At 39.3% G+C, this 57671-nt stretch carries 59 protein-coding genes (2 of these 59 cut by a window edge); 12 read left to right on the forward strand and 47 right to left on the reverse strand.

Annotated elements, in window-relative coordinates; all coding sequences use genetic code 11:
* The 12 genes from atpG to ACQQ5U_RS05790 form a co-directional block, all read right to left on the reverse strand.
* Window positions 1-46 carry the beginning of an ATP synthase F1 subunit gamma gene (gene atpG, locus ACQQ5U_RS05735; protein ID WP_437396674.1) on the reverse strand. 815 nt of this gene lie to the left of the window's left edge, so the window shows 46 of its 861 coding nt (coding positions 1-46); the start codon lies at window positions 44-46; its stop codon lies beyond the left edge, outside the window.
* A gap of 100 nt (window positions 47-146) precedes the next feature.
* On the reverse strand, window positions 147-1727 hold the full coding sequence (gene atpA, locus ACQQ5U_RS05740) for a F0F1 ATP synthase subunit alpha (protein ID WP_437396017.1): 1581 nt from the start codon (window positions 1725-1727) through the stop codon (window positions 147-149).
* Between the two features lie 2 nt (window positions 1728-1729).
* The gene (atpH, locus tag ACQQ5U_RS05745; protein ID WP_437396018.1) at window positions 1730-2269 is read right to left on the reverse strand and encodes an ATP synthase F1 subunit delta; all 540 of its coding nucleotides are present in this window, start codon (window positions 2267-2269) and stop codon (window positions 1730-1732) included.
* Between the two features lie 6 nt (window positions 2270-2275).
* A complete protein-coding gene (locus ACQQ5U_RS05750) occupies window positions 2276-2776 on the reverse strand; it encodes a F0F1 ATP synthase subunit B (protein WP_437396019.1) in 501 nt (166 codons plus the stop codon).
* 96 nt (window positions 2777-2872) lie between these two features.
* Complete coding sequence (gene atpE, locus ACQQ5U_RS05755; RefSeq protein ID WP_019388038.1) at window positions 2873-3064, reverse strand: ATP synthase F0 subunit C; 192 nt, start codon at window positions 3062-3064, stop codon at window positions 2873-2875.
* A 36-nt stretch (window positions 3065-3100) separates the two neighbouring features.
* Window positions 3101-4240 (reverse strand): F0F1 ATP synthase subunit A, encoded by a 1140-nt coding sequence (atpB, locus tag ACQQ5U_RS05760; RefSeq protein ID WP_437396021.1) that lies wholly within the window; start codon window positions 4238-4240, stop codon window positions 3101-3103.
* 118 nt (window positions 4241-4358) lie between these two features.
* On the reverse strand, window positions 4359-4748 hold the full coding sequence (locus tag ACQQ5U_RS05765) for a DUF6168 family protein (RefSeq protein WP_437396022.1): 390 nt from the start codon (window positions 4746-4748) through the stop codon (window positions 4359-4361).
* Window positions 4745-4975, reverse strand: coding sequence for an AtpZ/AtpI family protein (locus tag ACQQ5U_RS05770; RefSeq protein ID WP_437396024.1), 231 nt, complete (start codon window positions 4973-4975; stop codon window positions 4745-4747). Before ACQQ5U_RS05770 ends, ACQQ5U_RS05765 begins: the two co-directional genes overlap by 4 nt.
* Window positions 4953-5372: a bactofilin family protein gene (locus ACQQ5U_RS05775; protein ID WP_437396025.1), complete on the reverse strand. Its 420-nt coding sequence runs from the start codon at window positions 5370-5372 to the stop codon at window positions 4953-4955. Before ACQQ5U_RS05775 ends, ACQQ5U_RS05770 begins: the two co-directional genes overlap by 23 nt.
* Window positions 5373-5393: 21 nt before the next feature.
* Window positions 5394-7925 (reverse strand): tetratricopeptide repeat protein, encoded by a 2532-nt coding sequence (locus ACQQ5U_RS05780; RefSeq protein ID WP_437396026.1) that lies wholly within the window; start codon window positions 7923-7925, stop codon window positions 5394-5396.
* 101 nt (window positions 7926-8026) lie between these two features.
* Window positions 8027-8722 carry an ABC transporter ATP-binding protein gene (locus tag ACQQ5U_RS05785; protein WP_437396027.1) on the reverse strand — a complete coding sequence of 232 codons (696 nt, stop codon included), beginning with the start codon at window positions 8720-8722 and terminating at the stop codon, window positions 8027-8029.
* A gap of 21 nt (window positions 8723-8743) precedes the next feature.
* A complete protein-coding gene (locus tag ACQQ5U_RS05790; RefSeq protein ID WP_437396028.1) occupies window positions 8744-10213 on the reverse strand; it encodes a DUF5687 family protein in 1470 nt (489 codons plus the stop codon).
* A gap of 118 nt (window positions 10214-10331) precedes the next feature.
* Here ACQQ5U_RS05790 and ACQQ5U_RS05795 point away from each other — a divergent pair, with 118 nt between their 5' ends.
* Complete coding sequence (locus ACQQ5U_RS05795; protein ID WP_437396029.1) at window positions 10332-11378, forward strand: 2Fe-2S iron-sulfur cluster-binding protein; 1047 nt, start codon at window positions 10332-10334, stop codon at window positions 11376-11378.
* Between the two features lie 176 nt (window positions 11379-11554).
* Here the strand turns inward: ACQQ5U_RS05795 and ACQQ5U_RS05800 are convergent, their stop codons facing one another.
* On the reverse strand, window positions 11555-12328 hold the full coding sequence (locus ACQQ5U_RS05800) for a patatin-like phospholipase family protein (protein WP_437396030.1): 774 nt from the start codon (window positions 12326-12328) through the stop codon (window positions 11555-11557).
* A gap of 248 nt (window positions 12329-12576) precedes the next feature.
* Here ACQQ5U_RS05800 and ACQQ5U_RS05805 point away from each other — a divergent pair, with 248 nt between their 5' ends.
* Window positions 12577-12912, forward strand: a complete 336-nt coding sequence (locus ACQQ5U_RS05805) for an arsenosugar biosynthesis-associated peroxidase-like protein (protein ID WP_119607732.1) — start codon at window positions 12577-12579, stop codon at window positions 12910-12912.
* Between the two features lie 15 nt (window positions 12913-12927).
* Window positions 12928-14016, forward strand: coding sequence for an arsenosugar biosynthesis radical SAM (seleno)protein ArsS (gene arsS / locus ACQQ5U_RS05810; protein ID WP_437396031.1), 1089 nt, complete (start codon window positions 12928-12930; stop codon window positions 14014-14016).
* Here arsS and ACQQ5U_RS05815 read toward each other — a convergent pair.
* The 4 genes from ACQQ5U_RS05815 to ACQQ5U_RS05830 all read right to left on the reverse strand — a co-directional run bounded on the left by ACQQ5U_RS05815 (window position 14013) and on the right by ACQQ5U_RS05830 (window position 17643).
* Window positions 14013-14951 carry a hypothetical protein gene (locus tag ACQQ5U_RS05815; protein ID WP_437396032.1) on the reverse strand — a complete coding sequence of 313 codons (939 nt, stop codon included), beginning with the start codon at window positions 14949-14951 and terminating at the stop codon, window positions 14013-14015. The genes arsS and ACQQ5U_RS05815 overlap by 4 nt on opposite strands.
* An 85-nt stretch (window positions 14952-15036) precedes the next feature.
* On the reverse strand, window positions 15037-16086 hold the full coding sequence (locus ACQQ5U_RS05820) for a glycosyltransferase family 9 protein (protein WP_437396033.1): 1050 nt from the start codon (window positions 16084-16086) through the stop codon (window positions 15037-15039).
* The gene (locus tag ACQQ5U_RS05825; protein ID WP_437396034.1) at window positions 16070-16675 is read right to left on the reverse strand and encodes a DUF4254 domain-containing protein; all 606 of its coding nucleotides are present in this window, start codon (window positions 16673-16675) and stop codon (window positions 16070-16072) included. Before ACQQ5U_RS05825 ends, ACQQ5U_RS05820 begins: the two co-directional genes overlap by 17 nt.
* 38 nt (window positions 16676-16713) lie before the next feature.
* Window positions 16714-17643 carry a DUF6427 family protein gene (locus ACQQ5U_RS05830; protein ID WP_437396035.1) on the reverse strand — a complete coding sequence of 310 codons (930 nt, stop codon included), beginning with the start codon at window positions 17641-17643 and terminating at the stop codon, window positions 16714-16716.
* A gap of 39 nt (window positions 17644-17682) precedes the next feature.
* On the opposite strand from ACQQ5U_RS05830, the gene ACQQ5U_RS05835 reads away from it, so the two are divergent.
* A complete protein-coding gene (locus ACQQ5U_RS05835; RefSeq protein WP_437396037.1) occupies window positions 17683-17904 on the forward strand; it encodes a DUF6341 family protein in 222 nt (73 codons plus the stop codon).
* Here the strand turns inward: ACQQ5U_RS05835 and purD are convergent.
* From purD to ACQQ5U_RS05940, 21 genes are all read right to left on the reverse strand, one after another.
* Complete coding sequence (gene purD, locus ACQQ5U_RS05840) at window positions 17899-19170, reverse strand: phosphoribosylamine--glycine ligase (RefSeq protein ID WP_437396039.1); 1272 nt, start codon at window positions 19168-19170, stop codon at window positions 17899-17901. The genes ACQQ5U_RS05835 and purD overlap by 6 nt on opposite strands.
* 42 nt (window positions 19171-19212) lie before the next feature.
* Complete coding sequence (locus ACQQ5U_RS05845) at window positions 19213-20190, reverse strand: UDP-glucuronic acid decarboxylase family protein (protein ID WP_437396040.1); 978 nt, start codon at window positions 20188-20190, stop codon at window positions 19213-19215.
* Between the two features lie 6 nt (window positions 20191-20196).
* Window positions 20197-21549: an undecaprenyl-phosphate glucose phosphotransferase gene (locus ACQQ5U_RS05850; protein WP_437396042.1), complete on the reverse strand. Its 1353-nt coding sequence runs from the start codon at window positions 21547-21549 to the stop codon at window positions 20197-20199.
* Between the two features lie 5 nt (window positions 21550-21554).
* Complete coding sequence (locus ACQQ5U_RS05855) at window positions 21555-22247, reverse strand: WecB/TagA/CpsF family glycosyltransferase (protein WP_437396043.1); 693 nt, start codon at window positions 22245-22247, stop codon at window positions 21555-21557.
* Between the two features lies 1 nt (window position 22248).
* Window positions 22249-23391 (reverse strand): O-antigen ligase family protein, encoded by a 1143-nt coding sequence (locus ACQQ5U_RS05860; protein WP_437396044.1) that lies wholly within the window; start codon window positions 23389-23391, stop codon window positions 22249-22251.
* Between the two features lie 106 nt (window positions 23392-23497).
* Window positions 23498-24097, reverse strand: coding sequence for a hypothetical protein (locus ACQQ5U_RS05865; RefSeq protein WP_437396045.1), 600 nt, complete (start codon window positions 24095-24097; stop codon window positions 23498-23500).
* A gap of 603 nt (window positions 24098-24700) precedes the next feature.
* Window positions 24701-25789 carry a glycosyltransferase gene (locus ACQQ5U_RS05870; RefSeq protein WP_437396047.1) on the reverse strand — a complete coding sequence of 363 codons (1089 nt, stop codon included), beginning with the start codon at window positions 25787-25789 and terminating at the stop codon, window positions 24701-24703.
* 35 nt (window positions 25790-25824) lie between these two features.
* Window positions 25825-27042 carry an oligosaccharide flippase family protein gene (locus tag ACQQ5U_RS05875; protein WP_437396049.1) on the reverse strand — a complete coding sequence of 406 codons (1218 nt, stop codon included), beginning with the start codon at window positions 27040-27042 and terminating at the stop codon, window positions 25825-25827.
* 14 nt (window positions 27043-27056) lie between these two features.
* Entirely contained in the window at window positions 27057-28142 is a 1086-nt protein-coding gene (locus ACQQ5U_RS05880; protein WP_437396051.1) for a glycosyltransferase family 4 protein, read from the reverse strand.
* Window positions 28139-29275 carry a non-hydrolyzing UDP-N-acetylglucosamine 2-epimerase gene (wecB, locus tag ACQQ5U_RS05885; protein WP_437396052.1) on the reverse strand — a complete coding sequence of 379 codons (1137 nt, stop codon included), beginning with the start codon at window positions 29273-29275 and terminating at the stop codon, window positions 28139-28141. The genes ACQQ5U_RS05880 and wecB overlap by 4 nt, the downstream gene beginning before the upstream one ends.
* 6 nt (window positions 29276-29281) lie before the next feature.
* Window positions 29282-30139 carry a dTDP-4-dehydrorhamnose reductase family protein gene (locus tag ACQQ5U_RS05890; RefSeq protein WP_437396053.1) on the reverse strand — a complete coding sequence of 286 codons (858 nt, stop codon included), beginning with the start codon at window positions 30137-30139 and terminating at the stop codon, window positions 29282-29284.
* An 8-nt stretch (window positions 30140-30147) separates the two neighbouring features.
* Window positions 30148-30588, reverse strand: coding sequence for a dTDP-4-dehydrorhamnose 3,5-epimerase family protein (locus ACQQ5U_RS05895; protein WP_437396054.1), 441 nt, complete (start codon window positions 30586-30588; stop codon window positions 30148-30150).
* The gene (locus ACQQ5U_RS05900; RefSeq protein ID WP_437396055.1) at window positions 30581-31603 is read right to left on the reverse strand and encodes a polysaccharide biosynthesis protein; all 1023 of its coding nucleotides are present in this window, start codon (window positions 31601-31603) and stop codon (window positions 30581-30583) included. Before ACQQ5U_RS05900 ends, ACQQ5U_RS05895 begins: the two co-directional genes overlap by 8 nt.
* 126 nt (window positions 31604-31729) lie before the next feature.
* Window positions 31730-32266, reverse strand: coding sequence for a dTDP-4-dehydrorhamnose 3,5-epimerase (rfbC, locus tag ACQQ5U_RS05905; RefSeq protein ID WP_437396056.1), 537 nt, complete (start codon window positions 32264-32266; stop codon window positions 31730-31732).
* Window positions 32263-33132, reverse strand: coding sequence for a glucose-1-phosphate thymidylyltransferase RfbA (gene rfbA, locus ACQQ5U_RS05910; RefSeq protein WP_437396057.1), 870 nt, complete (start codon window positions 33130-33132; stop codon window positions 32263-32265). Before rfbA ends, rfbC begins: the two co-directional genes overlap by 4 nt.
* Before the next feature lie 4 nt (window positions 33133-33136).
* Window positions 33137-34198, reverse strand: coding sequence for a dTDP-glucose 4,6-dehydratase (gene rfbB / locus ACQQ5U_RS05915; RefSeq protein ID WP_437396058.1), 1062 nt, complete (start codon window positions 34196-34198; stop codon window positions 33137-33139).
* Between the two features lie 32 nt (window positions 34199-34230).
* A complete protein-coding gene (rfbD, locus tag ACQQ5U_RS05920) occupies window positions 34231-35010 on the reverse strand; it encodes a dTDP-4-dehydrorhamnose reductase (RefSeq protein ID WP_437396059.1) in 780 nt (259 codons plus the stop codon).
* A gap of 51 nt (window positions 35011-35061) precedes the next feature.
* The gene (locus ACQQ5U_RS05925) at window positions 35062-36111 is read right to left on the reverse strand and encodes a hypothetical protein (RefSeq protein WP_437396060.1); all 1050 of its coding nucleotides are present in this window, start codon (window positions 36109-36111) and stop codon (window positions 35062-35064) included.
* Window positions 36112-36113: 2 nt separating this feature from the next.
* On the reverse strand, window positions 36114-37802 hold the full coding sequence (locus ACQQ5U_RS05930) for a DUF6909 family protein (RefSeq protein WP_437396062.1): 1689 nt from the start codon (window positions 37800-37802) through the stop codon (window positions 36114-36116).
* A 49-nt stretch (window positions 37803-37851) separates the two neighbouring features.
* Window positions 37852-39351: a GH3 family domain-containing protein gene (locus ACQQ5U_RS05935; protein ID WP_437396063.1), complete on the reverse strand. Its 1500-nt coding sequence runs from the start codon at window positions 39349-39351 to the stop codon at window positions 37852-37854.
* Window positions 39352-40221, reverse strand: coding sequence for a M23 family metallopeptidase (locus tag ACQQ5U_RS05940; RefSeq protein WP_437396064.1), 870 nt, complete (start codon window positions 40219-40221; stop codon window positions 39352-39354).
* Between the two features lie 166 nt (window positions 40222-40387).
* Between ACQQ5U_RS05940 and tatA the strand changes: the two genes are divergently transcribed.
* The 3 genes from tatA to ACQQ5U_RS05955 all read left to right on the forward strand — a co-directional run bounded on the left by tatA (window position 40388) and on the right by ACQQ5U_RS05955 (window position 43285).
* The gene (tatA, locus tag ACQQ5U_RS05945; RefSeq protein ID WP_100816759.1) at window positions 40388-40585 is read left to right on the forward strand and encodes a twin-arginine translocase TatA/TatE family subunit; all 198 of its coding nucleotides are present in this window, start codon (window positions 40388-40390) and stop codon (window positions 40583-40585) included.
* Window positions 40586-40802: 217 nt separating this feature from the next.
* Entirely contained in the window at window positions 40803-42863 is a 2061-nt protein-coding gene (locus ACQQ5U_RS05950; protein WP_437396065.1) for an OmpA family protein, read from the forward strand.
* Window positions 42864-43114: 251 nt separating this feature from the next.
* Window positions 43115-43285 carry a DUF6747 family protein gene (locus ACQQ5U_RS05955; RefSeq protein ID WP_437396066.1) on the forward strand — a complete coding sequence of 57 codons (171 nt, stop codon included), beginning with the start codon at window positions 43115-43117 and terminating at the stop codon, window positions 43283-43285.
* 77 nt (window positions 43286-43362) lie between these two features.
* On the opposite strand, the gene ACQQ5U_RS05960 is transcribed toward ACQQ5U_RS05955, so the two are convergent.
* From ACQQ5U_RS05960 to ACQQ5U_RS05970, 3 genes are all read right to left on the reverse strand, one after another.
* A complete protein-coding gene (locus ACQQ5U_RS05960) occupies window positions 43363-44364 on the reverse strand; it encodes a DUF4837 family protein (protein WP_437396067.1) in 1002 nt (333 codons plus the stop codon).
* Window positions 44365-44376: 12 nt separating this feature from the next.
* Window positions 44377-45978 carry a LysM peptidoglycan-binding domain-containing protein gene (locus ACQQ5U_RS05965; RefSeq protein ID WP_437396068.1) on the reverse strand — a complete coding sequence of 534 codons (1602 nt, stop codon included), beginning with the start codon at window positions 45976-45978 and terminating at the stop codon, window positions 44377-44379.
* A 118-nt stretch (window positions 45979-46096) separates the two neighbouring features.
* Window positions 46097-47287 carry a phosphoglycerate kinase gene (locus tag ACQQ5U_RS05970; RefSeq protein ID WP_437396069.1) on the reverse strand — a complete coding sequence of 397 codons (1191 nt, stop codon included), beginning with the start codon at window positions 47285-47287 and terminating at the stop codon, window positions 46097-46099.
* Between the two features lie 182 nt (window positions 47288-47469).
* Between ACQQ5U_RS05970 and ACQQ5U_RS05975 the strand changes: the two genes are divergently transcribed.
* Genes ACQQ5U_RS05975 through ACQQ5U_RS05995 form a run of 5 tightly spaced genes read left to right on the forward strand, consistent with a single transcriptional unit; the run spans window position 47470 to window position 50293 of the window.
* Window positions 47470-48621 (forward strand): ATP-binding protein, encoded by a 1152-nt coding sequence (locus ACQQ5U_RS05975; RefSeq protein WP_437396675.1) that lies wholly within the window; start codon window positions 47470-47472, stop codon window positions 48619-48621.
* A gap of 13 nt (window positions 48622-48634) precedes the next feature.
* The gene (locus tag ACQQ5U_RS05980) at window positions 48635-49030 is read left to right on the forward strand and encodes a DoxX family protein (RefSeq protein WP_437396070.1); all 396 of its coding nucleotides are present in this window, start codon (window positions 48635-48637) and stop codon (window positions 49028-49030) included.
* 13 nt (window positions 49031-49043) lie between these two features.
* The gene (locus tag ACQQ5U_RS05985) at window positions 49044-49499 is read left to right on the forward strand and encodes a hypothetical protein (RefSeq protein WP_437396071.1); all 456 of its coding nucleotides are present in this window, start codon (window positions 49044-49046) and stop codon (window positions 49497-49499) included.
* 8 nt (window positions 49500-49507) lie between these two features.
* Window positions 49508-49690 carry a hypothetical protein gene (locus ACQQ5U_RS05990; RefSeq protein WP_437396072.1) on the forward strand — a complete coding sequence of 61 codons (183 nt, stop codon included), beginning with the start codon at window positions 49508-49510 and terminating at the stop codon, window positions 49688-49690.
* A gap of 21 nt (window positions 49691-49711) precedes the next feature.
* A complete protein-coding gene (locus ACQQ5U_RS05995) occupies window positions 49712-50293 on the forward strand; it encodes a DUF7010 family protein (RefSeq protein WP_437396073.1) in 582 nt (193 codons plus the stop codon).
* A gap of 55 nt (window positions 50294-50348) precedes the next feature.
* On the opposite strand, the gene ACQQ5U_RS06000 is transcribed toward ACQQ5U_RS05995, so the two are convergent.
* The 6 genes from ACQQ5U_RS06000 to ACQQ5U_RS06025 form a co-directional block, all read right to left on the reverse strand.
* Entirely contained in the window at window positions 50349-50855 is a 507-nt protein-coding gene (locus ACQQ5U_RS06000) for an OmpH family outer membrane protein (RefSeq protein WP_437396677.1), read from the reverse strand.
* Window positions 50856-51097: 242 nt separating this feature from the next.
* Window positions 51098-51928, reverse strand: coding sequence for a class I SAM-dependent methyltransferase (locus ACQQ5U_RS06005; protein ID WP_437396074.1), 831 nt, complete (start codon window positions 51926-51928; stop codon window positions 51098-51100).
* Window positions 51906-52451 (reverse strand): hypothetical protein, encoded by a 546-nt coding sequence (locus ACQQ5U_RS06010; protein ID WP_437396075.1) that lies wholly within the window; start codon window positions 52449-52451, stop codon window positions 51906-51908. Before ACQQ5U_RS06010 ends, ACQQ5U_RS06005 begins: the two co-directional genes overlap by 23 nt.
* Before the next feature lie 96 nt (window positions 52452-52547).
* Window positions 52548-54416, reverse strand: coding sequence for a tRNA uridine-5-carboxymethylaminomethyl(34) synthesis enzyme MnmG (gene mnmG, locus ACQQ5U_RS06015; RefSeq protein ID WP_437396076.1), 1869 nt, complete (start codon window positions 54414-54416; stop codon window positions 52548-52550).
* Window positions 54417-54418: 2 nt separating this feature from the next.
* Window positions 54419-54838 carry an rRNA maturation RNase YbeY gene (gene ybeY, locus ACQQ5U_RS06020; RefSeq protein WP_437396077.1) on the reverse strand — a complete coding sequence of 140 codons (420 nt, stop codon included), beginning with the start codon at window positions 54836-54838 and terminating at the stop codon, window positions 54419-54421.
* Window positions 54831-57671: the 3' portion of a hypothetical protein gene (locus ACQQ5U_RS06025; protein WP_437396078.1), read on the reverse strand. The gene runs 585 nt beyond the window's last position; the window shows 2841 of its 3426 coding nt (coding positions 586-3426); its start codon lies off the right edge, out of view; it ends in the stop codon at window positions 54831-54833. The genes ybeY and ACQQ5U_RS06025 overlap by 8 nt, the downstream gene beginning before the upstream one ends.

Below are 57671 nucleotides of genomic sequence, written 5' to 3' on the forward strand. Positions count from 1 at the left end.
ATGAGATGGATGATATCCTGTTACGTATTTCCTTTAGATTCGCCATATGCTTCTTTGTCATTCCGCACTTGATGCGGAATCTTTTTGGTTATGGATTCCTGCAGTGCCCTTCGACTACGCTCAGGGTCCTTCAGGAATGACAATTGTTATGCTTTGTACTTGCTTGATAGGTCTTTACAAACCGCAGTCAAAGTTTCGGTAACCTCGTCGGTCAATTTACCTGCTTTAAGGGTATCCAAAACATCTCTATGCTTGGCGTTCAAGAACTCCAAGTAATCTTTTTCAAATTCTTTTATTTTGTTCACAGGAACATCCCTCAACAAGTTCTTGGAGCCTGCAAAGATGATGGCCACCTGATCTTCTACGGTAAATGGATCGTTCTGGCCTTGTTTCAAAATCTCAACGTTTCTACGCCCTTTTTCAATGACGTTCAAAGTAGCGGCATCCAAATCGGAACCGAACTTGGCAAAAGCTTCCAATTCACGGAACTGGGCTTGATCCAATTTCAAAGTACCTGCTACTTTCTTCATGGATTTGATCTGGGCATTACCTCCAACACGTGATACGGATATACCTACGTTAATTGCAGGACGAACCCCTTGGTTGAATAAGTCTTGCTCCAAGAATATCTGACCATCGGTAATGGAAATTACGTTGGTCGGGATATACGCGGAAACGTCACCTGCTTGAGTTTCAATAATAGGAAGAGCTGTCAACGAACCACCACCTTTCACCATTGGTTTCAAGACCTCTGGAAGGTCGTTCATCGTCTTTGCAATATCGTCATCGGCAATAACCTTGGCAGCACGCTCCAACAATCTTGAGTGCAAGAAGAAAACGTCACCAGGGTATGCTTCACGTCCTGGAGGTCTTCTCAATAGCAAGGATACCTCACGGTAAGCCACCGCTTGTTTTGACAAATCATCATAGATGATCAAGGCAGGACGTCCTGTATCTCTAAAGAACTCACCGATAGCTGCACCAGCAAATGGGGCATATACCTGCATTGGAGCAGGGTCTGAAGCGTTGGCGGCAACAATGGTTGTATAGGCCAGTGCACCTTTTTCTTCCAAAGTCTTGGCGATGGCGGCAACCGTAGACGCTTTTTGACCTATGGCAACATAGATACAGTAAACAGGTTCACCGGCATCGTAAAATTCTTTTTGATTAAGAATGGTATCAATACAAACCGTGGTTTTACCAGTTTGTTTATCACCAATTACCAACTCCCTTTGTCCACGACCAACGGGAATCATCGCATCGATTGCCTTGATTCCTGTCTGCATGGGTTCATCAACGGGCTGTCTAAAAATTACACCAGGAGCTTTACGTTCCAAGGGCATTTCGTAGGTCTCCCCGGAAATAGGTCCTTTACCATCGATAGGTTTACCCAAGGTGTCCACCACACGGCCAACAATTCCTTCACCAACATTGATGGAAGCAATACGCTCGGTTCTCTTAACAGTAGCGCCTTCCACGATTTCTTTGGATGGGCCCAACAATACAACACCAACGTTGTCTTCCTCCAAGTTAAGAACGATACCTTGCATGCCACCATCGAACTCCACCAACTCCCCGTACTGGGCATTGGCAAGTCCATACACACGGGCAATACCATCACCTACTTGTAATACGGTACCTACTTCATCCAAAGAAGCGGATGCTTCGTAACCTGATAACTGTTTTTTCAAAATTGCTGATACCTCAGCGGCTTTTACTCCTGCCATTTTTATAGACTATTTGTAAATTCTCTTTTTAATCCGTTCAATTTGTTTGCGATGCTTGCATCGTATTGGGTGTCCCCCACCCTTAGCACAAATCCTCCGATGATGCTCTCATCGATTTTATTCTCAAGGGTAACCTTATTGCCGGTTGCCTTGGTCACCGTGTCCAGAATTTTCTTCTCCAACGCTGCGGTCAATGGAAATGCGGTGGTCACGTAAGCTACCTCCTCACCCTTCAATTTTTCATGAAGAATGATGTATTTGAAGGCCACTTCCTGCAACATGGCAATTCTCTTGTTGCTTAGCAATGTTTGTAGAAGACCTTTTGTGATTTCGTTGGCGCCCTTGAAGATTTCCAACAAACTGTTCTTCTTCACTTCTGATTTTATTATAGGACTCTCCAACATATGTTGAAGCTCTACATTCTCAGAAATGGTCGCAGCTATCTCTCGCATATCTTTTTCAACGGCTTCTGCCGCCTTCTTTTCGACTGCGAAATCCAAGGTTGCTTTTGCGTATCGTATGGCTGCCCTGTTTTGGTTCATTTCCCCTTAGTTCAGTTTAATATCGCCCAACATATCCTCAACCAACTTTTGTTGTTTGCCTTTCTGGGAAAGCTCCTCTTTGATCACTTTTTCAGCAATCTCTAGAGACAAATTAGCCACTTGTGCCTTAATATCGGCAACGGCAGCTTTCTTTTCGCTTTCTATTGTGGCTTGGGCCTGCTTGATTATCTTATCACCTTCTACCTGAGCTTGCTCTTTGGCTTCCGAAACAATACTGTCTTTTATCTCTCTGGCCTCTTTCAACAAAGCATCCCTTTCCATTCTGGCTTCTTGCAGAAGCTTTTCGCTGTCCGCAGTAACATTCTGCATTTCCTTTTTTGCAGCCTCTGCAGCTTCAAGGGCATCTTTAATACCTTCTTCGCGCTTCTCAACAGCACCAAGAATTGGTTTCCACGCATATTTCCTCAACAATAACAAAAGAGCCACAAAAAGCAACAATTGCCAGAAAAATAACCCTAAGGAAAACTGTTCGATTAACTTTTCCATTTATCTTAAAATATTAATTCTTTTAAACTATATCATTTTAAATCAATGAAGAGCCATAGCCAACCGCTATGGCCTTCATTAATACTGTTACGGTTATTAGGCTGCAAAAAGAGCGGCGAAACCGATACCTTCAATAAGGGCTGCTGCAATCAGCATAGCAGTTTGAATCTTACCAGAAGCTTCAGGTTGACGAGCAATGGCTTCCATTGCCTGTCCACCGATTCTACCGATACCCAATCCTGCTCCGATTACGATCAAACCAGCACCTACGAAATTTAAACCTGTCATGATATATGAATTTAAAAATTAAACGTTCTGTCTTAATTAATGATGATCCTCTTCTACCGCCATACCAAAATAAAGGGCGGACAACATGGTGAAAATATATGCCTGCAATGCAGCCACCAACAATTCCAATAAAGAAAGTGCGAATGCCAACAAGAAAGACAATGGGCTTCCTATCCAGTTTTTAAATATGAACATCAGCCCGACAATACTCATTAATACTATGTGACCCGCAGTAATGTTGGCATACAAACGAATCATCAATGAAAATGGCTTGATGAATGTTCCCAACAATTCTATGGGCGCCAATATAATTTTCATGGGAACCGGCACACCTGGCATCCAAAAGATGTGCTTCCAGTAGTTTTTATTCCCAGTAAATGTTGTAATCAGATATGTAATTATTGCCAAGGCAAAAGTAACAGCAATGTTGTTGGTTACATTAACCCCAAGTGGCGTCAACCCCAAAAGGTTAATCACCCACACAAAAAAGAACACCGTAAGCAAATAGCTCATATACTTCTTGTACTTGTGCTCTCCAATGTTCGGTACGGCGATCTCATCGCGAACAAAAAGCACCAAAGGTTCCAAGAATCTACCCAGACCTCTTGGCATAATACTTTTTTGGTATCGTTTGGCCATAGAACGAAACACCAAAAACATCAAAAGCGCAACGGCCATAATAAAAACAACGTTTTTAGTAATGGAGAAATCCAAAGGTTTTTTGTTGGTCGGATGTGCATCACTCACCACCAAGTCCTCCCCAAACGCATCTTCTTCATGGGTTTCATTTCCATGATGCCCACCAAAATCGATGGTCCCTTCAGCATCTGTTTTGTATATTTTATTGTGATAAAGCACGTAATAGTTTCCGCCTGCTTCAGCAACACCTTCTCCATGTTCCAACTGGGAAGAAGAAAAAACTTTTAATCCATTGTCCCAAAGAATTACTGGAAGTGGGAATCCTATATATTTATGTTCACCTTCGTCTGTAGTATAAGAATACAGGTTGAAATCATGTGAGTCCAAAAGGTGATGATCGATGTATTCCTTAATTTGGGTCTTTAGATTGTGGGTGCCTGTTTCAACTTCTTCTCCCTCATGGTTTTGGGCTGATACAAATCCCGCAATCAAAAAAATTACGGCAACTAATTTTTTACTAAAAAAAGAATTTCGCATATGATCCAACTATGGGTCCTCAAAAATTGGTGCAAAAATACATTCCTCGGTCAAAAGAAAAAAGCTTTTTTGAGTATTATTTTTTTCTTTGTTTTTTTTGGATGATTTGAGGGCTTTATCACACAGTATTAAGCAGTTTCACCAAAAAGAAGGTTTCCAGAACAAGTGCAAATCCGTAGGGAACAAAAAACACAAGAAACTCCAACCGCTCCAATACACCATCTTGATTAAAGTCCGGATATAAAAAAATGAAGAAAAGAGTAAATTTTAAAAGGCTGCCACCCAAAAAAAAGAAGCCTAATAAATCCCGGTATTTATCCCTGTAAACATAAATGGCAAAAAAAACAATCAAGGCCATTATTGCATTGAGCACATAACTTTTTGTCAACTGAAGAGAAGAAAGGTCATGTCCTTTGTTCTCCAAAAGCCAGGACTGGGAAAAAAACAGCAGTAGTAATCCCGTAAACAGGATAGAGACAAAAAGAATCGGGTAATAACTGATTTTCAATCGTTGATTTTTTTCAGTTGTTGCATCACCAAATATATGGAAATCGCAACGGCCAAGATTGTACAAATGGGCAAGAACACTTTCTCGGTCTCAAAATGGCCATCGAGCCATTTGCCTCCCCACACACCTAAATAAATAACAATGCCCATTTGAATGGCGGAACCAGACAAACGGGCGGCTGTATTAATCGTTTTTTTGTATTTCTTAGGAGGCTTTTGCTGGCTCATCTTTCTTTGTGGGCTGCATTTTAGGGGCGGACACAGCTCCTTTTCCCATGGTACAGGCAGCATTGAAAGTAGCCCCAGGCTCCACGGCCAATTTGGCCACGCTTACGGTACCTTCAATGGTTGCGGACGATTTAAGGGAAAGTAAATCCTTAACCATAAGTTCTCCGTTAAACCTTCCTTCTATATCTGCATTCACACATTCTACCTTCCCGTTGATATAGCCATCCTTTCCTATGACCACTTTACCGGAAGTGGTAACATTGCCTTCCAATTTACCGTCTATTCTAAAGTCGGCTTCGGAAGTGATATCACCCTTTATTTTGGTGTTTTTTTCTATTCTATTTGGCTGTCCGCCAAATTCATTCATAGGTCGGGGTTTTTTGTTGTCAGAAAACATTGGGTTCTAGGTTTTTGGGGATTAAAATTGTGCTTTGTATGATTCTAAATTCTTATGGACCTGTATTATTTTATAATTATCGGATAAAACTACAAAATTCTCATCTTTAATAAGGTAGTCCCTGTTGTTTTTTATAAGCTCGGCAAAGCCCAAAGCGAAGTCTTGGGAAGGAAAGCCGTGCACCACCACAAATTCATTTTCCAAATTATATATGTCTTTGGAAACGATGTTGTCATAGTTCAATTCGCTGATTACCTCTACCAAACGCGCTTTAAGTTTCGTGGCCTTTTCGTCGTTTTTAATTTTAAAAGGAAATACTACTTTCCAGTTTCCTGTTCCGGAGGAGCCTGTTTCCGGCGAGAATTCCTTCTTCTCCAATTTGGGCAGTTGTTCTTCAACCATTTGCTCCGCTTTCTTCCCTTCTGGATTGTTCGGATAGGTAAGTGCTACATAATTCAATGCTTCCTTAAAGGGTTCAAACCCTTGTAAACGACCAATGGCATTGGCTTTCAACATTTCAAACTTAGGCACAATCGGATCTCCAGTAAACTTGTTGATATACTCTTCCGACTGGGTAATTACCCTTAAAAATTCCTGCTGTTGGTATTGTTTGAACAAAGCCGCATATCTGGCATCCGGGCTGTCCGAATTTCCATCGAGCACTGCCTGCGGGTTTAACAAAATCTCGGAATAGCGTGTATCTGGATGGTTGGTAATAATGTCTTGCTTCATGTTAAGCGCCAACGGACTTCCTGATTCCTCATAAATTTTGTAGAGATTATATTTTGATGGAAGTATCAACCTTTCCTCTGGATTAGATGACAATACGCGTTCCAATTTTGCCGCGGCCAGCATGTTGTCCTTGAACTTTTCTTTATAGATTAAGCCTAGTTGATAATTGGCAAAGTTTCTTTCGGTTTTTAAGCTATCTATTTCCACAACATCGGTCGGAACCTTTTCCAAATAGTAATCCACTGAATACTTTTGGTCCTCGGTCAATACTTCATCATTAGCTGCAATTTCTTCTCCAGTTGCCTCAGAAATCAACGTTTTGGATTTATTGCTCCAGCGCCAATCATCCTCCAAACTTCTATTGCCCCAACGGGTCTTGAAATCGTTTTTACCATACCCTAAACTGGTAATGTTATAGAAATAGAATTTGCCTTGGTTCTCTTTGCCCCCTTTGCTATTAGCAAAAGTTGCGAAACCAGCAGTGGTTCGTTCCAATTCCTTTTCAGCCGCTGCTTCCTCTTTACGCTTCATTTCGGCGATGAAGTCTTCAAAATAGGCTTTACGTTCTGCGATTGGCATTTGATATAAAGCGATTACGCTATCGGCATGCTGCACGATGTCTTCATACTTAATAACATCCTCTAGGTTATCCAGCCTCTTTTTAATGTTGCGGTGCTTCCTTGTATTTTCATTGAGATTGGTCAAGGTACTGTCATAATATGCACCTGCAATTCTGTATTCATCCTCATCAAAATAGTAATCCGCCAAGCTCTGATAATTCAGGGCGTTCAGTTTACGCTCCCCTTGTGTGGCCTGTAACGATTTATTGTAATAGGCCAGAGCCAAGCTATCCGATTCGTAGGCCATGTGATATTGAGCGACTTGCCTATAAATTTTGTCCAAAAAGGGTCTGTTTTCCCTGTTTTCCTCCAAATCGGTCAGGTACTCCAACATTTCTTCCTTGTTGGTTTCCGTAAGTTCGGTGTTCTGGATTTTCCTAAGGTGTGCGTTGATCATGTACACCCTGGGTGATTTACGGTTGAGGGCAATGACCTTGTTGTAGGCATAGTTGGCGCTATCTTTATGCCCCAATTGATCGTACAATTGCCCGATTATGAAAAGGTACCTCCCCTTTTCTGGGTTCTTTTTGGTGTAGGCTTGGGATATTTTTAATTTTTGGATGGCCGTATCCGGTACATTCAGGTTGATGTAGCACTGTGCTAAAACGGCATTGGCATCGGCATATTCTTGATCTTTGAGCGATTCGTATTTGAACAAACGCTTCAGGTTTTTTATCGCCACTTCGGGGTTGTCCAAACGCATGTTGGTTTTTTCCCTCCAAATGGTGGCTTCGTTCAGCTTATCGCTCTCCACATATTTCCGAAGGATATAGTTGAAGGATTCCAAAGCTGGAATATAGCGCTGATCGAAATAACGTGCTTTTCCTAGCAACAAAAACGCTTCATCCGTTTGCGGGTTGCGTTCCTCATCTTTGATGTCCATACTGTGCTTTTGGATGGCCTTGGTAGCCTTTTCCTCGGCAATGATGAAGTTTGGGTTGTTATCTTCTGAATCGAGTTTTATCTCATCGATGACCTTGAGTCGTTCCACTGGAAGAATTTCCCAATAATCATCGCGATAATTGGCATTGATTTCTTCCAGCCCTTGTTGAAAGGCAAGATTCCCATTGTACAAAGTGTTGTACTTGGTGTTGAGTGCGTGCCAATTTCGGTTGACAAACTTGTCTTTTTGGGTGGAACATGCATTAAATGCTAGTCCTCCCAAAACAATGGCCCCTAAAAATGTATGATGAAGTTTCAAAATTATCGATAATCTTGTGTAACCTTAAACTCAAAAAAGAGCGGATTATTATAAGGCTTATCGATAAAATGCAAGAATTTTTCTTGACCGATTTTCAAACCTCAACTCGCAAAGAAAGTTTCGAGTTCCTTCATAGTTTCTGCAGAGGTGTGGATATCCTTCACGATTTCACCTTTGTTGAGCACTACGATGCGTTCGCAGACTTCGGTAACATGTATCAAATCGTGACTGGAAACAAGCACCGTTACGCCTTCTTTGGCTGCCAAATCTTTAATGATTCCTTTTAGTCGAATTTGGGTGGTCGGGTCCAAATTGGCAAAGGGTTCATCCAAAATCACTACTTCGGGGTTGCCTATAAAGCTGGCCACAATGCCCACTTTCTTTTGGTTTCCTTTGGAAAGGTCCCGCAAATACTTTTTCTGCCCCAATATCTCATCGTGGAAAAAATCATTAAAATTGGACAGTAGGGTGTCCACATCGGCCTTGTTTCTACCGCGGAGTTCTCCGATAAAGTAGAAATACTCTTCTGGAGTAAGGTATCCTATCAAAAAGGTTTCGTCAATAAAGGCAGAAGTGAATGGTTTCCAAGCTTCACTCTGATCCACCTGCACATCATTGTTTATAACGTGCCCCGATGAAGGTTGAATCAAATCCAACAATAGACTAAAAAGGGTGGTTTTTCCTGCCCCGTTGTTTCCCACAAGACCAAAACTTTGTCCCTTTGGAATTTCGAGTTGGTCAATGTTCAAAACGGTTTGTTCGCCGTAAGTCTTGGTTAAATTATGAACTGTGATCATGTATTTTTTATTAATGGTGTGTTATTTCTGTTTGTAAGCTTGTAGTGTTTTGTACTTTTCTTTTTTGTAGATGCCCTCGATCATGGTAAATACCTTTTCCTTGAAGGCAAATCCAAGTAATCCGAACACAGCCACAAAAATGTATCCCGCGGTAGGGCTGATCAAAAAGTGACCAATGGCATAAATTATAATGGGCAATACCAATTTGGGCAGCGTGAGCAGTAGTGTTTTGGCATTAAAGGCCTGCTTGTCGCCAAATGCTTTTTTATTAGAGGTAAGCTCAATCGGAGTTTTTACATAGGCACCTCCCCAAAGCACCAAGTAACTATTAATGCCAATATTATAAATGCCACCGACCAACACTGCGGCGTAGGCTTCCCATCCAAAATAGAGATAAAAAGTGGCCAAAATGGTGGAAATGATAGTTGCAATAATGACCAAGTACCATTTGGACGACAAGTATTCACGATATTTGATGTTCTGACTCATCATGAGGGGGTAATAACTACTGTCCCAACTGGGTACGTATTGTCCAAAGCTGAACAAGAACCCCCCGGTAACAAAAATTCCGGCAAAGATTTTCCAAAAAGGACCATCGTAAACTTCCAGAGCGCCCGTAAAAAATAGCAATCCATAAAAAATAAAGAAGAAGCCCATAATTACGGCCGTTCGAGATCTTTTGTTTCTTTTGATAAGTTTGATGTCGTTTTTTAAAAAAGTTCCCAAATTGCCGAAGCGATCTAACCATTCCAAGTTCTCTGTTTTGGCTTCGGTCTGTTTTTTGGCCAAGCCACCATCCAGATACATGTGCCTTTTAAAGTAAGAGAAGGCTCCATAATACATTCCCGCCAAAATAATCCATGGGATTACGGCCGTCCATGGCATGTCATAGAAAAAGTCGAAAAAGGGTTGGGTGTAAATGGTAATATCAAACCATTGATAATATTGTGAGGCTCCTGCCACGATAAATAAAGCGGCAAACACATAAAAGATGATATTCTGGTTGTTTACCATAACATTAAGGAAGTTGTTACAGTAAAAAAGAGCCATCAAAGCCAAGTGCCATCCAATAACCTGTACCGGTGGATATCCTTCCACGAGCAACACAATACTAAAAGGAATAAAAAAGAATGCATGGGCAAAGTTAAAGAATGAAATTACTGTTTTCCCCAACGAAAAGTTGACCACTTTGGTTTTGCTCATGGGCAAATACAACAAAGGTTTAATGTTTGTGACGGGCATTTTTTGCAACATGTACCTAAATACAAGGTCGAAGGCCAGGTAATAGATCATAAACTGATTGACCACACGAAGAGGGTCGCCAAGTCCCATATCTTCAATAAGAAAGTAGGCTCCGACACCCATTCCCAAGAAAACCACAATAAAGTAAAGTGCCCCCAGGGCCATCAATATTTTAAACCAGATTTCTGTTTTAAAACTTGCGGACCTAAAAAATGACTTCCATTGGAGTCCAATAAAATGTTTGAGCATGGTTGGCTTTTTTTTAGTTGGTGTCTAATTTATTGGATTTGTTACAAAACCCATGCTTTTTCTTAAAATAGATGCTCAAAAGGAGTGTAATGCTTAATTTTGCAGCAAAATTGATTACATGAGCGAATCCCATGCTTTAAAAATAGCCGCGGTAGACAAACTAACCCCAAATGCCGTGGCCCTTACTTTTGATATTCCAGAAAACCTTAAAGAAACTTATAGTTTCAAAGCAGGGCAATACATTACCCTTAAACATGAATTGGACGGAAAGGAGCTACGCAGAGCATACTCTATTTCTTCTCCGCCATCTTCAGGAAAATTAACAGTGGGCATCAAAAAAATGGAGGGCGGTACGTTTTCTGTGTACGCCAACGAGAGTTTAAAAGCCGGTGACACTGTAGAGGTTATGCCTCCAGAAGGCCGTTTTGTTTTTGAAACTACCTCTCCACAAAAAATTGCTGCATTTGCTGCCGGAAGTGGCATTACCCCAATTATGAGCATAGCTCAAACCGTTTTGGAAAGCAGTCCGGAAAATACCTTTGTGCTGGTATTTGGAAACCAATCCCCAGAAGAAACCATGTACTTTAAGGAAATTCAAGCCATAAAGGAAAAATATGGTGAGCGCTTTTTTGTACAATTTGTGTACAGCAGGTCCAATGTAGACGAGGCCTTGTTTGGAAGGATTGAAAAATCAACGGTAAATTTTGTACTAAAAAACAAGTTTAAGGAAACAGCGTTCGATGGTTTCTACCTATGTGGACCGGAAGAAATGATCCATCAGGTGACCGATACTCTAAAAGAGAATGGTGTTGCAGAAGATAAAATTCATTTTGAACTTTTTACCAGCGAGGACACCAAAGATAATCTTGCCGAAGAATTGGAAGGTAAAACCCAAGTAAAGGTAATCTTGGATGATGAGACCTTTACTTTTGTTATGGATAAAAAAGAATTGGTGCTCGATGCGGTTTTAAAACAGGACATCGATGCTCCTTATTCTTGCCAAGGTGGTGTTTGCAGTAGTTGCATTGCCCGCCTTACCGAAGGGAAGGCCGAAATGGTAAAGAACCAAATCCTTACCGATGGCGAGATTGAGGAAGGTTTTGTGTTGACTTGTCAATCACATCCGCTTACCTCCGAAATTACGGTGGACTACGATAATGTGTAATCTTTCAATTTGTTTGAATTGAAATTCGTCAATTCGAGTGATTTTTAGAGTGAATGCAAATAAAAATTGTATCGAGAATCAGAATTTAGTTACGTAAAACCTTGTTCTCGATACTCTTTACGAGGAAAAAACTAGAACCGACATTCTCTAAACGTAAAATATATCAAAATGAACGGTTATAGTGTAGATAGCATCTCTTCCAAGGCCCTACTACCGTGTTCGTATCCAATATTGAACGCATTTTCGATACCTTTTTTATCCAACACCCCGATTTGATCTAATTCTTTGGGTTCAATAAAAAGGTTACATTCGCGTAACTTCTCATCGTTGGATGCATGGATCATTAAACTGGTCACTCGTCCTGTAAGTTGAAAGGAGTTCCGTAAATCCTTCTTTTGCAATGGTACAGTGGCGGATACATTACTTCCAATGATAAATTCCGTTTTATCCTCGACATATTCCTTTGGAAAATTGTTCATGATACCCCCGTCTGCATAAAGAATATCATCAATATCCACTGGACTGAACACAGGGGGTAGAGCCGCCGATGCCAGCAAAGGTTTAATAAGTTGGCCATTATTAAAGACTTTTTCCTTGCCACTCAGCAAATCGGTGGCGACTACGTACAAAGGTCTTTCCAAACTTTCAAAAGTATTTTTTGGGAAAAATTTCTGGAAAATACTTGCATAACGCTCTGTATCAATAAATCCAGGTTTATTTATTGTAAAAAAACTGTACTGGAACAATGGCACCTTTTTAAAAAAATCGAGCATTTCTTCCACCGTATTGTTGTTGGCGTAAAGGGCACCTACCAATGCTCCAATACTTGTGCCCGCTACTACGTTGGCTTCAATGTTGTGTTCTCGCATGGCTTTGATCAGCCCAATGTGCGCCATTCCCCGAACACCTCCACCGGAAAGTACAAGGCCTATGGATTTGTTTTCAAGCATTTTTACTGTTCTTGTTATTGATGGCAAATGTAACCTATTGATTGATTTCTTTTTTCATGTTAGTTGATTCAACTCTATTTTTGCCAACTTTGCTCAATGACATAAACATTTGATTTTCAAAACTAGGCACAACTTTAGTGATGAATGCATTCTTTATTATAAGAAATTGTAATCTATAAGATAGATCTGCGACCAAAATGAATAGTGATATTTGTTGTATGTTTAGGAAGAACATTAAATAAAGAAAAATGGCCAAATCATATTATGATCCTGCAGATTTGAGAAAATTTGGTAAGATTACCGAATGGAGCGAAGAACTGGGCAATAAGTTTTTTGATTACTACGGAAAGGTTTTTGAGGAGGGCGCGCTGAGTGCTAGAGAAAAATCCTTGATCGCCTTGGCCGTATCGCACGTTGTAAAATGTCCCTATTGTATTGATGCCTACACCAAAGATGGGCTGCAACGCGGAATCACCAAAGAAGAAATGATGGAAGCTGTACATGCTGGGGCCGCCATAGAAAGTGGGGCAACTTTGGTTCATGGTGTACAGATGATGAACAAGTACGACAAACTTTCCATGTAAACTTATTTTTGATCAATGGCGCAAAGCATACTCACAGACATAAAAAAAGCGGCGAAGAAATCGTTAAAAGCACAGAAAGATGCGCTGTCCAATGCCCAAATGCAATTGGAAATCTTGAATGGTGAACTTTTTGAAGACGGAGAGCTGCCTTATTTTAAGGATAAGATTGCAGAAACAAATCAGTTTCCTTTACGTCCTAAAACACTGGAAGTACTTCAAATCAATGTAGGGTACATGTGCAATCAGGTTTGTGGGCATTGCCATGTGGATGCGGGGCCCGACCGCAAGGAAATCATGACACGGGAAACCATGCAACAATGTTTGGATGTAATCAAAAACACAGGGGCCCACACGTTGGACCTTACTGGTGGTGCACCTGAAATGAATCCTGATTTTCGTTGGTTCGTGGAAGAAGCCTCCAAAGCGGGCATTAAAGATTTTATCGTACGTTCCAACTTGACCATTATTTTGGCCAATAAAAAATACCACGACCTGCCTGAATTCTTTAAAAAGCACAATGTGCATGTGGTGTCGTCCATGCCACATTACACCCGCGGTAAAACGGACAAGCAACGTGGCGATGGTGTCTTTGATAAATCCATTAAAGCCTTGCAAATGCTCAACGAGGTGGGATACGGTATGCCGGAGAGTGATTTACGTTTAGATTTGGTGTACAATCCTTCGGGGGCGTTTTTACCCGCCGACCAAGCTGCGATGGAGCACGATTTCAAAAAAGCTTTAAAGGAGGATTTTGATATTGATTTCCACAACTTATTTGCCATAACCAATTTGCCGATTTCACGGTTTTTGGACTACCTCATCGCTTCTGACAATTATGAAGATTATATGTACTCCTTGGTAGAAGTCTATAACCCTGCCGCGGTGGAAAGTGTAATGTGCACCAACACCATTTCCGTAAGCTGGGACGGTTGGCTCTATGATTGTGATTTTAACCAGATGCTGGACCTTAAAGTCGCGAGCAAGGTAAAACACATTAAGGATTTTAATGATGACGTTTTGAGCAACAGGGATATTATTATATCACAGCATTGCTACGGCTGTACGGCTGGGGCAGGAAGTAGTTGCCAAGGGACGGTGGCTTAATCCACTACGGAAGGGAACACTCCACGTGTACCCATGTCCACGACATTTTCGCCCAATAAAGGTTCATATTTGCCGTTGCCATTAGCATCTTCCCATTCAAAACTGTTGTTAATGGATACGACCACTTCAATATTGATATCCTTGGTTGCATTCGCGGGTATCACCAAAGCCGATGGAAATTGTCCCGTCACTACACATGAGCCTTCCGGAACCGGCGAAGTATCGTTAATGGGATTGGGCACTGTGGTCTGGGGGGCATCGCCTTGGGTTACTTGTGTAAATACAAATCCTTCAATATTTCCCTTGGTTTCCAATCCAAAATACCCTTGTGCCTTGTTACCGTTCACCGTAACAGTTTGGTCTTTGATTACGTAGCTGCCAATGTAAGTGTTGTACCCTAAAAAGGAAGCAACAATACCGTCTACATCAATATTATCGTCTACTCCTTCCGGCCAATCGGGAATCTCTGTTTCCGCTCCTTCCAAATTATATACAATTGTATATTTCTGATATCCTATCGAGGCCCGAATATACTCATAACTTCCTGCTGCAACATAGCTCAGCGGAACACTTAGCGTATTGATTTCTTCGTTAAAAAACACCTCGCTGTCAAAGTCAATGGCCAATGCTCCCCCACTTCCCGTGGTTGCGGTAGAAGTAATGGTAACCCCCTCATCGTACGGTGTAAATTTATCCGGATACAGTCCTATAAAATGAAGTCCCAAAATCTCAAAGTCAGGGTTTTGTGCTGCATTTCCTTCCGGGACCGTTACAGGATTGCCCAAATTGTCCAAGCGTTCCGCATCGGCATCCATTATAAAAGTAATGTTCAATCGGGCAGCTTCCTCAACCGGAGTCCCTGTTGATTGGTCAACAGAACAGGATAGCATAGAAATTCCCATCAATACGGAAAAAATCAAGTTTGTTTTTTTCATAGTTTGTTCTTTATGTGACTTGGGTCAAAGTCCAAAACGGACATTGAAAGTTATAAAAATGATGCAACATCCTATAATGGGTTGCTCAACTCTCCAGAAGTTCCATCAATTTCTCCAAAACCTCTTGTGGTTTGATGGTTTTCATGGCTTTCTCATACCCTTCGGGTACTTTGTTGCCGTAAACCGAGGTAGGAACTAAAGGATAAGCTTCGCGGTCAGCTAAAAGTGCGTTTTCCATGGACTGACCAAACGGATAAAAACCAGCAAAAGGGTGGGTAACCCCCCAAAGAGTCACCACGGGAATACCATAATTAGCAGCCATGTGAGCATTGCCACTATCCATGGACAACATCGCATCTAAATTGGAAATGAGTTGCAATTCTTCAGAAAGATTTAGCTTACCCGCCATGCACAAGGCATTATCGTAAGCGTTAGCAAGTTGTTCCAACACTTCAACTTCTTTAGCGCCACCACCAAACAATAATATTTTATACTTATCGGTATCATTTAGCGATTTGATTACCTCTTCTGTGGATTCCAACGGATACATTTTGCCTTCATGAGCAGCAAAAGGTGCTATCCCTACCCATTTTTTGGCGTCTTGTTGTACCAACTCAAGGACCTTCGCTGAGAGTTGAACTCTTTCCAAAGGTCTGGCCTTGGATAAATTAATGGGATAACCGAGTTCGGCAAAAACATCTGCGTATCGCTGATGAGTACTTTTTAATTGCTGAAAAACTTTGTTCTTGGGACGGGTAAGTGCTTTTTTGTCTTTTCGGCCCTTATCAATTTGAGCAAAAGGCACCCGCTCTAGCGCAAAATACTTTTTAAGAATGCGACTCCGCAATACATTATGCAAATCCGCCACAGCATCGAACTTTAACGGTTTTAGTTCTTGATACAATCGCCAAAGGCCAATAAGTCCTTTATGCCGTCTTTTAACATCGGCCTCTTTTACCTGTACATTCTTCAACCCATCAAAAATGGGCATGAATGGTTTTTTGGTGAGAACAGTAAGTTGTAGCTGTGGATATTCTTCGGTAAGTGCACTGATAATGGGCACGGTCATCGCCACATCTCCCATGGCAGACAACCGAATAAGTAAAATATGGGTCTGTTTACCCCTTTTGTCCACGAAGCACAGGATTTAATTCGTCATCGTTGTACATTTTCATCTGTTTGTAGACTTTCATGTACTTATCTCCAGCCTCAATATCAGCCAACAATTGGTCAATAGCTGTAGAAAGGTCCTTTTTTTGCTCTAGAAGCACAGACAGTTTATCGCTACACTTTTGGATATGCTCCGGAGAGGCATCCCTGCGGTTTACCTCTTCCTGCATATGGTAAATCTTCAGTGCTAAAATGGAAAGTCGGTCTATTGCCCACGCTGGACTTTCGGTATTGATTGTCGCATCATTTTTAACTTGTACCGATTGGTATTTGTCTAGGAAATACCCATCAATATACTCTACCAAATCTGTACGGTCTTGGTTGCTGGCATCAATTTTACGTTTGAGATCCAATGCGTCCACAGGGTCAATTTCCGGATCCCGAATAATATCCTCGTAATGCCATTGTACGGTATCTATCCAGTTTTTTCTGTAAAGCAAATGCTCTACTTTATCCTTTGGATAAGGATTTAAAAAATCTTGGTACACGTCGTCTTTAATGTGATAGGTATCTATACTTTCCTGAAATATCTTGAAGGCAAAATCGCTGAACATAGCTTAAATTTGTTCAAAGATATTGCTTTATGCCCAATCTAGTTAAGATGGATGACAAAAAGGGAACAGGCCAATACCATAAAACCTATCAAAACCACTTCCTGAAGTTTCCGCCTTTTAATACCCTCGAAATAATTGGTAAAAAAAACGGATGCAGGGAAAAACGTGATCAATACAGGGGAAGCATCTGCTGGTGTAAATAGAATGATACCGGTACTCAATACAAAAATCAAGAAAACTATTCGTAACAAAAGTAATTTGCCCCCACTTACATTTCGCAATCGAACAAACACCAAAATAGAAACGATTATGGTCAAAATAAGATAAATCAAGGTCTTAATGTTCAACACTTGAAAGAATGATTTCGTCGTAAAAAGTCCCAAGGAGAATTGATAATGGTCTTCAAAAAAGTTTAAAGACCCCTTTAATTTGAGCACAGTGAAAGTGAGAACAAAAATCGTGGTCATGCCCAAGAAGGGAACCAACCAATTCTTGAATGTTTTCCGGTCATATACTCCGATTACAAAAAAAACCAGAAGCATAAACGCGATAGCCCAATCGTAGAACAAACTTGAAATGGCAATTAAAAGTGATGCATCAAAAATCTTGTGCTTCACATTTTTTATGGATTTGATGGACAATAGCCTCGAAAAAGCCAATAGCAAAAAAAAGTTGGCAAAAATCACGTTTTGAAGGACCAATTCATCTGAGAAAGCCACAATCAAGAACACAAAAAAGACCATGGCGTATGAGTTTGCTTCCGTTGCCTTTTCTGACCTAACAATTAAATTGATGATAAAAACGGACAACAACAGACCCGTAAACAGTAAGATTTCCAAGGGAATAGCCTCATTGATTCTTTGTTCTCCCATCTGGAAAAAAACATTGGTGAAGTAAAAAAGAAACAAAAAAATTGCTAGGACAATGTAATTTATGGGTTTTGTTTTTCCGAAAAAGCTTGAAATCATCCTATCTTTTGCTACTTTTGTAAAGTAAATATAGCCAACATGAGCAAGTTTTTTTACGGTATAGAAGACTTATTTGTAAACTACCTTTTCGCACCATTGGATTTTTTCCGCTTTATGCACAGCTGGTGGGGTTCCAATACGATTAACTGGATTTTCTTTGTTATTGGTTTAATCGCAGCGGTCTACTGGATGGGCCAGTTGAAAATTTTCAACGATAGCGGTGAGGAAGACAAGAGCATTAGCTCTCACTCTTACCTATAGATCAAACCCTAAATCTTTTCGGTAATACATGCCATCAAAATGGAGCTTTCCCATATTTTGATAGGATGTTTTCAGCGCTTCCTTAAAGTCTTTACCAAAGGAAGTAATTGCTATTACACGTCCTCCATTGGTCAATACTTTGTCATTGGACAACTTTGTTCCTGCATGGAAAACGATGGAATCTTGAATGTTTTCCGTTCCTGTAATCTCCTTGCCTTTTTCATAGGCTTCGGGGTAACCGCCAGATACTGCCATAACCGTGGTTGCTGCTCTTTCGTCAATTTGAAGGTCCACTTGGTCTAGAGTTCCATTGGCCATGGCCAAAAGCACCTCGACCAAATCACTTTTGAGTCTTGGTATGACTACTTCCGTCTCGGGATCTCCCATGCGAACATTGTACTCAATCACTTTGGGTTCCTCCCCAACTTTTATCAATCCGATAAAGATAAAGCCGACATAAGGCAAATTATCCTTTTTAAGGCCGTCTACGGTAGGTTTCACAATTTGACGCTCAATCTTATCCATGAAGGCGGCATCTGCAAAAGGAACCGGGGAAATGGCCCCCATACCCCCTGTATTAAGACCGGTATCGCCTTCACCTATTCTTTTGTAGTCTTTGGCCGTTGGTAAAATTTTATAGTTGGTGCCGTCATTAAGCACAAAACAGCTCAGTTCTATACCGTCCAAGAATTCTTCTATGACCACCGTTGCACTTGCATTTCCAAATTTGGAATCGACCAACATGGATTTGAGCTCATCCTTGGCCTCTTGTAAATCTTGAAGGATCAATACACCTTTCCCGGCCGCAAGTCCATCTGCTTTTAAAACATATGGAGGGTCAAGCGTTTCCAAAAAGGTATAACCTTCTTCCAATGTTTCACTTGTAAAACTTTGATAGGCTGCGGTTGGAATGTTGTGCCTCATCATAAACTCTTTGGCAAATTCTTTGCTTCCTTCCAGTTCTGCAGCTGCTTTTTCCGGCCCGATTACGGGAACGGATTTTAGGGCTGCATCATTCAAGAAAAAATCGTGCACTCCATTTACCAACGGATCTTCTGGTCCAACCACTACCAAATTGATGTTTTCTTTAAGCACCAATTGTTTAATGGCTTCAAAGTCATTTACTCCCACCTCAACGTTTGTGGCTATTTGAGCAGTTCCCGCATTACCGGGAGCTACAAATAATTTAGATGTTTTGGGACTTTGAGAGATTTTAAGGGAGATGGCATGCTCACGGCCGCCAGAACCCAAGACCAAGATGTTCATGATTCAACGTTTTGGCAAAAATACGTTTTGACGGGAACTTGTCTAGCCATTTGGTGAGAAATCTCTATGCGCTTCCCACAACTGATCGTGAGAAAGTGATTTAAAGTATTCAAATACCTTTTTGAGTCCTTCGGAACGATGCACTTTGGGTTCCCAATTCAAAATTTCCTTGGCACGGGAAATATCTGGCTGTCGTTGCATTGGGTCATCTTGTGGCAACGGCTTGAAAACTATTTTTTGGTCAGTTCCTGTTAACTTGATGATTTCTTCTGCAAATTCCAGAATGGTGGTTTCATCTGGGTTGCCGATATTGACAGGTTCCACATAATCGCTCATCAACAAACGATAGATTCCCTCGATTTGATCATCTATATAAGTAAAAGATCGCGATTGTGAACCATCTCCAAAAACGGTAAGGTCTTCTCCACGAAGTGCCTGACCCATAAATGCAGGGACCACACGGCCATCGTTTAGGCGCATACGAGAACCGTAAGTGTTGAATATCCGTACGATGCGGGTATCCAATCCGTGATGCCTATTGTAGGCCATGGTTATGGATTCCATAAAACGCTTGGCCTCATCGTAGACCCCTCGAGGACCAATAGGACTAACGTTACCAAAATAGTCTTCGCTTTGGGGATGCACTAAAGGGTCTCCATACACCTCAGAAGTGGAAGCCACTAGAATACGAGCTCCGTGATCTCTGGCCAATCCCAACAAGTTGAGTGTTCCTAAAGAACCCACCTTTAGTGTTTCTATCGGAATTTTTAAATAATCAATTGGACTTGCCGGTGAGGCAAAATGAAGGATATAGTCCATTTTACCGGGTACATGGACAAACTTGGTTACATCGTGATGGAAAAACTCAAACCGTTTTAGATGGAACAGGTGCTCTATGTTTTTAATGTCCCCTGTAATGAGGTTGTCCATGCCGATGACATGGTGACCTTCGGCAATGAACCGGTCACAGAGGTGTGATCCTAAAAAACCTGCTGCTCCGGTAATGAGTGTTTTTTTCATATGATTTTAATACGCTTTGGCCTCCCCTTTAAATGCATTTAGCACAGTTTGGAGTATAATTTTTAAATCGAGGAATAAAGACCAGTTCTCAATATAAAAAATATCGAACTTTATTCGGTTTTGAATATCTGCTTCCTGCTCAATTTCACCTCGATACCCACGCACTTGTGCCAAACCGGTAATTCCAGGTTTAACAAAATGCCTGACCATATACTTGTCCACACTAGTCGCATACTCGTTGGTGTGTTTTACCATGTGGGGACGGGGGCCTACAACGGACATGGTGCCAAAAAGTACGTTATAGAATTGAGGAAGCTCGTCGATGCTGGTTCTGCGTATAAACTTACCGATTTTTGTAATTCTCATGTCGTTTTTGGTGGCTTGAATATCATCTGCATTTTTATTGGGAGCCATAGATCGGAACTTATAACAATAGAACTCCCTATTGTCGATTCCATTTCTGGTTTGTCGAAAAAAAACGGGGCCCTTAGATTCAAGGGTAATTAATAAAGCCAAAATTGGTGTTAACCATGAGAGTAAACCAACAATAACAACTAAGGAAAATAGGACGTCAAAACTTCTTTTTATAAAAGCGTTTATCGGACTGTCCAACGGAATATCCCTCAAAGAAAGCACCGGTATGTAATCGTAGTACTCAAATTTTAATTTTTTGGAAAAAATATTTTTGTTATCCGGTATAAACTTGAGGGTTTTTAAGTTGTTGTCCGCAAAGCTTATGAACTTGGCAATCTCTTCATTTTTAAGTTCTGAAATTGAACAATAGATTTCATCAATATTGTTGCCAATAACATAATTAAAGCAAGTCTCTAGAACAAAACTCTCTGATTTTGGGGAAAACTGTTTAAGAAAATTATACCCGAACTCTCTTCTTTCTTGGAAAACCTTTCTGAGCTGATCGGTTTTCTTATTTTTTCCAATAATCACCACATTTCTCAAGTTTCCTTTTACCTTTTCCCGGTATTCCATCAACAAGAAATAGCTCAAAAGCTTTATGGTTGATATTATGGCAAAAACAAGTACAAAATATTCGCCAAGGGCAAGCCTACTTATTATTGGTTGTTTGAAGAAGCCAATAAAGGCATAAAGTGTCAAGAAAAAAAAGACAAACTGTACAAATATCAACCTTATAATATAAGTGACCTTTGAAAACCTGTAAATGGTGTAAAATTCATTTTTTATTGAGATGACAACCCATGCCAATGAAATATAAAAATGGATCAAAATCGGCGTTTGGAAATTTATAGGCAAAATATAAAGGAACATATTTAAGACACCTAAATCGAGCATGTAAGAAATAGGTGTTATTAAATTAGAATACCTGTGATGTTTAAAAAACATATGGACTAATGATTGAACTTATATCTAATTGCATCAAAAGTAAACAAACAAACAGAAAGCGGATAATAGAAAGAATACCTCTTGAATAGCTTTGGCTCATCAAAAATTCGATAAAGCCATCTAAGGTTATATTCATTGTAAAATTTAGGATAATAATTCATCCCTTTTGCTGTCTGATGAATAAATCCTCCACAGGTATATCCAACACCTTTCCATCCCATGTTTTTTAGCTCACATAGAAAATTCTCTTGGTTGGGTGTGCCCATCCCCACAACCACCTTGTCTGGTTTAAGTTCAAGAATAGACGACAGCACTTTTTGCCGCTCCTCCTTATTCTTGAAGTACCCATTCCTATATCCACTTATTTTAAGTTCGGGGAAATTTGCACGGACAACGGCCAAAAAACCAGTAAGGTTCTCCTCGGTTGACCCAATAAAATATATATTTTTCTTCTTTTCAACAGACGAACCAAAAACCGAGGGAGCCATTGAAGTCATGTCAAAGCTGGCTCTTTTTGTTCTTATCCCCCACATTCTTAACAAAAGAACCAACAAAATTCCATCTATATAAATTTTGTCAAACGACTTAAAAGCTTCCTTTTGGGTTCTAAAAAACAGATAACTATATGGATTTAAGAACGTAGCTATACCATTTTCATCAAGGTCATCAGAGTATATCTTTTCTTTTAATAAATACATCTCAAATATGTTGTTTAGAATTAGCAATTTTATGACTAAAAAATATTAGAACAAGAAAAAAAGAAAAGAAAATTTGCCCGTGGTGTCTTTGAAGTATGGACTCAACAAAAAAAGTATTCAGTAAAATTGTTCCAAAGGCAAGGCTCATAAAATTACCGTAGTACAAAAAATGGAATATGAACAGTAAAAACAGGACCAGAAATGTAATGCCTCCACCTATTAAAAATTGGAAATATTGATTATGCGCATTGTATTTGTTCTTATACTCCCAAGATGCCGGCAATCTGTGCTTCTGCATTGAAGTAAACTCATTTCCAATCCCATACCCGAAGAGAGGTCTTTTCAATACAATTTCCTTGTTGACATTATAGTTCCTTATCCTTGACCCGTCACCATCTATTTGTTGAAAAACATCTTGAAAACCATTGTGCATAAGAACAAAAAGAAATACAAGTGGTAAAATCAAAAACATAGTTATTATTGGTTTATAAAACCTTTCATAATAATGATAGACCAAATGAAAAATATTAATTAAAATAAACAGCAAAAGGCCACTCAAAGCCCCTGTGAAATATATAAGAGTAAAAACAGCAATGTTGAAGGCGATGAACAGCTTTAATTGGATTTTTCTTTCCGTTAAAAACTTAATTAGTATAAGCTGTGCCATGTTTAGGTACATCCCATAGTATATTTTTTGGATATCAATCACTGTATTTTCCTCCCAAGCGTTAAACAGTTGCTCCGGCCTAATACCAATATTATAGAAAAACACCAATAAGTTTATAGCTCCTACTGTTAGTACACCCATCAAAAATGATTTCAAAATGAGATTGATATTTATCTTGATTCTATTATTTATATGGTCAATAATAAAATAAAACACCAAGCACAATCCGACTACCACAAAAGTATCTGAAGAAAATGTCCCCTCTAAGAATGTGCAATTTACGATTGAATAAAATATCAGTATGGCCATTATTTTTAAATCTCCGTTCCATTTAAAATTAAATTTATTTATGTCGCTGTTCGCAAATGTCACCAAAACCAAAAAAATAAGAGCCTTGCTACTCCAATCGGGGTCAAAGGTCATTAAAAAAGCAAAAAGCGATAAAGTTAAATTGATAGGTAAAGGTTTCATTGCCATAATATGTTTATGATCTTTATGTACTTTGGTGCTGGCTATTTATTATTTGATTTTGTTTTTTCAATTGCCCTTAATAATCCTAATTAAGAAAAGCTATTGTACAATGTTAAATAGTCATATGTTTATTTTTTTCCTTTATTTTACGGTCCATAATTAAGAAAAATGAAAGTCCTGCGATGAAGTATACACTATTAAAGGAAGACACGGATAACCCGTTAATTAATGCTATTCCTATTACGGCGAAAGAATTTTTACGACTAAATCCAGATAGGGCTATCAACTTGTGAACAAACAACAACATAAACAGGAATATGAGTATTCCATGGTCATAAATGACCCTCAGAATATAGGAGTGAAAAATCACAGAGTAACATGAACCATCATTTTCATAGCTAAATAGTTCTTTATAGAAAGACAATTTTTTGCACGACTCCAAACTCAATGCGGTAATTCTTTCTGCACCAAACAGAAAATCCATAACCGTCCAATCCTTCGTTTCCTCCAAAAAAACCATCAGAAATTTGAACCGGTCAATTTTTTCTATATCAAACTTTCCGCCCATTCTGCTCTTAAATATCAAAAAAACCAATATTACCAATGCTATGGCAGAGGGAATAATAATATAGATTCGAGATACTAATATTTTGATGTTTACCAAAAAAAGGATAAAAAGCAAAATCAGCAGTCCTGATTTGGATCCTGACAATAAAAAAACTATTGAGATGAGGACTTGATACATACTTTCAACCTTGCCATAGATGACATAGTATAGGTAAAAAAGCAAGGATAAAAACATTAGTTCATAGTTGTTCTCATTAAATAGAATAGGTCGGTAATTATTGAAAATCAATATGCTTATAACATATTTAATTAAGAAAGCGTATAACAATACTTTGAACACTTTTCTAAATGACTTTATGTCCAGTATTTTCTTACCTAAAATTAGTGAAAGAAAAAGAAAGTATATAAAGATTTTATAGACCATTATAAAATCGAAAACATTTTCCTTTTTTAGGACAACGGAATAAATGGCACTAAAAATTAGATAGAAGAGGGCAAGAAGGAGAAGTTGAAGTATTTCTTTATTTATAGAGGGTTTTTGTAAAGAAATAACAAATAAATAAAATACAAAAAACTCAAAATAGACATTGAACGTTACATAGGAATAGGTAAGCAGGGCAATAAAAATTGTTGCATACAAAGACCACAATAAGATTTTCTTTCCCATTAATGCATATTGTTGCTACTAGACCGTCGAGATGAGGAATTTCTTGCCGATTTCCTGACCTGAATAAGATGGCGATTTGTGTTAAAATTCAAGTATTTCGTTGAATTTGTCAATATTGTATTCTATTGAGAATCTCTCTCTGGCATCATCCTTTATTCTGTTCCTGTCAACTCCACTATTTAGAAGATTTTCCAGCTTTTCACTAAAATCACTCAATTTAAAGGAAAAAATATCCCCATTCAACCCTGGTCTTATGATTTGGTTTAAATCTTCCAAACAATTGTTTGCCATCACCGGTGTGCCACATGATAGGGCTTCGAGAACCGCGTTAGGGTACCCCTCATACCTAGAGCTCAAAATAAAAACATCTGCCTTTGCCATAAATTTGTAAGGATTGGCAACAAACCCTACAAATTCTACCTTGTCTTCCAGGCCTAATTCAATTGCCATTTGCCACAAATCTTCCCGGTCTGGCCCGTTCCCTAAAAGCAAAAGCCTAAAGTTACCGTTCTTTAACTTTGATAATTCATTGAACAACAGGTCGTATCCTTTTTGATGATTTAAGCGGCCCACCGAAATAAAATTGTGCGCCGTTCCCTCTAACTCATCTGCCAATTCCTCTCTGCACTGATTTTGAATATAGTTGAAGTCTACAGGATTATTGATTTTAAAAAGCTTATTTCGCGGGATATTATAATTCTCGTTCAAATCTAAATACATTTCATCCGATTGAACTATAATCCTATCAAAATTCTTGTAACTACATTTATACAGCCATTTTATGATTGTTCTTTTTTCATGTTTTGTAGGTATGTTGGTCTCTCTGGCAACAAATCTTATGCCTTTGGGGAACAAAAATATAAACCTTGAAACCAAAACATTATAGGCTCCAAAGCCAAAAAACAAAACATCAGGCTTTTCTTTATAGGTGAATCTTATCAATTTAAAGACCCAGTTTATCAAAGAATAATGCCTGTTCTTTTTGATTTCAAAAAAGTGAAGTTTTACATCCTCCTTGAGTGTTTTTATATAATCATCAGACCTGTTCCCAAACAAAATAATCAAATGTAAACTGAAGCGACCACGGTCTAAGTTATTAAGAAGTATGGAAGCCACTCTTTCGGCTCCCCCACTACCCAGTGTTGGCATTATAAAATATACCTTCTTCATAGATTTTTAGGTTCCATACAAAAAAATTATGCGTATTAACACCGGTCTTGGTATTTAATAGATCTTGCATAAAAAAAATATACCAGGGCAAAGTACGAGGTTGAACTGACCACCTTGGCTATACTGGCTCCAATTGCACCAAAAGACGGTATTAAAGCCATAGAAGCAATAAGTGTTATTATTCCGACACCCATGGTAGAGATTCTCATATTTTTACCTTGTCCTTTTGCATATAAAAACTTTATGAACAAATCTCCAAAACCATGCATTAAAAAACCAAAAGCTGTAATATACGCCAATGGGATTACGGGTTCATATTGCTCTGTATAGAAAAAATATACAAAAGGCTCAAGAATCAATAAAAAACCTACCAATGCTCCAATGGAAAGTGCAGTAGCAGACTTAACCACCTTTGCAGGTATTTTATTTAAGACCACAAAATCCTTCATCATCGTGGAGCCGATTATTGTTGGCATTACTCCTATTGGTGCTGAAATCGTTAAACTTAGCACAAAGAATCCAAAATCTGTGTTATTGTTAAAATGACTAACCAACAAAGAACTCAAGTGACCACTCGCCACGCCGAACAATGCCCCTATAAAAATTGGAAATCCAACGTCTCTGTTATGGTGTAAAAGCTGTTTTGTGGTTTCGAGGTCAAACTTGAATTTTATTTTAAAAGTTATGTACACTGTAATCACAGCAATTGAGCCATAAAAAAGAATCAAGACATACATAAGGCTGAAACTATTGTACATCAAAAAAATTAAAGATAGGATAAACAATATTTTGGGTCCAATCTTTAAAACGGATAGCCAATATATTTTGTTTAACCCTTGGAGTAAATTTTCAAGATTATGATTAAGGACGATGGCTGGCGCAAAGAGTATCAAGGGTAGTATATACTCTCTGAGGTTTCCCTCATAAAAAAAGAAGACGTAACCTAGTAAAATTAACGCCAGTACAATCGAAGAGAACAAAACCAAAATCAAACTGGAGCCAATGATTTTTTTTTGAACAAAGTCTGATTTTTCGTTTGCCACCAAATAGGTCCCCGTATTAAAAAAACCCATTGTACTGAACAACAAAGTAAAAGAAAATAGAACCTCTATAAATTTATAGTCCCCATATACATCTTTTCCCAAGTACCTTGTGTTCAAAACGCTTATGACAAAACCAAGAAACATAGCCCCAATAGACGCAATATAAAGCGCAGAGGCTTGTTTGAATTTCTTATTTTGGAAGATTCTCATTTTATCAAATTAGACTAAGCATATTCTAAAAAGCGAATCAATTTTTTTACCTGGTTCTTTGACTCGAAGCTTTTGCTAAGTTCCCTTCCTTTTTCGCCAACCTTTTGTGCAGTGGTATAGTTTTCTATAACAAACATCAACCTTTCGGCAAACCTTTCTGGGGCATCGGGCTCCACCAGAAACCCGTTCACATTGTCAATTATATAATCTGCAATTTCTCCGACCCTGGTTACTACGATAGGCCTGCCAGTTGATAAATATTCTCCCACTTTGGAGGGAAATCCGCCTTGGGCCTGTTTATTATTTGGTCTGGCCAATACCAAAACTGAAGATTCGTTCAGGTATTTAATCACTTCAATATGCGGAACTTTGCCGGTCAATGTAATGGCTTCTTTTAGACTTAATGAAGTAATTAAGTCATCCATTTCTTTGAATGTACTTTTATCTGCATTCCCTACCAATTTCAACTTCCATTTAGGATATTTCTTATGCACAATAGAAAAGGCTTCGATTAGGTCCAGTACCCCGTCTTTATTGTGCCCCATAAAACCACAATAGGTGATGACGTTCGCTCTCTCCACTTTCGGGTATTTGAAAATCGAAGAGTCCAATATCAGTGGCATAATAAAAACTTTTTCTATACCTGTTTTACTAGTATAAAATTCTTTTAGTGCCTTTGAACAGGTGACCAGATATTTTCCTGACTTCATGCTAAATATTGAAAAAAGGTACCTAAATAAAAAATATAAGGATTTTTTGTGGGCCAAATATCTAGGAAACTCGTTGTTTTCAAAAGCAATTTCAATCCCTTTGAGTTTTAAAATAAAAGGAATCCAAAACAACTCAAAACTTCCATAAAAATAGGCTAAGTCTCCTTTTTTCAATCGTAACAAAAGTGGAAAGATTGCGACTATTTTATATAGTATGGATATTGGCAGTGTTATGGCTTTGGGTATTTTGTGGTTATGATAAGCCACAACGATCACATTGACCTTCTGCTGTACCTTTTCTTCTTCCAAACCTTTAACCCATGATGCTATTCTTATTCCAGAACCACCAATATCAGGGTATTTATACTCTGTGATAATGTGTATACTCATTCCTTAGACCAAACAACCCTATTGACATAATCTATATAGGAAATAATTATTCTGACCACCTTTTCGCTAACGTTTGGCATTGAATAATCATAGACCTCCCTAAAATTTCTTACTGGGTTTCTTTTTTGTACTTCCAATGCTGTTATCCCCTGCAAAATCCTCTCTGGATTAAGGCCTACCATCATAACGGACGCTTCTTCCATAGCTTCTAACCGTTCATGGGTTTCTCTAATGTTCAATGCTCTAAAATTCAATATTGCGCTTTCCTCAGAAATTGTTCCAGAATCTGATAAAACAACGTATGAATTTAGTTGAAGAGCATTGTAGTCAAAAAATCCCAATGGTTTCAAAAAGGTGATATTACCGTTCATTTTTAGCTCGGTGCTTGTCAACATATTGCGTGTTCTTGGGTGTGTTGAGACCACAACGGGAAAATCGTATTCTTCAGCAATTCTATTCAACGTCTCAAGTAAGTTACTGAAATTTTTAGGGTTATTGATGTTTTCTTCCCTATGGGAAGATACCACAAAAAAATTTTGCTTCTCTAGATTAAGTCTTTCAAGAATATCGGATGTTTCAATATTTCCCTTAAACTTGTTCAACACCTCATAAATTGGGCTTCCCGTTTTAATAATCCTGTCTGATGGCAGCCCTTCCCTAAGTAAACACTCCCTGGCCAAAGAGCTATAGGTAAGGTTTATGTCGGATATGTGGTCTACAATCTTTCTATTCGTCTCTTCAGGGACTCTTTGGTCGAAGCATCTGTTACCCGCCTCCATATGAAAGATGGGTATCTTTCTTTTTTTTGCAGGTATTGCACACAAAGAGGAGTTAGTGTCCCCTAAAACCAAAAATGCCTCCGGTGCTTCCTTTTCTAAAATCGGATCTATACTGATTAATATTTTGCCAATCGTTTCTGTAGCATTCTTGCCAGAGGCTTCTAAAAAATAATCTGGTTTTCTAATTCCCAAGTCATTGAAGAATATTTCATTGAGCTCATAATCATAGTTTTGACCAGTATGAATAATCACCTGTTCAATGGCCGCATTATTGTCCAATGCCTGGATTACGCAAGCCAATCTTATAATTTCTGGCCTAGTCCCAATTACTACTATTACTTTTATTTTTTTCATAAACTCTTAATAAGAATAAAACGACTTATTGACTTCCATAAATTCCTTCATTTCAGATAGCATTTCCAAATACGAATTTCTAACAGTCAATGATGTGTTTTCGGTGTTCTTGAAGCTCTTGTCCTTTTTATCTCCACTATACTTTTCTATCTCAATATCGCCACGGTTCCATATTTGTTTAAAAAGGCACAACAACTCATATTTGGAAACCTTCTTATTGTTGGTAAGGTGAAAAATTCCTTTAAGGTCCTTTTCTGAAATAATGACATCAATCGCTTTCGCCAACTCAAGTGTCGTAACACCGCTCCAATAGACATTACTAAAGCCTTTGATTTTGCCTGACTGGTTCATAAACCAATGAAAAAGACCTTCCCCTTTTGATTTTATTTCGGGTCCGATTATAGACGTTCTTATAGTAAGGTCTTTTTCATTGTTTACTTCCCCCAAAGCTTTAGACCTTGCATAGACATCATCTCCGTCCCTAAAAGAGGACTCTGTGTAATCTCCATTTTTTCCTGAAAAAACACAGTCTGTACTTATGTGGATAATTTTTGTTTTTGAGTTTTTTGTAATATCAACCAAATAATTGGGAAAATAGCTGTTGACCAATATTGCGTTTGATGTTGAGTCCATTGATCCGCTTATAAGAATACCAACGGCATTGATTATATAGTCCGGCTCAATTTTTTTGACCAACCTGCTTACATCATCAAAATTGGTGACATTTAACAACATAGTGGCCTCATCATACTTGTCCCGAAACGATGTTGCTGTTATTTCATACTTCTCTTTCCCAGATAAGTAATTGTAAATTACATGACCCGCCATACCGGAGACACCAAAAATCAGTATCTTTTTTTTCATTTGTCTAATTAAATTTCCCATTCGTCCCATTTGTCCATTGGGAACCTTAAATCGTCATCCTTAAGCTCATTTAACCTATAATCCGAAAAGATGAGCAGTTTTGAATTGTCCTCCAACGAAACGAATCCATTTGCGTAACCTGGGGGGATGTAAAGGGTCTTAGAGTTGTCCTCGCTCAATTCATAACAAAGGGCTCTTAATTTATTTGAAGGGTTGTGCCAATCATCAATTTTAATAAGCTTTACCAAAAAGCTCCCTGTAAGACAAAAAAACCATTTAGCCTCTATTTTATGTGCCTGCCAAGCCCTTACAACACCCCTTTTTGAATGGGTAATTATGTAATTCCTTTTAATTCCGCTTAAATCAAAACCATTTACAAAATCTATCTTACCTCTTTGATCCTTATGTGTTCCTCCAATAATTTCATATGGTTCATCACTATTATCCATAGTATTGCTGATCCTTTTTTATAAAATCTAATTTAAGTAGCATTTTTTTCATGCCTTCCAAATCTAATCTTTCAGTATTGTGGGAATTATAATCCTCAATATTGTCAGTGCTAATTTCCCCTTTTGAAAAGTAATTTTGGTAATTTAAGTTTCTATTATCAGCTGGTATACGGTAATATCCACCAAGGTCTTCTGCTCTTATAACTTCTTCCCTTGTCAACAAAGACTCATAAAGCTTTTCACCATGCCTTGTTCCAATAATGTTTATATCTAAATGAGAATTATACAGCTCCTTTAAAGATTTTGCCAAAGTATCAATTGTAGCCGCTGGAGCTTTTTGTACGAACAAATCACCTGGTTGGGCATTTTCAAAAGCAAACAAAACTAAATTAACCGCATCTTTAAGAGTCATCATAAACCTAGTCATTTCAGGGTTTGTCAAGGTCAAGTTCTCATTGTTTTTTATTTGATTGACAAAAAGTGGAATAACAGAGCCTCTGGATGCCATAACATTTCCATATCTAGTACCACAAATTACAGTATTATTAGATTTTCTTGATTTTGCCGTGAAAACCTTTTCCATCATGGCCTTGGAAATCCCCATTGCATTTATAGGATAAACTGCTTTATCCGTACTAAGAACTACAACATTCTTCACGTTATGAGCTATAGCGGCATCCAATACATTCTCGGTTCCCAAAACATTTGTCTTTACGGCTTCTATAGGGAAAAACTCACAAGAAGGAACCTGCTTAAGCGCAGCCGCATGAAAAATATAATCCACGCCAACCACCGCATTTTCAACAGATCTATAGTCGCGAACATCCCCAATGTAAAACTTAACTTTTTGATTTCCAATGTGTCGTCTTAAATCATCTTGTTTCTTTTCATCTCTTGAAAAAATCCGAATTTCCTCAAAATCCGAATCGACAAAAGTCTCTAAAACAGCTGATCCGAAGGAACCTGTACCTCCCGTAATTAATAGTTTCTTATTTGCAAATAAATTTTTGGTCATTTTTAAAATACCTTTCTCTTTTGTTAAACTAAACTGAATTAGTAAAAATAAAAGCTAATTTCTTTGATGTCAAAGAATCGCTATCATAATGTTATTAAAAAAACGAAGTGATAAAATTTACCTTACCTACATGAAAAAAGAAAACATAGCATCCCTACTTGATATATTAATCGAGTCATTCTTCGTTACCCATTTAATATTTAATGACACATCATCAAATCGAATTCCCCCCTCAGCCTCTTTATTATAATAATTGTCGCACTTATAAAACACATTTGCGGATTCACTCAACGTCAAAAATCCGTGGGCAAATCCTCTTGGCACAAACAATTGCTTTTTATTATTACTACTTAACTCAATTGATAAATGCTCTCCAAAAGTAGGGGATTTTTTACGCAAATCTACTACAACATCCTGAATTCTTCCCTTTAACACCGAAACCAACTTTGCCTGGGCATATTCTCCTTTCTGAAAATGCAGTCCCCGCAGGACTCCTTTTTTGGAAAAGGACTGATTATCCTGCACAAAGTTTACTTCTTGTCCAATCGCTTTACAAAAATCCTTGTGATTGTAGCTCTCAAAAAAGTAGCCTCGTTCGTCCTCAAAAATCTCGGGTTCCAAAATAAAACACCCCTTTAGTTTCGTCTCTATCGCTTTTATCATGCTTCTTTGTTCAATATGGCCAACAATCTTTCTCCATAACCGCTCTTCATCAGGGGATCCGCCAAATCTTTCAGTTGCTTTTCAGTAATATATCCCATTTCGTAGGCGGAGACCTCGATTGATCCCGTAATCAGGCCCTGCCGCTCTTCAATGACCTCCACAAATTGTGATGCTTGCATCAAAGCTTGAAATGTTCCGGTGTCCAACCAGGCAGTACCCCTATCCAGTACGCTTACGTTAAGCTTTCCTCTTTTTAAGTATTCTTTGTTCACATCGGTAATTTCCAATTCGCCTCGTGCGCTTGGCTTGATGTTTTTAGCTATTGATATGACTTCATTGTCATAAAAATAAATGCCTGGAACTACGTAATTGGATTTCGGTTTCTTGGGCTTTTCCTCTATGCTGATGGCTTTCCCTTTCTCATCAAACTCTACCACACCATATCTTTGTGGGTCATTTACCCGATAGGCATAAATAATTCCTCCATCGGGATCATTGTTTGCTTGCAACAGTTTGGACAGGCCTGCCCCGTAAAAAATGTTGTCCCCCAAAATGAGAGCCACCTTGTCCTTCCCAATAAAGTCTTCTCCAATAATGAATGCTTCTGCCAAACCATTAGGCGATTCTTGCACTGCATAGGAAAAAGAGCAACCGTATTGTTGTCCGTTACCCATAAATTCCTGAAACAACGGTAAATCCTTTGGGGTGGAAATAATCAATATTTCCTGGATTCCTGTATACATCAAAGTAGAAAGGGGATAGTAAATCATCGGCTTGTCATAAATGGGCATCAACTGCTTGCTTACCGAAAGGGTAAGTGGGTGCAGCCTGCTACCGGTTCCTCCTGCCAAAATGATTCCTTTCATTGTTTTACGCTTGATATTGCTTTTTATAATATTCCAAATAATCCCCTGAGGTAACATGGTCCAACCATTCTTGGTTTTCAAAATACCAATCTATGGTCTTTTCTAGACCTTCCTCAAAAGTAACTGAAGGTTTCCAATCCAACTCCCTGTTGATTTTGTTCGCATCAATGGCATACCTTAAATCGTGTCCTGGACGATCTTTTACAAAGGTTATCCGTTTTTCTGAAACTCCTTGCTGTCTTTCAAGTTTTTTGTCCATCAACCTGCACAACATTTTGGTCAAATCGATGTTTTTCCATTCATTAAATCCCCCGACATTATAGGTTTCCCCCTTTTTCCCTTTATGGAATATAAGGTCAATGGCCTCTGCATGGTCTTTCACAAACAACCAATCTCGGGTATAGTTTCCATCGCCATAAACGGGTAACTCCTTATTTTGAATGATATTGTTGATGAAGAGGGGAATCAATTTCTCTGGAAACTGATTAGGACCATAATTATTGGAACAATTGGAAACTACATAGGGCAGACCATAAGTTTCTCCATATGCTCTCACAAAATGATCTGAACTGGCTTTTGATGCGGAATAAGGGGAGTTTGGGTCATAAGCCGTTTTTTCCGTGAAAAATCCATCTTTGCCCAAACTGCCAAAAACCTCATCAGTGCTGATATGGTAAAACAAGAAGTTTGGGTTATCCTTGGCAACTTTCAATGAGGCATTCAACAAATTGACGGTGCCCAAAACATTTGTCCGAACAAAGGATATAGGGTCTGTAATCGATCTATCCACATGAGATTCCGCAGCCAAATGAATCACACCATCAAAAGCATGTTGGGAAAAAAGATTATTTAAGAATTCTAAATCGACAATGTCTCCTTTAACAAAAGAATAGTTAGGGGCATGCTCAATGTCTTTGAGGTTTTCCAGATTGCCAGCATAGGTCAAGGCATCGAGATTGAAAATCTTATAGTTCTTGTACTTGGTTACAAACCGCCGAACCACGTGGGAGCCAATAAAACCGGCCCCTCCTGTAATTAAAATGCTTTTTCGGGTATTCTTTTCCATATAAGCTCCCTTAAAATCTTCGTGTCCCGTGATTATTTGGCAAGAACACTGTTTTTTGGCCTCTTTGCGAAAGTACGATAATTCGAATCCAAAACAAGTTTGACCTTGTCCGTCAGCCCATTCTCTTCCAGTATCTGTTTGGCAAAATCATACCATGTCATTGGTTTCCCATCGGTAAAATGATAAATACCAAAAGGTTTGTTGCCCAATACTATGGCATTCAAAATAAACTTTACCAACGACTCTGTGTTCGTAGGGCAACCTTTTTGGGCATCTGTAACAAACAAACTCTCCCCAGCACGTGCCTTGCTTAAAATTGTACGGTAAAAATTATGTCCATATTTTTTACTGTACAACCAAGATGTACGAAGGATGAAATGGTTGGGTAATATTTGCTGAATAAATCGCTCTCCCTTCAATTTGGACTTTCCATAAGCATTTATCGGATGGGGTTTATCATCAACGGTGTAGGCACCCTTCTTTTTCCCGTCAAAAACATAGTCCGTTGAAATATGAATTAAGGTCGTCTGGTGTTCCTTACAGACCTCAGCAAGGTTTTTTACCCCCTCTGCATTGACCGCAAAAGCTTTTTCGGGGTGTTTCTCCGCAGCCTCAACGTTGGTATAACCTGCACAGTTGATACAGAAATGATACTCCTTTTTTTGAAATGCATTCTCTAGTTGGGAAGGCACGGTAATATCCAGTTCTTTGGATGTTTTGAAATCAAAAGAAATTGCTGGAAAATCATAGGCCTGTTCTTTAAATGTTAGGCCTAATTGGCCACCCGCACCAGTTACCAAGATTCGTTTCATTATATTCTTTTTTGTCAATCACCAAAGAAGTGCTGACACTCTATATTTGCTCTATTTTCGATTATAGGTCTTTAAATACTTGTTTACTTCAAGCAACGCCAAAACTCCAAACACCAATACCAACAGCAAAATTGGAAGTTTAAACTTATAACTGTTCCAAATTCCCTTCACTTCCACTCCTCGGGTTGGGAAATCGCTGATTACATTGATGATGGTCGATTTATTGGCTCTTTCTTCGTTCAATTCCACCAGTTTCTCCTTTAATATGTCCTTTTCCTGAACTAGGGCAAGTTCACGCCCTTTGGACTCCCCCCCTTCTGCCAAATTAATATTCGTTCCCTGCATGGGTTTGTCCGCCTCTTTCACCAAAACAGTCCTATATAAGCTTTGGAGGGAATCTATTTCTGCCAATTGGTTCCTGTAGATAGTATCTTGGAGAGCTACATTTTCATCATTGATTCTTTTCTGAAGCTTGAAGTATTCATTCACGGAAATTGAGTTGATAATAGCTGGTTGCGCTTTTTTGGCCACTCTATTATCCGTGCTGATCAAGGAAATTTGATGGAACCTCGCATCCATAGAATTAAAGTTTTTTAAGTAATTCTCATAGTCAATTGCCTTTACCGTAGTGGTGTCCAATTCACGGATAAATTGATCAAAAAGCTTAATTTTCTGATTTTCGTCAGAATACGAATCTGTGAAAATTTCTTTAATGGAAGCTGCTTCGTGATCTGTTATGTTCAATGCAGTTGCTAGGGCCACAGAGTCTTCTGCCTCCGCTAAATCATTATAAAAGGCAATGTTGTTATACAGCTGTTGAACGCTATTGAAATTGGGTTCGACCACCATTTTGGAAATGTACTTCTCAGGAATAATTTGATCCAAAACAAATCCTCCAATACCTCCTATAATTATAGCTGCTCCAATAAAAATGATGTTCTTTTGAACAAAAAGGAGAAACAATATTAAAATGTGGAAAATCCCTTTAAAAATGCTGCCGATGAAATTGAAGAACTTTTGAAAGCCCCTTCCTATCATTTGGAACAATTGCCCCAAATCGATTTCATCCGAATTATTCTGATTTATTGGTTGGTCCGCCATACCTATGAATTGAATATTTGTTTTAAAATTCTGTCCGTTATCAAATATGTGGGTTTTACCCCTGTTGTTCCCAATCCACCTGAAGCCAACGTGCTTCCGGTCTCCAAGGGATTATCCGATGCATAGTACGCATATCGCACTTGCACATCTTTTTTAATGCTTTTTCGTATTTGGGATGCCGATTGTATTGCTTTTTGATAATGTACCCCTTCCATTTCCAATCCTATCACATTCCATGTGGATTCGTGGAAAAACTGGAGGATGTCCCTATTTTGTAAAGACGTTCCCAAAACAGTCACCATGGTGCCCTCCATTACCTTAAGGCCATACCCTTCAAAATCGGAGCCGCACAATTCGTTTTTAAAGGGGTAATTGTCTGCTGTACCTTCAAAAATATGTGCTGAAGGAATCATCAAGTCTCCCTTGCCGCCTTCCAAAATTCCTGCCTTTCCCATAATGGAGACGGAATCTACATTTAGGAAAATTTTATCCCCGTCATCTTCCAAAGGTTTCAACAACTCATCTATGGTTTCATAAGCTTGCTCCCCAAAAGCATAGTCCATCACAAATATAACGGGTTTTTCTTCCGGCAGCATATCATCCGGCAAGGAATAGCAACAACTCTGCTTTCCGAATTTGGCCGTATCAAAAATCTGAACATCGATATTGGCACCAGACTCATCCTCCAAGAAAATCATGCCGTTGTTTTCAGCATGGCTCTTTACCTTTTTATTGAGTGCTTTGTGCTTCTCGGAACCCAAGGCTTCATAAATGTCCAACGATTCTTTATCCGGAAACTCTTTGGCCAATGCCTTTTTGGCAAACAACGAGTTCATCACACTATGCATATTGGCACTGATTATGTGAAGTGGCCTATGCATTAAATTATGTTGCTTTAGGGTTTTCTTGATTTTGTGGGCCCACTTTTCTCCGTGAATGTGGTGTCCTAATCGCTCCCGCAAAAGTGGACTGAATGTTATCGTCCTCTTATTGCCCGTGGTCTCCTCTTCTATGGCCAATTTGCCCAACCAATAAATCACGTTTAAAAAGCGGTCGGGGTCTTCTGTAGTCTTCAACTTGTTTTCAATTTCCACCACCTCATCAAAGGTTCTGCCTAAAATATTGGCACAGTGGATCAAGGCAACTTCCCTTTCCTCATCATCCTTTTCCTCGGAAAGCACAAACTCTGTTAGCCTGTCCCAATCCCTAATGGTGGCATTCCCATCATCAACCAAAACTCTTCTGGATATTTTACCAGATTCAACAAACAAAAAAGTGAGATGGGTTAGAATATCATAGATATCACTTCGGCCACGTGTAATCTCAATGTTCATCTGCTCATCGTCTATACGATAACAGTTTCTTCTTCTTTTTGGGGGCACAATGGCCTTTAGATGTGATTTTGCAAAGCCTTCGTCGGAAGTCAAATTGATGAAGCGACATTCTTCTATTCCTTCCGGTAGTCTTTCCAAAACATAAATCAATCCATTGAGTTCTGCCTTGTCCTCCGCAATGGTCCCATATATTTCGGGCCTTAGCAGTAAAAGCGCACTTCGGAGCGCGTTGCCGGAAACACCCGATGGTTTGTAAAATCCACGGTTTAGCAAATGACGCATAGTGATATATAAACGTTCAATCGCGTTTGTGGATTCCTGTGCTCTGGTTGTCTGTTTTACTTCTGTTGCCATCATAACTTCTGGCAAAATAAGTGAATTCCTATAAAAGTTGGACCGTTATAAGTCAACTAATTTTAAAGGGTTGCAGCCCATCCGCGAGTTTACGGTCGTTGGCAAGACGTTGCACCTTGTTCTGGCCGCCCAGTTTACCAATGGATTTCATATAATCTTGAAAACCATTTGGTTTGATGCTACTTATTTTTAAAGGCTGAAGAATGTGCCCATCGATCAAATCAAAATAGTAGCTGTTCTGCTTTTTCATACTCTCCTCGATAATTGCAGCGAATTTTGCCATGTCTGATGGCTCCCGTTCAAACTCGATGAACCATTCGTGATATGGAAGTTCTTCGCCTTCGGGATTAGTCTGGGGAGCTACGGTAAATTCATTGACCAAGGCATCCGTCCGCTCAACAGCCAATCGTAAAGCTTCCTCTACCTCCTTGGCAATAACGTGTTCCCCAAATGCAGAAATAAAGTGTTTTATCCTTCCCGACACTATAATTTTAAAGGGGTCTTTAGAAATAAACCGAATGGTATCTCCTAGATTGTATCCCCATAATCCGGCATTGGTAGAGATAACCATGGCATAATCCACATCCAATTCAACATCGGCAATGGTCAATCGCTTAGGGCTTTCATCAAAAAACTCATCTGCTTTCACAAACTCATAAAATATACCGGCATCCAATAGCAAAAGCATTCCCTTTTCCTTTTGGGAGTTTTGATAAGCAAAAAAGCCTTCACTAGCGGGGAAAAGTTCAATACTGTCTACTTTTCTGCCAATCAAGTTTTCAAATTTGGCACGATACGGTTCATAATTCACCCCACCATAAATAAACAGTTGAAACTCTTTGAAAAGTTCGCCTACTTTTTTTCCAGTTTTGGCATTGAGCTTTTCAAAATACATTTGCACCCAAGAAGGTATTCCCGCGATAACGGTCATGTTCTCCTTTTCAGTTTCCTCAACAATTTTGTCCACTTTGGTCTCCCAGTCTTCAATACAATTGGTTTCCCAACTCGGCAATCGGTTTTTTTGGAGGTAATTGGGCACATAGTGCGCAGATATTCCTGAAAGTCTCCCTAACTTGATTCCATTCTTTTCTTCCAAAACGGGACTTCCCTGTAAAAAAATCATCTTTCCATCCACGAAATCCGCATTACCCGTTTCATGAATATAGTTTAGGATGGCATTACGAGACGCTTCAACCTGATTTTTTATCGACGGTTCGGTAATGGGAATATACTTGGCTCCTGATGTAGTACCAGAAGTTTTGGCGAAATAAATTGGTTTTCCAGGCCAAAGCACGTCATCCTTCCCTTTTATAATTTGCTGAACATAACCCTTCAACTCTTCATAATCTCGAATCGGAACCCTTTCCACAAAATCTTGATGGGAACGAATGGTATCAAATTGATGGTCTTTGCCGAAAACAGTATCCGTAGCTTGGGCGACCAGTTGATTGAATACCCTTTGTTGGGTACGCACAGGCTCGTTCACCCACTTATCGGTCTTTTTGGCTATTCGATTCGCAAATATTTTTGCTGCAAACGCTTTTATGGACATTTAGTTAAAATCAATATAGTTTTGGGGATCTACCGGTTTGCCCTTTCTCCAAAGTTCAAAGTGCAAGTGTGGTCCTGTAGTAAGTTCTCCCGTATTTCCAATCGATGCGATTACTTCTCCGGCTTTTACGATATCTCCTTGAGATTTGCTCAAAGAACCGTTGTGTTTATATACCGATGTAATACCTTCTTGGTGCTCAACAATGATAACATATCCCGTTTCAGTGGTCCATTCTGCAAAAAGAACAGTCCCATCGGCAATAGATTTTACAGGTGTTTCTCTTGGGGCGACCAAATCAACCGCATAATGCTTTGTCCTTTGGTCAAATCCTTGTGTTACGGTTCCGTTGACGGGAGAAAAGAACAACGTTCCCAAGTTTTCCACATCCCTTTCAAAGAGATTGTACTTGTCTTCCAGCTCCACCTCTTCCCTCAAAAGCAAATCTTGTCGAATTGGTGTGAGGTCCACTGTAGATGGATCCAATTTATATTGTTCAAAAAGAGAATCACGATTGGTTTGGTTGTTCTCAATATCACCCCGCAAAACTTTTCTAACATTATCCAAATACCTATTGGTATAATTTAGGACCGTGACCAAAGAATCCGTTTTGTATGTTAGGTCAGTGGCCTGTCGTTTTAATTTTGTGGATGAATATCCTGGGATGTATTCCCTAAGAGGGGTAAACGCAATGATCAATGTGGTAACACCTATCAAAACAATAATAAACATGGTTCCTGTAACGAATACGTTTAGTCTGTTGAGTTTAAACGATATCTTTTCTTCAAAGGTGTTTTCGTTTAAGATTACCAAGCGATACTTATGTAACAGCTTGCGCCTTATCTCCTTTCTTTTCTTTTTGTCCTTTGCCATGATGAACAAAGATAGTCTTAGATTTTAATATGCGTGTTAAGCTTTTTAAAAAGCTGAAGCCGATAAGTTCTTAAAAATCATATTCAAATGCTAATTTTCGTTAATCGAACATAGTCTTCCACATCTTTTTAGTACTTTTACATTTCTAATTAAAGGTTTTGATGATATGATTGCTCAAACTATATTTCTAGGCATGTTAGGCCCTTGGCAGATTGTTTTAATCGTTGCCGTAGTAGTTTTGCTTTTCGGAGGAAGAAAGATTCCAGAACTTATGAGAGGCCTTGGAAGCGGAATCAAAGAATTTAAAGACGCAACCAAAGAGGACGAAAAATTGGAGGGCGGAAGTAACGAGTCGAAATCCTAATCGGATTTTATGGGCTGAAAACCATAGTGTTTTAAGTGGTTTTTCGACCAACGACAACATTTTTTCAGCGTTCAACGTCGCAAATGCGCCCTTTCACAACAAAAAATTATCACCCCACTTACCTTATTCTACTTTAGCGGTTACAACTAAACTGTTAAGCCCCTTATGCTTAACCTCCAAATGAACAAAACAGTTCATTTGAGCAGATGGAGTGGTAATGAAAAGACTGATCTTGCTTTTTTTCTTTTTATGCTCGTTTGGGACATATACCCAGGAGCTTGCCCTATCCAATTATGGAGGGGAGGTTGCATCGTCCAATACAACACAGAGCGGCATAGACAATACACCTAGTGCTTTTTTAAAGTACCTTGACGGACTAAGTAGTAAAAAGCTCCATAAGTATCTAAGTAAAAAAGGCGTTACAGAAAAGCTTATTCAAAAAGGAAACGAATATTTCGGTAAAATGTGGTATGCCGAAGCTGCCCGGGTTTTCGATATTGTCCTTGAAAAAACAGATGCCAAACATACTTTACAATTGCTTTCTAAAGCAGGAGACTCCCATTACTACAGCGGTAATCTTGAAAAGTCCTACAAGTGGTACAACGAGCTTTACCAAAGCTACAAAGATGAAATTCAGGAGGACACCTTCTTTAAATACACCCAAACCCTAAAAGGAACCGGGAAATATAGAAGAGCTGCTACATTGACAAAAATCCTGAGACAAAAAAGGGATGAGCCCTTGAAGGAACTAAAGCAATTAAAGGTGAATACCTGGAAAGGGGCAACTACAGTGAAAATCAAAAACCTTGGAATCAACTCCAAGTATTCGGATTTTTCTCCCATGTTCCATAACGGCACCGATATTGTTTATGCATCAGCAAAAGATTCTTCAATTTTTACCACCCGCCGCTATCGTTGGACCAATCAACCTTTTTTGGACCTGTACGTAGCCAAGACCAAGAATGAAGAGGGGGATTTATTTGGGTCCAAAAAATTCTCCAAAAAGATAAATACTAAATTTCATGAAGCTTCCTTAGCATTTTCCCCAGATCAAAAAACCATCTATTTCACAAGAAATAATTATGGCAAAAGATTGAAAAGGGGGAAAAATGGAATAAATCACTTAAAGATTTATCGTTCTAAATGGAAAAATGGAGAGTGGACCGAAGCTGTGGAGCTTCCGTTTAACAGTGAAAATTATTCCACAGGCCACCCCACAATCAGTGCAGATGGCAAAAAAATGTACTTTGTTTCCGATAGACCGGGAGGTTACGGGGGAACAGACATCTATGTGGTTGACATTTACGCAAACGAAACGTTTTCTGAGCCAAAGAACTTAGGAAGGACCATCAACACCGACGCAAAGGAAATGTTTCCATACGTCACAGAAAATGCCCTTTATTTCTCCTCCGATAGATCTATGGGCTTTGGAGGTTTGGATATCTACAAATCGGATGGTGCTGACGAGATGTTCAGTGTAGGTATTAATTTAGGGAAACCTATCAACAGTAATCGGGACGATTTCTCCTATATAATAGATACAAAGGGTGAAAGAGGATATTTTGCCTCCAACCGTAAAGGCGGCAAAGGCGACGATGATATTTATTCCTTTAAATACACGCTTAACAACAACGCTATTGATGGTACTGTCGAAAATATGTCCACAAGCGAAGCTATAGCAAGGGCAAACATTTCTTTAATCAGCAATGATGGTCAATTGCTCAATGAGGCTTTAACCGATAGCACCGGTAAATATGCGTTTAAGTACCTAAGTCCAACCACGGGCTATACCGTAGTGGCCAAGAAAGATGGGTTCTCCAACGATACCTTATTACTGGAAACCAAAGAAAACGAAGGAATAAAAGTATCTCAGTACTTAAAAAAACTAGTACGGATTGACGACGAAAAAGCTATTGTTGACATATTTGAGCCCAGCGACGTGTACTTTAATTTTGATAGTTATAAAATTACATCCCGTTCTGCCCAAGAATTGGACAAACTTATTGCTGTTCTAAAAGAAAATAAAGAGCTATCCTTAAGAATTGAATCCCATACCGATGCCATTGGCAGTAAAGCTTACAACAAATACTTGTCCGATAAACGGGCCAAAGCAACAAAGGCTTATATTGTTTCTGAAGGCATTGACCCTTCAAGAGTTTTAAGTGCTGTTGGCTTTGGAGAAGAACGATTGCTCAACAATTGTTCGGATGGAAAACCATGTGCTCCAGACCAACACAGGTTAAACAGAAGGTCGGAATTTATTCTTGTTTCAGAATAAAAGATATAATCCTAGGCCTATTTTTGGATTTTTCCTTTCTTTTCCTCACTAAATTGCAGTTCATCGATATTTCCAAGCGACCAACTGTAAAAAGAAACATGCAGTTTATCGATTAAACCAGTGTCCTTGCGGACATTTCGTTATTACCAATAACTTTCACCCCATTTTATCGGTCTTTTATCAGGTTGGTTCTTCATTGCTCCTCAGAAAGTAAAACCTTTGTCTTGTCTTTGAATCTTAAAATCATACTTATGAAAAAACTATTACTCGTAAAAGAAATTTATTTGGAGGGGTTCCGAAATCTAGGACACTTTCTTTTAGAAAAATACTTTAAAATATTCGCTTGGTTCAGCTTTATCCTGTTCTTTATTGTGCTTTATGCCTTTGTGTACAGAATAGCTACGGGTTTTGCCTTTGACTAACATCCTATGCTTTAATTAACAAAAAAGCCCAGAACAAGATGTCTGGGCTTTTTTGTTATTATTTACTTGTATTTGCTCTAATCGGATGAAGGGGTAGGGGAATCAAAATCAACCGTTTTTAATATCGCCTCTAACTCGAACATATAATCCCTTTTAGCTTCGGAAGGGGCAAAGGTAAATCCTTCTATCACCATCTTTCTATTGTTCTCTTTATCGTTGATGATATAGGTTAAGAACGGGCCCGCCATCGGGTATCCATGGATTTCCCAAACACCTTTTACCTCAGCTGCCTTTTTACCTCCTATTTCCGCAGGGAAAACATACGGAGCAAAAGCTTTCTCGGTTATCATATAGGTGTTCTCATAAGGTCCTGGAATATATTTTTGCCCAATGGAGTCTCGCATGCTAACAATATCCTCTACAAATGTGGAGTCATTACTGAAATAGTCCCATGGCACTTCATAAGCAACGATGTTCATGGTACCCTTTGGAATCTGAATATCCATCCAAACGAAATCGCCTTCCCTTCTTCCTACTTTGTAAAGCGATGGAACATCAAGATGTATCCCAAACTCTTCTTCCAAAGCCTTATCCTTGCTCAAAGAGCGCTCAAAACGCTTCTGGGCCTCGGCAATCTCGTTAGCTTTGAATTCCTTTATGGCCCTCGGCGCCAACGAATCCAAGTTTTTGATCATAACCTCCTCCGTAAGCCCCGTAACCACCGCAACCTTTTGTGGCTTTGAGTATGCATCGTCCTTTATATGGGCCAAAGAAGTTGAATCTTGTTCTACATATAAAATAGATCTGGAATGGGTGGTTGTCCCTTTAAAAACCTTCGGGGGTACCTGTGTAATGGTAAATTTGGGCTCGATTTGAGGCAAACCAATAATCCGAGCAGCAAATTCGTCCCTTATCTTTTCCCCTACTGGTCCCCTCCAAAGTTCGGTGTCCATAACTACCATCAAGGAATTGATGCCTCCCGTGGAAGGTGGCAAAAACTTTTCGTTTGAGCCTGAATTCTTACAAGCTCCCAATGCCAACAAAGCCGTGGCAATCAATAGTGTTCCTAATTTTTTCATCTTGCGTTAAATTTACGAAGAACAATCGCACAATTTTAGTTTTGTGCCTGGTTTTAGGTTATTCCCGCTAATACCGTTCCATTCTCGTAAGTTTTCAATGGAAACTCCAGGATATTTTTTCGAAATCGTCCAAAGGGAGTCTCCGGACCTGACCGTATGGATCTTGGAACCACTTACCACACTTCCAGAAGATTTAGAACTACTGCTCTTTGTAGTATTCTTTGCTATATAGGGTTTTCTTGGAAATATCGTTAAGCGCTGGCCTACTCTCAAGTTGTTGCTTCGAAGCCCGTTCCATCTTTTTATTTGACTTACCCCAACACCATATCGCTCTGCAATCTTGCCCAAGTAATCGCCGCTTCTAACTCTATATCTAATTTGGTCTTTTGCCGCTACCATATTTGGTAAAGGTTTTTCCAATGAGTCCAACTCCTTTTTCACAAATGCATAAATCTCTTCTTCATTGGACACGAACTTCCCGATTTTGGATGTTGGCAGTCGCAAAGTATAGTTTTTACCTTCTACTTTGGGAATAATGTTAAGCTTATAGGCCGGATTCAACATTTCCAGTTCCTCGGTGCTAATGTCTACCAACTTGGAAATTTGGTCAAAAGTGATGAGGTTTTTTACATGAACCGTATCCGTTTCAAAATATGGGCGGTCTGCTTTTTTGTATTGGAGTCCATGTTCCTCTGCATACTCAAAAATATACATCGTCGCTAAGAATGCTGGAAGATATCCTGCTGTTTCACGTGGAAGAAATGGCCTAATATTCCAATAGTTCTCATATCCTCCCGAGCGTCGAATGGCTTTGTTTACATTTCCCGGGCCTGAATTATATGCTGCCAAAGCCAAATCCCAATCGCCAAAAATATCGTAAAGTTTTGAAAGATATTTACTCGCCGCCTTAGTGGCCATGATAGGGTCGTGTCTTTCGTCTACATAACTGCTCACATCCAACCCGTACATTTTACCTGTACTGTACATAAACTGCCATAGTCCCTTAGCACCTACTCTAGATCTTGCTTTGGGGTTTAGTGCAGATTCCACAATGGCCAAATATTTAATCTCCAACGGAATGTTTTGGTTGTCCAGTTCCTGTTCAAACAACGGAAAATAAAATTGGCTGGCTGTAATCATACGCTGCATCAAATCTCTTCTTCGCGTTAAAAAAGATTTGATGACACTTTCCAAGGATGCATTATAGGTGATATTGAAAGGGGTCTTTTCATTCATTCGAACCAAACGCGCCTTAAGTGTGTCCGTTGGTAAGTCCACAACAAAAATGGAGTCTTGTTCAGGACCGTTCTGGATTTCCAACAACATATCGCTAAACAAATCTGCATTGCTGTGAAGCTCGTTCAGCCAAAGGCTGTCGTACTTCCATGCCTCATCCAAATCGCGCAATCTAAACTTACCGTTCTCCGGCGTTTCCAGGGCCATCAACTGACCATCAATTTTAACATTGGATACTAAAATAGTCGGCTTTTCCTTTTCTTGAACAGAAGTGGAATCTTTCTCCAAAATAGGCGCAACATCTTCTTTTTGCGCACTTACATGAGAAACTACGGACATAATTGCCGCACAAACAACTATTTTCAATTCTTGGTTCATTTGGACAAGGTTTGATTTTTGGGGTAAACTAAAATGGTCTTTTTTTCTGAGATAGTAAAGCCCAAAGATAAAATTATCCATCTTTTAACGTTTCCCCCAATAACTCACAACGTGAGACTTAGCCCAATATTGCAGCGATGCCCGGCAAGGTTTTCCCTTCCAGGCTTTCCAACATGGCACCACCTCCCGTGGATACGTAGCTTACTTTGTCCTCGAATCCGAATTGCTTTACCGCAGCAACGGAATCTCCTCCACCTACCAAAGAGAATGCCCCGCCTTGGGTGGCTTCATCAATATAATTACCTAAGGCAATGGTTCCCTTGGCAAAGTTTTCCATTTCAAAAACACCAACAGGACCGTTCCACAAAATAGTTTTGGATGCCAGAATCACTTGTTTGAAGATTTCCAAAGTTTTTGGGCCAGCGTCCAATCCTTGCCATCCGTCGGGGATTTTATCCACATCAACAAATTGGGTGTTTGCACCATTATCAAAGTCATCGGCCGCCAAAACATCTACAGGTAAATATACTTGTACGTTTTTGGCCTCGGCTTGTTTAAGAATGTTCAAAGCCAGCTCCATTTTATCATCCTCGCAGATGGAATCTCCTACTTTACCGCCTTTTGCCTTCACAAAAGTGTAGGTCATTCCACCTCCTATGATCAGGTTGTCCACTTTGTCCAATATATTTTCGATAATGGTGATTTTTGAAGATACTTTAGCCCCACCCAAAATTGCAGTTACGGGCTTTTCCCCTGTTTCCATAACTTTGTCAATTGCCTTGATCTCTTTGGCCAACAAATACCCAAAACATTTGTTCTCTGGGAAAAATTTGGCCACAATAGTTGTTGAGGCGTGTGCACGGTGAGCAGTACCAAATGCATCGTTCACGTAAATATCTCCATGTTTGGCCAATTCCTTGGCAAAGGACTCATCACCAGCTTCTTCTTCTGCGTGAAAACGAAGATTCTCCAACAAAAGCACCTCACCACTTTGCAATCCGGCAACGGCTTCATCAGCCTTGGCTCCTACACAATCTTCTGCAAATTTTACCTGTACACCGATAATCTCGGATACGGTTTCGGTGATGTGGGAAAGCGACATATCTGGATTTACCTTTCCTTTTGGTCTTCCCATATGACTCATTAAAATGGCAGACCCACCATCTTCCAAAACTTTGAGTATACTAGGTTTTGCAGCATCAATACGGCTGGTGTCGGTAACGTTGAAATCGCCATCCAATGGTACGTTGAAATCAACTCTGATCAATGCTTTTTTTCCTTCGAAATTAAAATCGTCTATCGTCTTCATGTAGTGTGCTCTTTTTTTGAGAGCCTCAAATGTAAAGATTTCCTGCTTTTTCCATGGTTTGAGAGGCCTAATATTTTAAAGTTTTGTGGTTTTTAACCTTTTCGGTTTGATATGTTAAACCAACAAGTGATTGCAAGAGCGTTCCCTGCAAAACTTCAACTCTTAAAATGTATCTTTGGAGCATGCTTTTTAAAAATGTTTTAGGGCTCGAGCATATCAAAAACCATTTGGCAACCACTGCGGAAACAGGTCGTGTGGCCCATGCGCAATTGTTTGTGGGTCCCGAAGGCTCTGGAGTGCTACCCATGGCTTTGGCCTATGCACAATATTTGCTCTGTGGTAATACCAGTGGCGAAAATGATGGCGAAAACACTGTTTGCAATACCAAATGCAACTCCTTGACGCATCCAGACCTTCATTTTGCCTTTCCGGTGTCCAATTCGGATAAAGTGAAGTCACATGCCGTGAGCGACCATTATTTAGAAGAGTGGCGGCAGTTTATAAAAGAACAGCCCTATGGTAATCTGTTTGATTGGTACCGACACATCGGCATTGAAAAAAAGCAAGGCCAAATCGGGGTTGACGAAGCCCAGGACATGGTTAAAAAGCTATCGTTGAAATCTTATGAAGGGGGGTATAAAATCCTAATTGTTTGGATGGCCGAAAAAATGAACACCTCTGCTGCCAACAAGCTCTTAAAACTTATTGAAGAACCCCCGAACAAAACCGTATTGCTTTTATTGGCGGAAGATGAGGAACAAATCATCAATACGATTCGATCTCGCTGCCAAATTTTGAATTTTCCGCCTTTGGCGGAGCAAGTCATTACCGATGAGCTCTTGCTCAAAGGTGTTTCTCAGACCGAGGCGCTCACCATTGCCCTGGAGGCAAACGGTAATTTTAACAAGGCCCTAGATTTATTGAACAAAGATTCGGAGGACCTCGTCTTTGAACGTTGGTTTGTACAGTGGGTGCGGAGCGCTTTTAAGGCCAAGGGCAACAAAGGGGCCATACAGGAGTTGATTTTATGGAGCGAAGAGGTGGCCAAAACCGGGCGCGAAGTCCAAAAAAAATTCTTGAACTACTGTCTCACCATGATGCGGCAAGCACTATTGCTAAATTATAATGCAAATGAGCTTGTGTACGCCAAAGTACATATGGAGGGTTTTGATCTGAAGAAGTTCGCCCCTTTTGTACATGAAAACAATATTTTGGATATTGTAAAGGAGTTGGAGCAGGCAATTTTTCACGTGGAACGTAACGGAAATTCCAAGTTGATTTTTACTGACCTCTCTATTAAACTTACGCGGCTTCTGCATGCAAAAGCTGCTTAAATAAAAACTTAACATGAACAATTTATTTACGAATGCCATAGAAATTCTACTACTGGTGTTTTTGACCATCACTTTTTTACAGAGCGGAATAGATAAGATTTTAGATTGGAAGGGCAATTTAGAATGGTTGACCGGACATTTTGCGAAATCTATTTTTAAAGGAACAGTTCCTGTGCTCCTCAGTATTATTTTGGTGCTTGAAATGCTCTCTGGAATTCTCTCTGGTGTAGGTGTTTTTCAATTTGTCATTGATGGGGAAAGTTCTTATGGTTTTTACGGGGCGATACTCGCTGCCATTACTTTATTAATGTTGCTGTTGGGACAACGTGTTGCCAAAGACTATGCAGGGGCACAAACCATTGTTGTGTATTTGATTCCCACAGTTTTCTTGTTGTATTTGATGCAATAAAATTATTCTTAACATGATTCTTGAGCCAAACCAGAGACCAAAACTTTCCGGTAAAACCAAAGATTCCTACAATCAATTTGAACGATTGATTCTTGAAATCAGGAAAAAGAAACTGCCCGAAGAAATAGCGTTTGTCATCAACAGGCATATAACGCAACTGAATTCGGTCGAGGATATGGGCAAAACATTGCGGAACCAGATTCGAAAAGAGCAATCCAAAATTGTTGGTTTACTTGCTCAAAAACTAAAAATTGTGCCCATAAACTACTTCAGAAAAACTTGGTTTGTTCTTGGCATGACAGTTTTTGGCCTTCCCATTGGTGCAGCATTGGGAGTCAGTTTGGGCAATATGGCCTTTTTGGGCATCGGTTTGCCTATTGGAATGTCCATAGGACTTGCCATGGGTACACGAATGGATAACAAGGCCAAGGAAGAGGGCAGACAACTAGATATTGAACTTAAAATGTAACTGAAATCTTGTTTGGAAAAAAAGCAATTGCACCTTTGGTGCTCATCCTCATCAGCTTGGTTCTATTTGTTTTCAATCCTTTTGAATTAGAGAAAAGCAATAGTGCCATATGGGGCATGATCTCCAACATTCTGTTGATTGTGGCCATGATTTTTGTTATGGTTGGAAACAAGAAAAAGTCAAAAGAATAGCTATAACTTATTAATCAAAAAATGAACAAACAACTACAACAACTTGACACATCATCCTCCGTGAAATCTTTTTCAAACGCCCAGGCAAATCTTCGCAAAGGCTATGCCGATGGTGCTCTTGGGGTTTTAGCTTCGGGAACGGTTTGGATGGTGGCCGCTTTGGTGGCTTTTTTGGTTTCTTCACAAGCAGCCATATGGACCTTGTTTTTTGGTGGAATGCTCATTCACCCGTTTGGTCTTTTATTGGCCAAGCTTATGGGTATACCGGGAAGTCATTCCAAACAAAATCCATTGGGCAAACTTATTATGGAAGGGACCATATTTATGCTTATGTGCATTCCTTTGGCATTGCTTCTTTCCTTACAGAACCATGCTTGGTTTTTTCAGGGCATGTTATTGATTATCGGTGGAAGATATTTAACGTTTAGCACGCTCTACGGCATCAAAACGTATTGGGTTCTAGGGGCGGTTTTGGGCGCTGCGGCATTTGCCCTGTTCTTTTTTAACGGGAGTCCGGCAATCTCTGCCCTGTCCGGCTCGATGACAGAGATTGGTTTCGGAATTTTTCTTTTTCTATCATACAAAAAGAACCCGTCACAATAAACAAAAAACCCACTCTAAAAGAGTGGGCCTTCAAAATCTAATTATTGTGTCGCGTTTAATTCTCGTACTTGTCGTTCAAAATCTTAAGGATGGCATCGGTCACATCTTTGGTATCGTCACCATAGATCACCGAACCTCCATCACCACCTCCTAGAATGTAGGTGTATCCATTGGCTTTACCATATTCCTTAATCTCTTTTTTGACCTTTCTCACCAATGTGTCCATTTCTGACTGGCTGGTCTGTTGCAATTGTTGTTCTTCTTGTTGCAATTGCTGACCCACAAACTGACCACGTTGTTGTAATTGGGCATATTCCTCTTGTGCATTTTTCTGGGACATTTTCTGCGCCTTGCTCTGGAATTGTTGTAACTCCATCTGGAAAGCTTGTGAAATACTGTCCCTCTTTTTGGTCATGGCATCAGCTCTTGTTTTGAACCTGGCCTCCACATCAATTTTCTCTTGATACTCATCCATAATTCTAACGCTGTCCACAAAAGCAATTTTGTTTTGCTGACATGCCATGGCCGTGATGGCAATAGCAAGCACTACTAATTTTTTCATCATTTACTTTTTTTCGATGGGCAAAAATAGAAAAGCTTTTGGAATGGTAGCCATTAAGTTTTTATGATGTGAAATTTGCCCCAAAAACCTTTAATAAGAAATTCTTATGAAGTTTGATTAAATTCATTGAACAAATTTATTTTGCAAGCGTTTAGAAACGGGGTTTTTTGAGCCCTTCTCTTTTGTTTGGCACAATTGCTCGTCTTACGTCCGTTTCTGTCCACAAACAGTTTTAAAACGGCTTATTTCTTATTTTTAAGGATGTATATCAATGAAGAGTGCTCTTTGGTAAAGGTGGCCAGAAGATTGGACCACAAACCAACAAAAAATGCGCTGACCAAGTATAATTTGTTTTCCTTGTATTTTTCGGATAACATGGAAACATAAAAAGCATCGAACCACATGGGTTTAATTTTGATGACCTCGAATTGATGCGGTGCAAAAAGTTTTGTGATTGCTGTTTTTGAAAAATGCCAAAGGTGTCTCGGCACATCGAAAGCTGCCCAATGGGATTTATAGTGTTTAGCATCAAACGATTTAAAATTGGGAACGGCAATGATTAAAACCCCATCATCATCCAAAAGATTTACCAGTTTTTTTATCTGTTCCCCCAAATTCGGTAAGTGCTCCAAAACATGCCAAAGCGTAATAGCCTGAAACTTCTGTCCAGATACATCTTCCATGCTTGACAACAAATGTATTCCCTTTTCCCCTGCGAGTGTTCGAGCTTTGTCATTTGGTTCCACGCCTGTTACCTTAAAACCAGAGTTTTTAGCCGTAATCAAGAAATCTCCCGTTCCTGCTCCCAAATCAAGTAGGTTTTTGGGTTTATCTATCTGATTTTCAATAATTTGAATCTTATTTTTAAGATTTTTTGCCTTAAACAACTGATACAGCCGGTCTGTAAAGGAGGATTTGGAGTCTGTATGGGAAATATAGTCCTCACTTTCATAATAAGGAGCTAAGTTTTGGGGTTCCGGTTTGGTCACGAGCATTTCCAAATCCTCATCCCAATATAATTCGAACTGTTCTCCGGAAACGGAAAAGTCTTTAGTTTTTAAAAACAATTTCATTGTAATTGTCGGTTGCCAAATATTCGTTTTTCAATTCCCGAAGATAGGCTAAAACAATTTCCCTTGAAATGGAATTTTCAGACAAGCAATCTTTTTCGGTATCGCTAAAAACTTCCATTGCAATATACCAATTTCCGGTTCGTGAGGAATATGCGTCTTCCAAAATAGGATCCATATCCGCAGTTTGATTTAACATCACATCAAAAGCCATTGGAATTAAATTAATGGTCTTGGTTGGAATCTCAACCTCATAAAATGAAAAATAAAAAGCTCTATCATCAATATAAAACGGGACCTCTACATCTACATAATAATCTTTGAGTTGAAATTTTGTGTTGATATAGCTATAAAATTCGTTGGCGTCCTTTGGATCCTCAAAAACAAAAACGGTCTTTTTTGGAAGTCCCCTTTTGAATCGCTTTCCCTTAGTCAATTTGTAATCCTTGATGTTTGGAGCAATACGAATTGGAATGCAAGAATTCAAAAAAAATAAAACAAAAATGGCTAATAAAGTTCGTTTCATTTGGCGTAGTGTTATCTCAAAATCACTTCAAAAATTGAGCCATTCACTCACTTACACAAAACAAAAAACTGTGTTCCACGTGGAACAGTTTTAAATTTATCTGCCTAAATAAACTAGAAGGACACTTATATCTGCAGGGGAAACACCACTAATTCTAGACGCCTGTGATATGGTTACGGGTTGAATTGACTTCAACTTTTCCCGTGCTTCATAGGACAAGGATTTAAGCTTGGAGTAGTCAAAATTATCAGGAATGCGAACATTCTCTAATCGCTGAAGCTTATCGGCATTCGTTTTTTCCTTCGCGATATATCCAGAATATTTTACCTGAATTTCTGTCTGTTCCAAGACTTCGGAATCCAAATCATTTTCTTTCACAAATTCGGAAACAGCATCTAATTGAAGCATGTGATCCATGGTTACTTTTGGTCTAGAAAAGACCTTGAACAACTTATCGGATTGATTCACCAAAGATGAATCCAAGGATTCCAAAATAGGGTTGATTTCGTCCGTAGTGAAGCTCGTTTTTTTAAAGAAGTGCACAAAACTATCCGACTTTTTCATCTTCTCCTCCATCCTTTTGAGGCGTTCTTCCTTGGCCAAACCAATTTCATATCCCTTTGGCGTAAGTCGTAGATCAGCATTATCCTGACGCAATAAAGTACGGTATTCTGCTCTGGAGGTAAACATTCGATATGGTTCCTCTGTACCCTTGGTAATTAAATCATCAACCAAAACACCGATATAGGCCTCATCCCTTTTTAGAATAAAGGGCTCCTTTTCATTGATTTTTAAGTGGGCGTTTATGCCTGCCATCAAGCCCTGCGAAGCTGCTTCCTCATATCCAGTTGTTCCATTGATTTGACCAGCAAAATATAGGTTGTTAACCAATTTTGTTTCGAGCGTGTGTTTTAATTGGGTTGGTGGAAAATAGTCGTATTCGATGGCATAACCGGGTCTAAAGAACTTCACATTTTCAAACCCTTTTACAGATTTCAAAGCTTTGTATTGAACATCCTCGGGCAAGGAAGTCGAAAAACCATTAACATACATTTCTACCGTATCCCACCCTTCGGGTTCTACAAAAATTTGATGGGAATCTTTGTCCGCAAAACGATTGATCTTGTCTTCGATAGAAGGACAATATCTTGGTCCGATACTTTTGATTCTTCCGTTGAACATTGGCGATCTGTCGAAACCCTCCCGGAGTAAATCATGAACCAATTCACTCGTATGTGTCATATGACAATCACGCTGTGTTTGAAGAACTGGGGTGTTTAAATAGGAGAATTTTTCGGGGTGGTCATCACCGGGTTGAACAATCATCTTAGAATAATCCAAGGACCTACCATCCACCCGAGGTGGTGTTCCCGTTTTCATTCGTCCACTATCAAAACCCAATTGGACCAATTGCTCGGTAATTCCTGTCGCGGCTTTTTCCCCGGCTCTTCCTCCTCCCAACTGTTTTTCTCCAATGTGTATTAACCCATTCAAAAAAGTGCCATTTGTAAGCACCACTGATTTGGCACGGATCTCCAAACCAAGGCTAGTCTTGACACCTACAACGCTATCCCCCTCTATCAATAAACCGTTAACCATTTCCTGATAGAAATCCGCATTCGGTGTATTCTCCAAAGCCATTCTCCACTCCTCCGCAAAACGCATTCTATCATTCTGCGCTCGTGGGCTCCACATTGCTGGCCCCTTGGACTTGTTCAACATCTTAAACTGTATCGCAGACTTGTCGGTAACGATTCCACTATATCCTCCAAGTGCATCAATCTCACGTACAATTTGGCCTTTTGCTATTCCGCCCATTGCAGGATTACAAGACATTTGTCCAATAGTTTGAAGATTCATTGTAACCAACAAAGTGCTGGAACCCATGTTGGCGGCAGCAGCAGTTGCTTCCGCCCCAGCGTGTCCACCTCCAACAACAATAACATCATATTCCTTTTCAAACATACCTATGGTTCCACGTGGAACATTTTAATTTTCTCCTCTTCCTTTTCTCTCATTATTCTCTTCTCCTCTTTGGACTTGTCACCAAATCCAGCCAAATGAAGAACACCATGACTCATAACTCTCCTCAATTCATTTGAGAACTCTACATCATACTTTCTAGCGTTATCTTCAACCCTGTCCGTGGATATAAAAATATCGCCCGAAATAGTGTTGCCATCCCTATAATCAAAGGTGATGATATCAGTAAAAGTATCGTGATTTAAATACTCCTTGTTAAGCTCCAAAAGGTATTCATCAGAGCAAAAAATATAATCTATCTGTCCGGTAGAAAAGCCTTCAGAAACTATAACCCTATTTATCCAATCGACATAGTCGGATTTGTTTTGGATTACCAATTCACTTTTAAAATGAAACTCAATCATTATCGAAATAAACCTTTACTTTTTTCTCAAAATTTTGCCGCAAAGGTAAAGCTTGTCTATTTAATATTTCAATGCTATTCTGGTAATCTTGAAGTAGTTCAGGTTTTGTGGTGATAGGATTGCTAAACCGATTTAGGTTCGTACTACTTTCACGCTCCTGTTTCTCACCTTGTTCCATTGATGCGTTTTCTAACTTCAGCAATTGGTGCTGAATGTTATTGGCTTTGCCTCGCGTGCCTTCAGTGATTCCGTTCTCCAACAAATCATTCTCAAAATCTTCCATTTGTCTAATCAGTTTTTCAGCTAAATTCCGGTCCGATTCCCGCATCATATCCTCCAACTGTTTCTCCAAATTCTCGCGCAAAAACTGTTGCTCCTTATAAATCTCATACACCTCATTAAGGTCCATTTCTTCCAATCCGTTCCCACCAGACTGAGAACCGTTTCCATCTTCACCTCCGCCTTGGGTGCCCTGTCCTTCACCATCTTTGCCTTCTTCCCCATTCTCGCCTTGCCCCTCATTTCCTTTTTCTCCCTCCTGTTTACCACCCTCTTTAACGCCTTGTTCTTCTCCTTGACCTTGAGATTGTTTACCCTTTTGACCGGAGCCATTCATTTTTTCTTGAATGCCCTGTTGTCCCTTAATGATGTCGGGCAATTGAAAATCCTGGCTCTCACCTTGACCTTGTCCGGGACTCATGTTCTGCTGCATATTATCCAAAATATTAGCCAAGAAATCTGCCAATGCATTGGTGGAATTAATAACATATTGTTGGTAAGAGGCCCCTTGGTAAATTTGATTCTCCGCAATACTCTCCAAAGATTTATCAATGTTATAATAGACCTCGGTAATTTGTTCATTTACAAATTCTGAAAGCTCGGCCCTCCGCAATGAAAGTGAAAACAAACTATCATCCACGTGCTCGAATAACCTTCTCAGGTTTTGTTGATCCTTAACGGTGCGAGAAAACTGGGAGATGTCTACATCCGCACTTTGAATATTATCAAACAGCTTCTCCTGTTGGAAGGAAAAAGTAACCAGATTATCCAGAATCTGTCGTAACATCTCGGCATCTTCCGCGTCGGTTTCACCACCGCCCATTGAACTGGACTTCATAGATTGGGTCATTTCCCTCATCTTCTGTGCGGCTGACTTTTGTTTTTTGGATGCATTATTACGGGCTTCTTCTCTCTCCTTAGATTGTGAAGATTCTTCCATTCCTTGATGCTTGTTGATTTCTTCCAACGCATCCTGCTGATCTTCTTTTACAGCTTCTGTTTTATTTTTATCTGTATCTAAATCCAAAGGCTTCTGAAGTTCCTTATTGTCCTTTTCCAATTCACGGATATCCTTTTCCAACTCATTAAATTGGGCATTTAATTTCTTCTGCTCTTTGTCACTAAAATCTTGGCCCAATTTTAATTCGGATAATATTTCTTGTCTTTCTGCAAGTTCATCCAGCTCCTTGGATATTTGTGACGCTTTTTCGGTAACATAATATCGCTTGGTCAATTCCAAAATTTGTTCCAGGTTCCTAGTATTTTTACCTTGGTTTTTACCTAGCTCTTCCAACCGTTTTTGAAGATCTTCCTTGTCTATTTTGTCAGCAATTTTGTTTAGTTCTTCTAACAACTCCGCATTCTTTTTGGCCTCGGCTTCCTGTCGCTCCAAACGTTCTTGAAGCATCTTCTTCATCTCTGAACCTTCAGCATTATTATCCATGCTCTTATTCAAGTCTTGACTAAACTTCTCCATCAGCTCCTCCTGCATCTTCTGCTGTTGCAAAAAGTTTTTTATCTGATTCTTATCCTCGAAACTTAGGGACTTACCTTCCTTTTGAACATTATTAATTTTAGATAGCGTTTCTTCTTGCTGTTTTAAGTATTTGAGGGATTCCTCCATTTTGTTCAAAGTAGAGTTTTGGAACTCTAACTCCTTGTTATTTAACTCATTATCATTATACAGGGATGCGTCAAAAACAGCACTTTTGGTAACTTTTCCCCCTTTAACACCATCATTATCAATCACTTCGAAGTAAAGTTTATATTTCTTTCCTGGCTGAAGGTTTAAGCCTGATGGAAAGGTATAATAGAACTGATAAACATTTGTGTTGGGCGTTTCCAGTGTAATTCGTTGAACATTATTGACATCATCGGAGGGATAACTGACCAAGCGAATTTCCTTAAGTCCATGATCATCTGCAGCTTGACCAGCAAAATAGGATTGGTTGGGATTTAATGAATCCAACACCTGGTCTACATGAACGGTTGCCTTCGCATCCTTAATGACATTCAATCGATAGGCCAACTTTTCAAAATCATGAACCCGGTCGTTGGATGTGCTGAGCTCATAATCAAAATCATTAAACAAACGTTTGGAATTAGAAAACACATTGTCTTCTTTATTAAATAAAAGTGTCGAATCTGCAGTAATCATTTTAATTTGGTCCACGTGATCACCTTGAATCTTCCAAGTCACTTTAGTGCCTTCTGGAACTTCGGCATTGCCCGTTCCAGTAATCACCTCTGGTATCAAATTAAGATATTTTGGGTACTCCAACTTCAAAGCAAAATCAACCAACGTTGGTGTTCGATAGCTATTAATGGAATAGCTTCTGGAGTTCCATCCATTGGCAGTCAAATAAAAGGATGCTTCCGGTACCGGCGCCTCAAATTTATACTCATAGAACTCCCCTATTCGTTGCATTAACAATTCCTGCCCATTTACCATCATTTGAACATTGTCGGGGCGAACTTCCCCCACAGTTTTTACCTGAATTGTTAGCGATTGATTGTCCAAAACCTCCAGTTTTTTATTCATCACCTGGAAGGA

It is taken from the genome of Flagellimonas lutimaris (genome assembly GCF_051494225.1).
GTDB classification, from domain to species: domain Bacteria; phylum Bacteroidota; class Bacteroidia; order Flavobacteriales; family Flavobacteriaceae; genus Flagellimonas; species Flagellimonas lutimaris_A.

Coding starts and splice junctions, on each gene's coding strand:
- atpA (WP_437396017.1), bottom strand. CDS start 1,727: ATGGCAGGAGTAAAAGCCGCTGAGGTATCAGCAATTTTGAAAAAACAG.
- atpH (WP_437396018.1), bottom strand. CDS start 2,269: ATGAACCAAAACAGGGCAGCCATACGATACGCAAAAGCAACCTTGGAT.
- ACQQ5U_RS05750 (WP_437396019.1), bottom strand. CDS start 2,776: ATGGAAAAGTTAATCGAACAGTTTTCCTTAGGGTTATTTTTCTGGCAA.
- atpE (WP_019388038.1), bottom strand. CDS start 3,064: ATGACAGGTTTAAATTTCGTAGGTGCTGGTTTGATCGTAATCGGAGCA.
- atpB (WP_437396021.1), bottom strand. CDS start 4,240: ATGCGAAATTCTTTTTTTAGTAAAAAATTAGTTGCCGTAATTTTTTTG.
- ACQQ5U_RS05770 (WP_437396024.1), bottom strand. CDS start 4,975: ATGAGCCAGCAAAAGCCTCCTAAGAAATACAAAAAAACGATTAATACA.
- ACQQ5U_RS05775 (WP_437396025.1), bottom strand. CDS start 5,372: ATGTTTTCTGACAACAAAAAACCCCGACCTATGAATGAATTTGGCGGA.
- ACQQ5U_RS05785 (WP_437396027.1), bottom strand. CDS start 8,722: ATGATCACAGTTCATAATTTAACCAAGACTTACGGCGAACAAACCGTT.
- ACQQ5U_RS05790 (WP_437396028.1), bottom strand. CDS start 10,213: ATGCTCAAACATTTTATTGGACTCCAATGGAAGTCATTTTTTAGGTCC.
- ACQQ5U_RS05795 (WP_437396029.1), top strand. CDS start 10,332: ATGAGCGAATCCCATGCTTTAAAAATAGCCGCGGTAGACAAACTAACC.
- ACQQ5U_RS05800 (WP_437396030.1), bottom strand. CDS start 12,328: ATGCTTGAAAACAAATCCATAGGCCTTGTACTTTCCGGTGGAGGTGTT.
- ACQQ5U_RS05805 (WP_119607732.1), top strand. CDS start 12,577: ATGGCCAAATCATATTATGATCCTGCAGATTTGAGAAAATTTGGTAAG.
- arsS (WP_437396031.1), top strand. CDS start 12,928: ATGGCGCAAAGCATACTCACAGACATAAAAAAAGCGGCGAAGAAATCG.
- ACQQ5U_RS05815 (WP_437396032.1), bottom strand. CDS start 14,951: ATGAAAAAAACAAACTTGATTTTTTCCGTATTGATGGGAATTTCTATG.
- ACQQ5U_RS05825 (WP_437396034.1), bottom strand. CDS start 16,675: ATGTTCAGCGATTTTGCCTTCAAGATATTTCAGGAAAGTATAGATACC.
- ACQQ5U_RS05830 (WP_437396035.1), bottom strand. CDS start 17,643: ATGATTTCAAGCTTTTTCGGAAAAACAAAACCCATAAATTACATTGTC.
- ACQQ5U_RS05835 (WP_437396037.1), top strand. CDS start 17,683: ATGAGCAAGTTTTTTTACGGTATAGAAGACTTATTTGTAAACTACCTT.
- purD (WP_437396039.1), bottom strand. CDS start 19,170: ATGAACATCTTGGTCTTGGGTTCTGGCGGCCGTGAGCATGCCATCTCC.
- ACQQ5U_RS05845 (WP_437396040.1), bottom strand. CDS start 20,190: ATGAAAAAAACACTCATTACCGGAGCAGCAGGTTTTTTAGGATCACAC.
- ACQQ5U_RS05850 (WP_437396042.1), bottom strand. CDS start 21,549: ATGTTTTTTAAACATCACAGGTATTCTAATTTAATAACACCTATTTCT.
- ACQQ5U_RS05855 (WP_437396043.1), bottom strand. CDS start 22,247: ATGTATTTATTAAAAGAAAAGATATACTCTGATGACCTTGATGAAAAT.
- ACQQ5U_RS05860 (WP_437396044.1), bottom strand. CDS start 23,391: ATGGCAATGAAACCTTTACCTATCAATTTAACTTTATCGCTTTTTGCT.
- ACQQ5U_RS05870 (WP_437396047.1), bottom strand. CDS start 25,789: ATGAAGAAGGTATATTTTATAATGCCAACACTGGGTAGTGGGGGAGCC.
- ACQQ5U_RS05875 (WP_437396049.1), bottom strand. CDS start 27,042: ATGAGAATCTTCCAAAATAAGAAATTCAAACAAGCCTCTGCGCTTTAT.
- ACQQ5U_RS05880 (WP_437396051.1), bottom strand. CDS start 28,142: ATGAGTATACACATTATCACAGAGTATAAATACCCTGATATTGGTGGT.
- wecB (WP_437396052.1), bottom strand. CDS start 29,275: ATGAAAAAAATAAAAGTAATAGTAGTAATTGGGACTAGGCCAGAAATT.
- ACQQ5U_RS05890 (WP_437396053.1), bottom strand. CDS start 30,139: ATGAAAAAAAAGATACTGATTTTTGGTGTCTCCGGTATGGCGGGTCAT.
- ACQQ5U_RS05895 (WP_437396054.1), bottom strand. CDS start 30,588: ATGGATAATAGTGATGAACCATATGAAATTATTGGAGGAACACATAAG.
- ACQQ5U_RS05900 (WP_437396055.1), bottom strand. CDS start 31,603: ATGACCAAAAATTTATTTGCAAATAAGAAACTATTAATTACGGGAGGT.
- rfbC (WP_437396056.1), bottom strand. CDS start 32,266: ATGATAAAAGCGATAGAGACGAAACTAAAGGGGTGTTTTATTTTGGAA.
- rfbA (WP_437396057.1), bottom strand. CDS start 33,132: ATGAAAGGAATCATTTTGGCAGGAGGAACCGGTAGCAGGCTGCACCCA.
- rfbB (WP_437396058.1), bottom strand. CDS start 34,198: ATGGAAAAGAATACCCGAAAAAGCATTTTAATTACAGGAGGGGCCGGT.
- rfbD (WP_437396059.1), bottom strand. CDS start 35,010: ATGAAACGAATCTTGGTAACTGGTGCGGGTGGCCAATTAGGCCTAACA.
- ACQQ5U_RS05925 (WP_437396060.1), bottom strand. CDS start 36,111: ATGGCGGACCAACCAATAAATCAGAATAATTCGGATGAAATCGATTTG.
- ACQQ5U_RS05930 (WP_437396062.1), bottom strand. CDS start 37,802: ATGATGGCAACAGAAGTAAAACAGACAACCAGAGCACAGGAATCCACA.
- ACQQ5U_RS05935 (WP_437396063.1), bottom strand. CDS start 39,351: ATGTCCATAAAAGCGTTTGCAGCAAAAATATTTGCGAATCGAATAGCC.
- ACQQ5U_RS05940 (WP_437396064.1), bottom strand. CDS start 40,221: ATGGCAAAGGACAAAAAGAAAAGAAAGGAGATAAGGCGCAAGCTGTTA.
- tatA (WP_100816759.1), top strand. CDS start 40,388: ATGATTGCTCAAACTATATTTCTAGGCATGTTAGGCCCTTGGCAGATT.
- ACQQ5U_RS05950 (WP_437396065.1), top strand. CDS start 40,803: ATGAAAAGACTGATCTTGCTTTTTTTCTTTTTATGCTCGTTTGGGACA.
- ACQQ5U_RS05955 (WP_437396066.1), top strand. CDS start 43,115: ATGAAAAAACTATTACTCGTAAAAGAAATTTATTTGGAGGGGTTCCGA.
- ACQQ5U_RS05960 (WP_437396067.1), bottom strand. CDS start 44,364: ATGAAAAAATTAGGAACACTATTGATTGCCACGGCTTTGTTGGCATTG.
- ACQQ5U_RS05965 (WP_437396068.1), bottom strand. CDS start 45,978: ATGAACCAAGAATTGAAAATAGTTGTTTGTGCGGCAATTATGTCCGTA.
- ACQQ5U_RS05970 (WP_437396069.1), bottom strand. CDS start 47,287: ATGAAGACGATAGACGATTTTAATTTCGAAGGAAAAAAAGCATTGATC.
- ACQQ5U_RS05975 (WP_437396675.1), top strand. CDS start 47,470: ATGCTTTTTAAAAATGTTTTAGGGCTCGAGCATATCAAAAACCATTTG.
- ACQQ5U_RS05980 (WP_437396070.1), top strand. CDS start 48,635: ATGAACAATTTATTTACGAATGCCATAGAAATTCTACTACTGGTGTTT.
- ACQQ5U_RS05985 (WP_437396071.1), top strand. CDS start 49,044: ATGATTCTTGAGCCAAACCAGAGACCAAAACTTTCCGGTAAAACCAAA.
- ACQQ5U_RS05995 (WP_437396073.1), top strand. CDS start 49,712: ATGAACAAACAACTACAACAACTTGACACATCATCCTCCGTGAAATCT.
- ACQQ5U_RS06000 (WP_437396677.1), bottom strand. CDS start 50,855: ATGAAAAAATTAGTAGTGCTTGCTATTGCCATCACGGCCATGGCATGT.
- ACQQ5U_RS06005 (WP_437396074.1), bottom strand. CDS start 51,928: ATGAAATTGTTTTTAAAAACTAAAGACTTTTCCGTTTCCGGAGAACAG.
- ACQQ5U_RS06010 (WP_437396075.1), bottom strand. CDS start 52,451: ATGAAACGAACTTTATTAGCCATTTTTGTTTTATTTTTTTTGAATTCT.
- mnmG (WP_437396076.1), bottom strand. CDS start 54,416: ATGTTTGAAAAGGAATATGATGTTATTGTTGTTGGAGGTGGACACGCT.
- ybeY (WP_437396077.1), bottom strand. CDS start 54,838: ATGATTGAGTTTCATTTTAAAAGTGAATTGGTAATCCAAAACAAATCC.